This is a genomic window from Aliisedimentitalea scapharcae, from assembly GCF_045277565.1.
In the GTDB taxonomy this organism is placed as follows: domain Bacteria; phylum Pseudomonadota; class Alphaproteobacteria; order Rhodobacterales; family Rhodobacteraceae; genus Aliisedimentitalea; species Aliisedimentitalea scapharcae.
In genome coordinates, this window is sequence record NZ_CP123584.1 from 2,527,195 (window position 1) to 2,584,865 (window position 57,671).

Below are 57,671 nucleotides of genomic sequence, written 5' to 3' on the forward strand. Positions count from 1 at the left end.
CACCGACAACAGATGCAGCGCGGTGTGGATGCGCATATGGCCAAAGCGTGTTTCCCAGTCGAGTTCTTGGGTCACATGGGTTCCAACTGGAGGAAGGACATCTGACTGGTCAGGAACCAACACAATATCGGCCCCGTCGCCCTTGACCGTGGTGGCAACCTGCATTTCGCCACTGTCCCAACGCAAAATGCCCACATCCCCGGGCTGACCGCCGCCGGTCGCATAGAAAACCGTCTGATCCAGAACCACTCCGCCTTGGTCCGTGTGTGACGCGACCTGACCCATTGCCTTCCGGCAATATGCATCGTCGCGAAAGAGCAAGCTGGTCATGTATTCTCTCCACTGTCGGGATCTTGTTCCGCCACCGCGCCCAGATCGTCAGCATCCGGTTGCATCAGAGGCGATTGCGTGTCCACTTCAGACACCGAGGAGCCCCGCCCTCCCAGTGCTTCGGGATTGCGCAACCATACGTCACGCTGTGCAAATGGAATCTCGATCCCTTCGGCGGTGAACCTCTGGGAGATTTCATAGTTCATGTCCGAGCGCACCGACAAAACCCAGTTCACATCGCGCAAAATGGCGCGAATTTCGAAATCGAGACTGTCTGCGCCAAATCCCTGAAACACCACCGACGGGGCCGGATTGTTCAGCACCATCGGGTGCCCGGTCGCGATTTCCTGAAGGATCTTTTCCACTTTTCTGGGATCTGTTCCATAGGCCACACCGACCGGCACAATCACCCGCCCCACCGTGTTGCCACGGGTGTAATTGGTCACGGTCCCGGTGATCAGATCAGAATTGGGAACGATAATATCGGATCGGTCAAAGGTTTCGATCCGAGTCGAACGCACCGAGATATCGCGCACATACCCCATCAGCCCATTGACCTCGATCCAATCGCCTTTGGAAATCGGACGTTCGACCAAAAGGATGATCCCGGACACGAAATTCGAAACGATGGTCTGCAGGCCAAACCCGATACCGACTGACAGCGCACCGGCAACGATGGCAATCGAAGACAAATCAAACCCGGCCCAGGTAATGGCGATCAGAGAAGCCAGAAAGATCCCGATATATCCGACCCCGGCAACGATGGCGTTCTGGCCACCGGGATCAATCCGGGTTTTGGGTAACAGCGAATTTCTCAGGCTCGATTGGATCAGCCGCGTCAGCATATACCCGGCCGCAAAGATGACAGCGAACAGCATAAAGTTCGTCGGAGAGATCTGGACATCCCCAATGGTGAACCCATCCAGGAATTTCGACCAGATTTCGGTCAGGTCCGCAATCCGCGCGCCCCAGATCAACGCCAGGATCGGCAAGGCCACCGACGCCAGAACGAACCCGGCCAACACTGCCGTTAGGGATTCCCGTGCTGCAACGCCCTTGCCCGACAACCAGCCATAGAGATCCCCAAGGAACCGTTGGATGACCAGTAGACTAGCCATCAGGGCGAGCGTCAGAACAATCGGATAGATGATGGCCTCGGCCGCATTCATATACCCAAGCGCGCCCACCAAAGGCGCGAGATAAGCCAACAGATACGACGCGCCACGCAAGAAACGGATCAGACGGTTGGCATTGGCAACAATGGCTGTTGCTCCGTCATCCTGAGCGCGCTGGCGCAATCCATTGCGGTGCAGGCCCAACAGGATCAATGCCGAGAGAAGCACCAGAGGAAAGAACAGAACCGCCCGAGTGGCATCAGAGATATTCTGAAACTGCAACAACTGGCCCAAAGCGTCCTGAAGCACCAGGACAATGGCCAGGCTTTCGATCATCACCCGTGTGCGGGACCGCCGCCCCTCTTGGATCGGAATCAGGTCATTTTCCAACTGGTTGGTCAGCAAACGATCCGACAGCCAATGAAATCCCAAAAGGGTCAAGGCCCAGAACGGGACGGAGTCAAGGATCAGGGAGCCGCGCACGCTGAGCGCACCGGTCAACGATATCGCCTGCGTCAACAGGACCACCCCGACAAAAGGCAGCGCCATCTGCACCAGCGAAACGACAAAGCTCCAGACCCCTGTGCCGCTGCCGCCGTATCCACGCAGATAATCACCCAGCTTTTGCGCCCAAAGTTTGCTGCGAAAAATCAGCCAGAGGGACAACACCAGCAAACCCAAAATGGGCGGCAATCTATTCAGCACCCGTTCACGGGTTGTGTGTGTAGACGCCTGAAGCGTCAATTCGTTCCACAGGCCGCTTGTTGCCTCTTTCAGATCCTTCAGCGCTTGAGGCCAATGTTCCGGGTTCAACGGCGACGGACCCCGTTGTAACAGCTTGGCCTCGCGTCTGGCGCGGATGATTTTGTCGATTTCCGAGATCAGCCCGTTGGCGTGGTTATACGCTTCTTCGGAGATGATCTGAGGCACCTCGAGGTCCAGCAGTTTTTGCTTGAGACTGGCACGCAGCGTTGCAATATCTGCTGAGTCATCGCCAGTTTCGGGCTCTGGCCCCAAAGCGGCCAATTGGGCCTTGAGCGTGACAATCCGGTCATTGTTGCGGGTTCTGGCCTCGTGAAAATCCTGTCGAAATTCGACCAGATCCCGGCGCAAGACTTCAAAGGCAGATTCCGAGGCCCGCCCGGCGTCAATAACATCCTCGGCCCGATCAGAGGTTTTCAGCCACTCCTGATAATAACTCCGGCTCTCTTGGGAAATCTCGGCAAACCCAACGCTGGTGGTGAAAACCACCAGGGCCATCACCGCAGCACAGAACCTCAAAAGAGTGACCACGACTGTCATATGTCCTCGAACACCCCTGGGATGCTGGCCGGCGTGTGTGCCATCCAGTCAGGAACCGGCAGGTCCTTTTCGCGCAGGAATTCCGGGTTGAACAGCTTGGACTGATAGCGGGTGCCATAGTCGCACAACACCGTCACAATGGTATGACCCGGCCCCATTTCGCGCGCCATGCGGACCGCCCCAGCGATATTGATCGCGGACGAGCCGCCGAGAACAAGGCCTTCGTCGTGAAGCAAATCAAAAACGAATGGCAGGGCCTCGGCATCGGGCACCTGATACGACATATCCGGTGTGAACCCTTCCAGGTTCTTGGTGATCCGCACCTGGCCAATGCCTTCTGCGATCGAGCCGCCCTCCATGGCGATTTCGCCTGTGGTGTAATAGCTGTACAAACCTGCGCCCATCGGGTCCGCCAGACCGATCTTGACTCCCTTGGGTTGCAGGGCATCGGCCACTCCGGCCAATGTCCCCCCCGAACCGACCGCACAGATGAACCCATCTACCTTACCATCGGTCTGTTCCCAGATTTCGGGCCCAGTGGTTTCCACATGGGCCTGACGGTTGGCGGTATTGTCGAACTGGTTGGCCCAGATGGCTCCATTGGGTTCGGTTTTGGACAGCTGTTCGGCCAGCCGGCGCGAATAATGCACAAAGTTGTTGGGATTGCGATACGGGGCTGCGGGCACCTGGACCAATTGCGCCCCGGCCAGACGCAACATGTCCTTTTTCTCTTCGGACTGGGTTTCGGGAATGACGATCACGGTCTTGAACCCCATGGACGCCCCAACCAATGCCAGGCCGATGCCGGTGTTGCCGGCCGTGCCTTCGACAATGGTGCCGCCAGGCTTTAGATCACCCCGCGCAATCGCATCGCGAATGATGTACAACGCAGCGCGATCCTTGACCGATTGGCCCGGGTTCATGAATTCTGCCTTGCCCAGGATCTCGCACCCGGTGTCTTCACTGACACGGCGCAGCCGGATCAACGGGGTTTTACCAACGGCGTCAGCCAGATCGCGTGCAATGCGCATGTCGTTCCCTTTCACGTATTCTGTTCAGATGTACCCAAGCGTCGATCCGATCTCAAGCGATCAGTCTGAAACTCCTGCCGTTTGGCGCAGACGGTCGCGATGACGTGCCAACCAAAGCGACGCGGTGATCAGGGGAAGGATGCGAAATTCCTGAGTGTCGACGGCGTGCATCAGTTGGTCAAAAGACAGGATCTTGCTGCGGATATCTTCGCCTTCAGCCGCAACTCCATTGGCACTTCGGACATTGGAAAGATCAGTTACTCCAATGAAAGTATGTAGAAATTCACCAGATGATCCGGTGCTGGAATACGCGCGTGACACAGGTTCAAGCGCATTCAGCGTCACGCCCGCCTCTTCCATCGCCTCACGATGTGCTGTGGTTTCAGGGGTTTCACCTGGTTCCACCAGACCGGCCACCGGTTCCCAGATCCACGGGTTTTGGTCACCGGCAATAAACGTCGAGGCCCGGAATTGTTCGACCAACAGCACCTGATCGCGAACCGGGTCATACGGAAGAACCGCCGCCGCGTGCCCGACAAGGATGGCGGCCCTGTTGATGACCGGGCTCAGATCGCCATCATGGCGGCGATACTGAAGGTCCATCTCTTCCATGGCAAAAAAGTTGAGATAAGGTCGGGTGTGGCGATGAACGACCACATCCCGGCTCAAGTCCCGTTCGCCCGCATCGGACCCGGCCTGCGTGGCAAGCCATGCAGCCGCCCGGATGCGGATTGCATGTATCCGTTGGGCTATGTCTTCGGCGGTCATTCGGCCCTGATAGCTCATCACTTCTTCGGCGGCGCGCATGGACAAGGCACCCCAATTCCGCACCCATTTCTCCAGATCCCAACCTTCACCCGCCTCCCACAGGCCCGGCTGTGGGAAATATACCTGGGCTGGGGCGACTTCTCCGCTAACAAGTTCGATCTCTACCGGTTTGAGATCATAGGAAAATCCACCTTCGTAAAAATTCAGCGCGGCCAGATCCACATCACTCAGCCCGCGGGCCAACAGACCCACGGCGGCTTCTCCGGCGCGGGCTTCAATGGTGGGAAAGACCTGATCCACAACCGCATAGGCACCATGCCCGTGCAATCGACCAGACTGTAAATCCAGCGCATCTGCGGGACGACCCAGAACCAGTTCAAGCAACGGAATATGGCGCAGCGTGCCAAAGAAGAATAGATCAGCCAACGGAAAATCCTTTGAAAGAATATATCAGCGCCAGCGATGCCACGCGCTTTCGGTTGCCAGACCTGCGAGCACACCACCAACCAGTACCGTTGCAATAATATTGGGCACCAGGATCATCAATCCGTATTCGGCGCCAATCTCGAAAATTGCCAGCACGGATTCAAAAGGACCGTCATATCGGTTGCGCATGGCCAACCGGACCATTTCGTACCCACCCTGCACGAACAATCCCCAGAACACCAACGCCGCAACGCCGGTCAACCCGTTGTTGATCGCAGGCACGGTGCCACGCCCGGCCCGTTTGCCCATGACAATCCAGCCGCACAACACCCCCAACGCGATATTCACATATGTGAAATAACCAAAATCCGTTCCTTCGGGCATCAACGGGACCACCATGCCCGAAACCAAAAATGCGATCAGCGCCAGGCTAAGGGCGGCGATTAGTCGGGCGGCGTCGGGCATATGTGGGTCCTGTCAACGATGAGCGATGGTGATCTGCGTTACGTCACAGGTTCCGGTTTTGAAGGCGGCGGCGCAAGAGGTAAGATAGAAATTCCACATGCGCCGAAACCGATCATCAAACCCCATGGCGCTGACGTCGTCCCAACGGTCGTTGAACGTGTCGTACCAGCGCCGCAGGGTTTGATCATAGCTGGATCCGAATTCCACCGACCCGCAGACGCGCATCCCGGATTTGTTCACCTGTTGTTTCAAAACAGTTGGCGAGGGCAACATACCACCCGGGAAAATGTATTTTTGTATGAAATCCACGCCCTTGCGATAAATTTCCCAGCGATAGTCAGCGACTGTGATGATTTGCAGTGTCGCCTTGCCATTGTCGGACAGGCGATCACGAACGGTATCAAAATAAGCAGGCCAGTATTTCTGCCCCACGGCTTCGAACATTTCGATACTGGCCACACCGTCAAAGGTGCCCCGGCAATCCCGGTAATCCTGCATCCGCAATTCAACCAAGTCAGAAAGCCCAGCTTTTGCAATACGTTCCTTGGCAAAGTTGAACTGTTCCTGGCTGATAGTCAAACCAGTGACCCGCAGCCCGCGTTCCTTGGCTGCATATTCGGCAAATCCGCCCCAACCACAACCGATCTCCAGCACATGATCGCCGGGTTTTACCCCCATCTGGTCAACCATGGACTTATATTTGGCGGTCTGGGCGTTTTCCAGGCTTTCCTGTCCGGTTTCAAAAATGGCACTGGAATAGGTCATCGTGTCGTCCAGCCACAATTTGTAGAACTCATTTCCCAGATCATAGTGATACGAGATGTTCTTTTTCGCCTGTTCGCGATGGTTTCTGTGCAACCAGAACCGCATCCGTTCATAGGCCCGGATCAGTCCCTGACCGGGAAATCCGTCATACACGGTTTGTGATCCCATATGGATCAGATCCATGAACGCCTGAAGGTCCGGTGTGGTCCACCATCCATCCAGATAGGCATCCGAAAACCCCAGATCCCCTTCGCGGATCAGACGCGCAAAACAATCCGGGTTTTGCACTTCTATTGCCGCCACCGGACCGGGATGCGTCCCCGTAGATCGAAAGATCCGCCCGTCAGGCAGTTTGATGTCCAGAACGCCCGTATCCAGTCCCGTCTGTACCTTTTCGAATACTCTGGCGAAATAGCGCGGCAGTTCCAATTGACCTTTGGTAGACGTCAAAAGCATTGTCTCCTCCCCTCAGCAATGCTGTAGCAAAGGCTAGGACGGATGTGACAATGTGGCAAGAAAACTGTTTGTGCACCCTATTTTGACAGTGATTTATAGGCATCCAGCGCCCGCGCCCGCCCCTGGGCCAAACTGATAACCGGATCCGGGCGCAGATCCGCGGGCGTCATCCGCCACTGGTACGGGATCGCGTCAAAAAAGTCGGTCGCTGTCTGGGGCGGATGTGTTTGACCTTCGGCAATCCAACGTTGCAGGTAGGTTTGCTTTGGGTCGAACCGATCCCTTTGACGTTCAGGATTGAAAACCCGAAAGAACGGGGCCGCATCGGGACCGGACCCTGCCACCCATTGCCATCCCATCGCATTGCACGCCGGGTCCCAATCCACCAGGCAATCCTCGAACCACTTCATCCCTATTTTCCAATGTACCATCAGATGCTTGCACAGATAACTTGCAGTGATCATCCGCAGCCGATTGTGCATATAACCGGTCGTGTACAATTCGCGCATGGCCGCATCGACAAAATCCACACCGGTCTGTCCCCGTTGCCAAATCCGCGCGCTCTCTGCCTCTTCCCCCAGCCAGGGAAACCGCTCCCAACCAGCGCGCCAGTTTTCCGTCAGAATGTGGGGGGTATGAACCATCAGGTGATAGGCAAATTCACGCCAGACCAGCTGTTTCAAAAACGTTTCGGCCCCCGGGCGACCCTGTGCCATGGCGACCTGCCCGCTGTGCCACATCTGACGTGGCGAAATTTCGCCCCAGGTCAGGTTCTGAGACAGGCGTGACGTTGCGTCCTGACCCGGCAGATCACGATCATTCCCATAGGATGCGATCTGTTCGTCCGTGAACTGATGCAACCGATCCAACGCCGCCGCCTCGCCAACCTGGCAGTATCGCAGCACGACCTGGGCCCCGCGGTTCATGGAGCTGGCCAAATTCCAATCTTCGAGCCTGCCTGAGATCGGCCAGTGCCGAGGGGCCGGAATGCGGCTGGGATCAGACAGGCAGGCCGCGATGCCCAGCGGACGAACGGCCTTCCAGAACGGGGTGAAAACCTTGAAGAACCCACCTGCCGCCGTCTTGACTGTATAGGGGTCAAACAACAACCGCCCGGCGTGCCATCGTGGTGCAACGCCGATGTGGTCCAAAGCGTCCTGAACCTGCAGGTCACGGGCGATCTCGTCCGGATGATAGGCACGGGCGGCAAAGACTTCTTTAGCACCCGTTTCCTGGGCCAGCTGAGACACAACAGTATGCGCATCACCACGCCGAAGCACCAGATCGCTGCCACGGTTTTGCAAAGCCCGTGACAACGCTTCCATCCCAAGCCCCAATCGAAATTTTGGTGCCGCGCCCATCTGTTCGTCCAAAGGATCAAGCACATAGACAGGGATAACCGGGCGCCCCGTCGCACAAGCGGCATGCAGCGCCGGGTTGTCGGTCAGACGCAGATCACGCCTGACCCACCAGATGACCGGGGTCGGTTCATCCATGCGAGCAAATCACTGGACCAAAGACCGTCACAATACCTTCTCCAGGGCGTCCATCAACTGCGCCATTTCCTGTTCCGATGTGTAGTGGGTAAAGCTAAGCCGGAGCACACCATCTTCGGGATCGATCCCCTGTGCTTGCAGCGCACGCACCGCATAAAAGTCACCGCCGCCGGCCATGATACCATATTCGGCCAGCTGCGCGGCCACAGGTTCCGCGGGGCGGTTCAGATGCACAGCCACGGTTGGTGCCCGATTTTCGGCCTCGTCAGGACCCAGCAGACGCACATCGTTGCGCGCCTTTAGCATGTCCAGCAATGGCTGCAGCAACTTGACTTCATGCGCCCGCATCAAATCATGGACAAAGGCCGCCCGTTCCGCTGCTCCTTGGGTCGGGCCGCCGTGGTGATCACACAGGATATCCACATAATCCGCCATGCCGGCGCTCGCGGCCACCTGGGCGTGGTCCGGCCCCGCCGGCGTGAATCGTTTGTACAGGGTGTCCGCGTTGAAGAAATGGGCCTGATTGGGCAACAGATCGCCCAGAGACCGCCGGATCACCATCACCCCCTGATGCGGGCCATAAGTTTTGTAGGATGAAAACAAATAGATGTCCGGACCCAGCTCTGCAACGTTGGGCAGCCCATGTGGTGCATAGGACACGCCGTCCACACAGACAAACGCGCCGATGGCATGGGCCATTGCGCTCACTTCAGCAACTGGATTGATCTCGCCGACAACATTTGAGCAATGCGGAAAACACACCAGCCGAACCTTGTCGTCCAACAGCTTTTCCAGATCGCCCGGGTCCAGATGCCCGGTTTGCGGATCCAGCTGCCATTCGCGAACTTCGATCCCGGCATCGGCCAGACGCCGCCAGGGGCCGGTATTGGCCTCGTGGTCCTGGTTGGTAACAATGATCGCATCACCCGGTGACAAAAACTGTCGAAACGCCTGCGCCAGAACATAGGTGTTCTGAGTGGTTGACGGCCCAAAGCTCAACTCGTCCGTTTCAACGCCCATCATCGCAGCCAACCGCGCGCGGGCTTCGTCCATTTCGGCCCCACCCAGGGTCGACGCCTCGTATGGGGCATAGGGTTGGACCTTGCGTTGAGTATAAAACCGCATCAACCGGTCCAAAACCGGCTTGCAGGTATAGGATCCTCCCGCATTCTCAAAAAACGCCTGCCCTTTTAGGCTCGGCTCGGCAAAGGCCGGAAACTGCGATCGGACGAATTCAATATCCAAGGTGGTCATGTCTGTCTTTTCCTCAAGTTCGAGTCCACTTCCCGGCAAACACCCCACGTTCAAGGCGATCCCGGAACATGGCAGGTCTTCCAGCCGAGCCGTGGCCCCGTCATGGATCGAGGCAAACAGGCAGCCCCGCGCTGATTCTCAGACGTCAGGACAAGGCAAATAAAACCCGCCGATGCGTCAGGGTCAAATGCCGAATTTCAGATCGCACCGTCACAGACCACGATGCGAAACAGGCCGCACGCGTGATCGCACGGCCTGTCCTTTCCACCAGACGTCGCGAGATCAGGCGTTGACGTCCACAACAACCCGCCCCTTGACCTGACCGTTCAGGATATCAGAGCCCAGTTTTGGCAGGTCCGACAAGGTTGCCGGGTGAACCATGGCTTCCAGCTTGTCCATCGGCAGATCTTTGGCAATGCGCTGCCAGGCCCGAACACGGTTGGCATAGGGCTGCATCACGGAATCGATGCCCAACAGGTTCACCCCGCGCAGTAGGAACGGAATCACCGTTGCAGGCAGCCCCGCACCGCCTGCCAAACCAACCGACGCCACCGAGGCCCCGTATTTCATCTGCCCCAGAACCCGCGCCAGCATCGGACCGCCCACGGCATCAATACAACCAACCCAGTTTTCGCTTTCCAGCGGGCGCTTCACGGTCTCGTTGATCTCTTCGCGGGCCACGATCTGGGTTGCACCCAATGATTTCAGATACTCCGCAGTTTCAGGACGTCCTGTAACCCCGGCCACTTCGTAGCCCAGATTGGCCAGAATGGCGGTCGCCACGGACCCGACGCCGCCGGCAGCCCCTGTAACCAGAACCGGTCCATGCCCAGGCTCCATCCCATGATCCTCTAGCGCCATAACGGCCAGCATCGCGGTAAACCCGGCTGTGCCGACCGCCATCGCCTGGCGGGTGGTCAACCCTTCGGGCAGTGGCACCAGCCAATCGGCCTTGACCCGCGCCTTTTGCGAATACCCACCCCAATGGGCCTCTCCCACGCGCCAGCCGGTCAGAACAACCTTGTCCCCCGGTGCGTATCTGTCATCCGAACTGTCTTCGACGGTTCCAGCCAAATCAATGCCCGGAACATGGGGGTATTTTCGAACCAACCCGCCACCGGGACCGATGCACAGGCCGTCCTTGTAATTCACTGTCGAGTAATCAACAGACACTGTGATTTCGGCCTCGGGCAGTTGGTCCAGGTTCATCTGTTCGACTGCGGCGCTGGTTTTGCCGCTGTCTTCGTCCTTGTTCACAACAAGTGCATTGAACATTGTCTTTGTCCTTTCCTTTGTGACCCCGATCGGGGTCCTTTCTGTCCATGGTCCATGGTCCATGGTCCATGGTCCACACAGTGCGTTTCTCTTGTTAAGAGACCACCCAGTGCGTCCAATGTGGATCCATTTAACGCCAGAACGATTTCTGCACCGTGGCGCGGCGCATTCCGTTGCTGGTTTCAACTTCGGTCACAGTTCCCGCATCCCAATGCGTGCGATCAACCATGCCAATTGCGACCGTGGTCTGAAACTCTGGCGACCAGATCGCCGAGGCCACCTGCCCGACCTGTTTGCCATCGGCAAACATTGGCCAGACATCGCTGCACATGCCGGTTTCGCCTTCGATCGCGACGGCGCGGATCATCCGGTCCGGCCCATCGCGCAATTGCGCCTCCAGCGCGGATTTGCCGATGTAGTTCTCGGGCGAATTGCAGAATTTGCCCAACCCGCATTCGATGGGCGTGTTTTCGCGGCGCATGTCCGACCCATAACTCAGCAGACCGCTTTCCACGCGTTCGACCTGATTGGGGCAGCCAGCGCGCACATTCAGATCCTGTCCCGCATCAAATAGAGCATCCCACAGCGGCATTCCGTTTTCCGTGCCTTCGACGTAGATTTCAAAACCGCCCTGCTTGGACCAGCCCGACCGCGCGACCACAAATTCCTGCCCCTGAAAGGCCAGCCGTTTATAGCGGAAAAACCGGATATCGCGCACGGCATCACCGAACACCCGCGCCATCAGATCATCAGCCTTGGGGCCTTGGACGCCCAAAGGTGAAACATCGGGTTCGACAATGTCCACGTCAAACCCCTTAGAAATCGCGATCCCCAACGCGAATTGCAGCAGGTCACCATCAGCCAAGGACAGCCAATAGTGATCTGTCGCCAGCTTGATCGACACGGGGTCATTCAACATGCCGCCGTTTTGATCCACCGCAGGCACATAGTAACATTGATCGTCCGCCATCCGGTCCATGTCACGTGGGCTGATCAGCTTCATCAGCCGCAACGCATCCGGTCCCTTGATGCTGACCTGTCGTTCACAGGACACATCCCAAACCTGCACATGCTGCTTCAAATGCGCAGCGTCGAATTCAACAGATTCGAAAACCGTCGGCAGCAACATATGGTTGTAGACCGTGTAACCTTTGACTCCGGCCGCTTCTACGCCCGCAGAAAACGGTGTTTTGCGCACCCGGCGCGATGGAAAGATTTCTGCCATGTCAGTTTCTCCCAAAGGACATGTTCGCGGTGCCAGTCTGAAGGGGCCAGACCGACCAATCCTGACCTGGTCGGATTGAATAACGCGGCGCAATGATGGTGTTCACGACACACTCCGGGTAAACAAAACGGCGACTCAGGTAATGTTTTAAATGTCAGACTTTTAAATGTCAGACAAATGAAAATTGCACAACCTTATATACTCGGCGTAGGTTCGACGGTTCACAGGACAGAGAAAACGCATGAAGATTGATCCAAACAGCACGGCAGATCTGTCGGTGCAGATCGCCCAGGCCATCAAATCCGCGATCATCGATGGTGAATTGATCGTTGATGAACGTCTCCCGTCCGAGGCAGAGTTGGTTGATCATTTCCAGGTGTCCCGCCCCACCGTCCGCGAGGCGTTGAAGCGGTTGGCTGCGCAATCGCTGATCCGCACGCAACGCGGCGCGTCAGGTGGTGCCTTTGTCAACCGGCTAAGCTTTGAGGATGCCTATCCTCAGCAGATTACCACCTCGACCCTGTTGCTGTCGATGAACGAAGTCAGCTTTGACACCGCCTGCGAGGCCAGGTTTGCATTGGAGCGCGCCTGTGCGCCACTGTCGTCGCGACGCCGCACACCGGATCACCTGGCGACCATGCGGGCCGAAATCATGCGCCAAAGCCAACCCGGGCTGACGGATGTGGCCTTTTGCGCCTCAGACGTCGCCTTTCACCGAGCGCTGGTGGACGGGGCCGGCAACCCGGTGCTGTCCTATCAATTGGCCGGTGCCGTCGAAGCGATGCAGCCGTTGATGAACATGATCACCTTTACCGCACGGGACCGCGAGCAAATCGTGGCTTTGCACACCCAGATTGCCGATGCGATGACGGATCAGAATGGCGATCTGGTCGATCAGTGCCTCGAAGAGCTGGCCCATTATACCACGCAACTGGCCCATGACCTGATGGCAGCGCGTGATGCGGCCCGACTGACGACAGAACAGAAAGACCCTGCATGATCATTCGCACATTGGAAGCCGTCGAAAAAACCGACCGTTTCGTTGATTGGGGCAATGGCACCAGCCATCGGTTTCTAGTCTGCGAAGACGGTATGGGATTTACCATGTGCCACACCATCGTAAGGGCCGGAACAACCACGCGGTTGAAATACGAAAACCATCTGGAGGCCTGTTATTGCATCGCAGGATCCGGCACCGTGACCGGCGCAGACGGGCAGGATCATGTCATCAAGCCCGGTACAATGTATGCGTTGGATCAACATGATGATCACACTCTAACTGCATATTCTAAAACAGATTTAGTTCTGGTGAGCGTGTTCAATCCGCCACTGAGCGGACAGGAAACACATGACCCAACGGGCGCTGGGCCATCCGGTTACTAGCCGTCCAAATTCCCCCAGATTCCCGCGTAGCCCAGGCCAAACCATCTTGCAAACCGGTCCAGCGAAGCCTATGTATAACCTGTTCCCTCGGGGACTATGGACATAAATGCGCTCGTAATAAACGGATCGGACCCGGGGGCGGTACCCGGCGACTCCACCAAACATGCTTCATTTGGGCATCATGGGGTCGAAATAGGATCGACGGACGTCTAAAGGGGTTAGCTTTGTCTCGGCTGTCTGCCACCGTTATCGGCGAAAACTGTACAATTGCAAATGACAATCGTGCTCCGGCAATGGCAGTAGCAGCGTAAGCTGTTAATGTCGCCGAAACTTAACTCCTTGGGTTTAGCGACCTAAGGCGGGGTTCGCAGGTACCTGGCAACAGAAACCTGCACTAATCCCCTGCCTTGATTGCATTTCTGTGAAGATTACGAGATGCCTGTGTGTCCGGGCTCCGGTTGACTTGACCCATCCTGCTGCTTCGCGCTAACACTTGGGACATGGGGTCAGCGTCCACCCCGTGAGGCTCAGGCCCAAGGTCGCATCCACTGTAAACCTGTCAGAACCGATGCCAGGAAAGGATGCACCATGCCCGGCTTTACCGAAATTTCCCCCAACAACCTTATGCGATTGATTGGCGGCCCGACCGCGCCGTTGATTGTGGACGTCTCGATTGACGATGATTTTGACGCAGACCCGCATCTGGTTCCAACGGCCTTTCGTCATCCGCACACCGACCTGGACAGATTGACCACCTTGGCACAGAACCGATCCGTGGTCGTCATTTGTCAAAAGGGATTGAAACTGTCCCATGGTGTGGCTGCCACCCTGCGGGCCCGCGGCATTGCTGCACAGATATTGGAAGGCGGGAATTATGGCTGGCGCGATGCCGGGCTGCCGCGCGTGCCGGCCCAGGCCATGCCCGACCTGGCACAGGGGAACACCCGATGGGTCACCCGTCACCGCCCCAAGATCGACCGCATCGCCTGTCCCTGGCTGATCCGCCGTTTTGTCGATCCACAGGCAGAATTCCTGTTTGTCCCCCCCTCGGCAGTGGAAGCTGTGGCCGAACGGTTCAACGCTACACCATTTGACATCGAAGGCGGAGAGTGGAGCCACAACGGTCCTCTGTGCACCTTTGACACCATGATCGACCGGTTCGGGTTGGCGCATGAGCCGTTGAACCGGGTGGCAGTGGTTGTGCGCGCCGCCGATACGGACACGCCCGATCTGTCTCCACAGGCCGCTGGGTTGTTGGCCATATCTGTTGGATTGTCTCGTCTGCACAAGGATGACACAACACAGCTGAACGCAGGACTCGCGATCTATGACGCGCTCTATCGCTGGGCGCGGGATGGGTTTGACGAAGGACATGATTGGCCCGCAAAAAAATGACTTCCCCTACTGATCTGACGTTTCGCGAATTGTTTCGCGTTTTTTGGCGCATTGGCATCCTGTCCTTTGGAGGGCCGGCCGCACAAATTGCCGTTATGCACAAAGAACTGGTCGATGACCGCCCCTGGCTGAGCGAAGAGGCATTTTTGCGGGCCCTATCGTTCTGTATGTTGCTGCCCGGCCCCGAAGCCATGCAATTGGCCACCTATGCGGGGTGGCGGCTCAAGGGCGTCCCTGGCGGTTTGCTGGCCGGAGCGCTGTTCGTGCTGCCCGGTGCCTGTGTCATTGCGGCGCTGGTTGCGGTCTATGCCCAGTTCGGAGAAGTTCCGGGCGTTCAGGCCGCATTTCTTGGGGTCAAGGCCACTGTGATTGCCATCGTGATCCAGGCCCTGACCCGTTTGGCCAAGAAGACCCTGCATGGGTGGCAGGGGATCCTGTTGGCAGGGCTGGCCTTTGTCGGGATTTACGCGCTCAAGCTGCCCTTCCCGATGTTGATTCTTCTTGCGGGCCTGTGGGGCGCTTTCAGCGTCAGGCCTGCGGATCATATACGGATCGAAACAGACACGCGCGCCTCTGCGAGCCTGCGCCAAAGCTTACGCACCCTGTCGCTCTGGGTTCCCTTGTGGTTGGCCCCCCTGTTTGCACTGAGCGCTATGGGGGCAACATTTCTGGCCGATCTCGGGTGGTTTTTTGCAAAACTGGCGGTGGTCACCTTTGGCGGTGCCTATGCGGTTCTGGCCTATATGAGCCAGACAGTGGTCGCGCATCACGGCTGGATATCAACAGGACAGATGATCGACGCGCTGGGCCTGGCCGAAACCACGCCGGGCCCGCTGATTCTGGTCACGCAATTTGTGGCCATGTTGGCCGGGCAACTGGCCGCGGGTCCGGGTCTGGCCATAGCCGCAGGTTTGATTGCGCTTTGGGCAACCTTTGTGCCGTGTTTTCTGTGGATATTCCTGGCGGCGCCCTATCTCGAATCTCTGACCAACCATCCCCGTATCGGTGCCGCGCTCAAGTCGATCACCGCGGCGGTTACCGGCGTGATTCTGAACCTGTCGCTGTGGTTTTCGATCAATGTACTGTTTGACCAGACGGTATTGTGGCAGACAGGTCCGCTGGCACTGGAGTTGCCCGTTTTGGCCTCGGCCAATCCGTCAGCCATCATTATGGCTGCTTTTGCGGTGCCGATTGTCCTGTCAGGTCGGGTGCGGCTGGAACTGGTCCTGATTGCCATGGCTCTGGCCGGTTTGACGCTTCACATTCTGTGACCGTCACACGCCGGAGAATTTAGCATTGCTCGCCCTTTCGTTTTGCTTCAAATCACTTATGCTAACCCTGCAATCTGTATCAGGATCAACGGATGACCCGCACAATAGACTATGGAAATCTCATGCATTCGGCCATGCGTGGCCTGATCAAGACTGTTCTGCAGGATGTGTCAGAGCATGGGCTCCCGGGAAACCACCATTTCTTTATAACGTTTGACACCGGACACCCCGACGCCAAGCTGGCGGATTGGTTGATCGATCGCTATCCCGGTGAAATGACCGTGGTCATGCAGCATTGGTTCGACAATCTGGAGATCGGTGACGAAGGGTTCGGGGTTACTCTGAACTTTGGCGATGCGCCAGAGACCCTTTATATTCCCTATGATGCGATCAAGACCTTTGTTGACCCATCCGTCGAATTCGGGTTGCGGTTCGAAACGGCCGAAGAGGACGATGAAGACCTGGAACCGCTGGAGATTGTAAGGGATGACGACTCTGAGGAACCCCACGCCGACGCCGATGTGGTGTCCTTGGACAGTTTCCGCAAGTAACCTTTTGACATCACGGGTCCCGGGCAGGCGTTGGGATGATTCCAGAGTTTGACGCTCTGGCAACAAAATGCTCTGTTTCCTGATGCAGTCCTGGACCAAGGTCAAAGAACCACGCCCGGGGCGCCCCCGGTTGGTGCTGTTCTAGTTGCGCTTTAAAAAGGCCGAGACAGTTCGCTGTGGCTCTCCATTGCGAACACTCTGAAATTCCAGCTGCAACCCACCGTCGTTCAGAGTCCGGTCAAATTGCTGCAATTCATAATCCCCGTTCTGGTCCACAAACAGCGAGAACACCGTCAGCGTGTCGCCAACGATTCGTCCCCAAACAAACGGCTCACCCTTCATAGGATCCAGCGGTACCGCATGACCAAAGACGTTGCGCTGCATCGCCGCCGAATAGATCCCGTCACGGTCTGACGGTTGGAAGTCCACAGAATACGCCTTGGTTTTCTTTCGACCATCAGATTTGTGAGTGACCGATTCCCACTGCACCTGAAACCCCTTTTTGTACTCAGAAATTGTCACGCTCAAATCGCGGGTTTCTTCGTGTCCAGAAGCATCCTGCATCTGGGCCTGGCCCGAATACTCCCCAACAAACCGTTCGACATCCGCCTGTGCGGCCGATACCGCCAAAAGAAACAAAATGCCTGCTGAAAAGACCAAGTTCAGGGCGGATATGCGAAATGACTGAAAAAACACCAGTGTCACGGCTCCTGTTGTGATGTGAAACTCTCTGGTCAATTTAGTCTTCCGGGCGACAACAGCAATGAGTTTGATCACAGATGAACAAAAAACTGCGCCAAATGGCGCGGTGTCTGACCTCTATACCTCGGCCTCGGATCGTCTATGCTGCGCGCAACTGGCCAATTGCGTCATTCCGGCACTTTGGCTAAACGGCATACAATTGCATACTTGATGGAGATGACGGATGTCCGCTACCCGTACAGAAACCGACAGCTTTGGTCCTCTTGAGGTTCCGGCAGACAAATACTGGGGTGCCCAGACCCAGCGATCAATTATGAACTTTCCCATTGGTTGGGAAAAACAGCCGGTCGCCATCGTGCGCGCGCTGGGCGTGATTAAACAGGCCTGTGCCATGGCCAACAAGGCCAGCGGCAAAATGGACGCAAACATTGCAGATGCGGTCATTCAGGCGGCCAGCGAAGTCGTTGCCGGCAAGTTTGACGACAATTTCCCATTGGTGGTGTGGCAAACCGGATCCGGCACACAGTCGAACATGAATTCAAACGAGGTGATCGCCAACCGCGCCATCGAAATTCTGGGCGGCGTGATCGGAACCAAAGATCCGGTGCACCCCAATGACCATTGCAATATGGGGCAATCCTCGAACGACACCTTTCCCACGGCCATGCACATCGGAACTGCGATGTCCGTCCGCGATGTTTTGTTGCCGGGGCTGAATAAACTGGCCGCCGGACTGGAACAGAAGTCCGAAGAGTTCAAGGACATCATCAAAATCGGCCGCACCCACACCCAGGACGCAACGCCGCTGACCCTGGGTCAGGAATTCGGAGGCTACGCGCATCAGATCCGGATGGGCATTTCCCGCGTCGAAGCCGCCCTGCCCGGCATCTATCAATTGGCTCAGGGCGGCACCGCCGTTGGCACGGGCCTGAACACCGCGCCCGGATGGGCCGAAACCGTGGCCGCCAACATGGCCGAAATCACCAACCTGCCCTTTGTCACCGCGCCGAATAAATTCGAAGCGCTGGCAGCGCATGATGCAATGGTCTTTATGTCCGGCGCTTTGGCCACAGTGGCCGGAGCAATGTACAAGATCGCCAACGACATCCGGTTTCTCGGCTCTGGTCCGCGGTCCGGTCTGGGTGAACTGATCCTGCCCGAAAACGAACCCGGGTCGTCGATCATGCCAGGCAAAGTCAACCCAACCCAAGCCGAAGCGATGACACAGGTTGCCGCCCATGTCATGGGCAACGACGCTGCGATAAAATTCGCAGGCTCGCAGGGGCATTTTGAACTGAACGTCTACAACCCGATGATGTCCTATAATCTGTTGCAATCCATCCAATTGCTGGGCGATGTCGCAGACAGCTTTACCGAACGGATGCTTCTGGGCATTCAGGCGAACGAACCACGCATCGAAAAGCTGATGAAGGAAAGCCTGATGCTTGTCACGGCTTTGGCTCCGACCATTGGCTATGACAATGCCACCAAAGTCGCCAAAACCGCGCATAAGAACGGCACCACGCTGAAGGAAGAAGCCATCGCGTTGGGTTTTGTGGATGAAGCCACCTTTGACGCTGTGGTTCGTCCCGAACAGATGATCGGCCCCAAGGCCTGATATCTCCTGGGTCGCGCTTCAATTTCAGCGCGGCCCACTCCCCCCGAAAAGACCCTGTGGAAACGTCCCCCATGTTGTAGAGTGACCTGCATCCTGCGTCCTCTTGGGCAGGTCTGAATGGGGATGCGGCCTGTTCCGCACCACATTCCAGCCCCGCCTTTCCACCAACCCTGGTTCTTCCCGATTGTCTTCTTTCGATTGATCCCGGACCCGCATCCCCTATTGTCGACATGAGCCCGAGCGAAATTGGCCGATCCGGCCTATTACGCATCCGCTGTGTATTTCGCTTGACCGTTTTGGAGGGAGCCGACATGACAGGAAACGTGATCAACCTGAACAAACGGCGCAAGCTGAAACGGCGGGCAGATAAAAAATCTTTGGCCAAGGAAAATACCGTCAGGTTTGGACAAAGCAAAGCTGAAAGAGACCTGGAGCAGGCACGCGCAGACAGGGACAGTCGGAATTTGGACGGACATAAAACCGAATGAGCGCCCGCCCGCAAAAGCGATCTCTGACGTTGCGAGGGCATCGCACGTCAGTGTCTCTCGAGGACGAATTCTGGGAGGTGTTCCGCGAAATCGCTGCAGCTCAGGGACGCCCAATCAACGAACTGGCCGCCCAGATCGACGCAGATCGCGGAGCTGATCTGGGGTTGGCTTCGGCGATCAGATTGTTTGTCCTGCGTCAATTAAGAGAACGTTAACCCTATTTGTTCGACACTCGGAGCATGGCCCAGCCTCCGTCTTATCCAGTTCCTGCCGATCAATGGCTGCAACAGATCTTTGATGCCAAATCCGCCCGCCGGGGCAGTGTCGTGCGGCGCAAAATCCGTGACATCGAGATGAATGTAGGCCTGGGACGATTCAGATCGGAATTGAAACGGCGTGGATACCATGCAGTCGAGAACGGTGATCAGGTTGTCATTTTCTGCAATAACCAACCAATCCACCTGATTTGTTGAGTGGTCCGTTTCCATAGGCAAAAGTTTTAGAAAAACTTTTACCAAGACTTTTCAGGAAAAGTCTTGGTCACCGGTGGCTCAGTTTCAACCAGATCCCATCGCGCGAGCGCACGGTCAAATGCGCAACGGGGACCGGATCACGACCGGAAACTGTTTCAATTCGAAAGTGGCGTAGGATCATCGACAGGATCAGAGGTCCTTCGACCATGGCAAACCCTGCGCCGGTACAGACTCGCGAACCGGTCGAAAACGGAATAAAAGCCGCCCGCTGGCAGATCTTGCCATTTTCAGTTCCCCACCGGTCCGGATCAAACCCATCTGGATTGTCCCACAACCGTTCGTGACGGTGCAGGTGCCAGGGGCTGATGACCAACTGAGATCCAATTGGGACATTGCGATTGCGGAATCGTTCCGGGCAGGTTGATTGACGAACCATCATTGGCACGGGTGGATATAGCCTCAACGCCTCTCTAAAGACATCTCGGCTAAGGCGCAGTTTGGACATCACACCAAAGTCCCTCTGCTCCAGAACGGTTGCTTCCTGCGCCAATTTTTCCTGCCAATCCGGGTGGATGGCCAACAGATACAACGTCCAGGCCAGAGCTGATGCGCTGGTTTCATGACCTGCCAGAAAAAAGATGGCGACCTGATCAACCATTTCCTGTGCGTCGAATCTGTCTCCGGTAACAGGATCCTGTGTCGTCATGATCTTGGTCGCCAGGTCATCCGGGGCGCTGCCATCCTGGATTGCGCGCATCCGTTCATCGGTCAACTGCGCTATCAGATCACGGATCACCTTGGCATTCTCGCGTGTTCCTTTGCGAAAAAACCGCGGCATCCAGCGCGGCAAAGGGACAAAGGCGCCCAGATTCAGAATTGGTTGACTGCGTTGATAGTCCCGAAACCGGGCAAACACTTGGGTTGCGATCTCATGATCAATCGGTATGGAAAACAGGGTTCGAAAGATAACATCCGCCGCCGCATGGCTGGTCTCCTCTTCGATTTCAACGGGCTTGCCAACCTGCTCGTGCAACCTTGCCACCATGGCCTCGGACGCCTCCCACATGGCAGGAAACGTGTCCTTGAGCCGCCCGCCTTCGAATGCCGGGTCGATGATACGGCGTTGCCGCTTCCAGCTGTCGCCATTGGTCAAAAATACCGAATTGCCCAACAAAGGACGCAACCCCTCGGCGATCCGTCCCGATTTCGGAAAGTCATCGGGGCGATCCTTGAGTACCGTTTTGATCAGGTCCGGTTGATTGATCATGAAGGATCGAAAGAACGGCGTTTTGAACTCGGCCATCCACGCCCGGTACAGTCGGTCGGGTTGGGCCGACAGGATGTCCTTGCGAAACAATTTTGCGTATTGCAACAGAGATACCCGATCCGGGCGACCCTGCGGCTTTGGTGGGTTTGGCGGCTTGCGTGGGTCCGGCATCATCGCGGACCCATCGACGTATATTTCGACACTGGTTTGTCTATCCGCGAACTGGATGGCTGGCGATCCTGATATCGGGTGCCCAACGTCAAAGAACCTGCGGTGATTTGGAAATAATCATAGTCCCGTGGTTGGTCAAAGGCGCACAGATATTGAAAGTGCAGTCGAAAAAACCGCCAGCGCAGCTCTTGCCATCTTTCAGGGCTGAGCGTCTGGGTGAAAGCGGCAGAGAACACCAGAGGCCATCGCTTGTCAGGAGGTGCCACACCGCTGACCGACACCGGATCACACAAGGCAAAGGCACAGCCATCACCCGGTGCCGAAACATCGACCCAGCTCAGCTCTTCCCGCGATGCGAGAAAGGCCAAATCGGCCCTCAGACGGTCTGCCCGCGGTAAAAAAGACACCATGGGCACAACCTGCCCCAAGGACAGAAACCCCAAGGTCGGACCGTTTTCAGGGAGACCTGATCGGATCAGGTCGGCCAGGACGGAAATGCCGACATGGGCACCCGACGAATGCCCAACCACCAGAACCTCGTCCACCCCCTCCTGTTCCAACGCGGCCCGGATCTGGGCCATAAAATCCGCCATCCGCGCTTCAAGCTCGGGTGGATTGGCACCGCGAGAGGCCGCGGAATAGGCGTAATCATGCATCAGGTAATAGGCGAAAAATTTTCCGTCCCGGGCCCGGAACCAACGCAGGACGGTCACACCACACAGGGCCCCGATTGCCCACCCGAACACTTGCAAGGCCCCAGCCCATACTCCCGTCAGCCCCAAAACTGACCGCAACAGCCCAACCCCATGGGCCACGCCCCACATCAACAAGAGTGCCAGAACCAATTGCAACACCAGCATGCCAACCGGATACAGCGCCGCAATGACCGGACCTTTGCGCAGACGCATCAGTCGCCGCAAGGCACCACTGGTGATATAGATCCACGCCGTGCGTACCAGTTGTACATAGGTTGCGGGAATAGAGTTGGACATGCTGTCACGCACGATGTCGGACCAGACCAACACTTCGATATCCGCCCGGGTTTGATGCCCCTGAATAACGCTGTCCACGTGCCAGCCATAGGGACCTTTGGTCTTTTTGGGTTTCAATCCGATCTCGTACCCGGAAACCTCGGCCTGAGCGGCGCTTTCCTTGCGGTAGAGTTCGCGATACCGACGGGGGTGAATGGGGTCATAGCCCGGAATATAAAACACGCGCCGGTAGCGCACCGGCGAATGATCTGCCCCGGGTATTGTGTGGTTGCTGGCCATACCTGCCCTCATGCTCTGAGGGACATTCTAACCCGCCAATCTGGCAAGAGTAAGACCCGTCAGAGACCGGACGTGTCCAAAGTTCAGGGCTATTAGCCCAAAGTCGCAAGCGCTGGGAAGGTTTCCAGAAGCCACCAGGAAAAGGTCGAAAACAGACCCGTCACCAGCATCACGCCAACAATGATCAGCAATCCACCCATGCATTTTTCGATCAGCCCCATATGGCGCTTCATCTTGTTCATCAATGTCATGGACCGGTTCAGGAACATGGCCGCCAACAGGAACGGCACGCCCAGACCAATGGCGTAGACACCCAGCAGAACAGTTCCACGGGCGACCGAGGCCTCGGAGGCCGCCAGCGACAAAATCGCGCCCAGCTGGGGACCGATACAGGGGGTCCAGCCAAAGGCAAAGGCCAACCCCAGAACATAGGCCCCCGCCGCCGATCCGCCCGATTGACCCGCATCCATGCGCGCTTCGCGGTCCAGCAACGGTATGCGAAACACCGACAGAAAGTGCAGACCGAACACAATCACCACAACCCCGGAAACCTGCGCAAACAATTCCTGATTTTGCAGTACAAAGGCACCAAACGCCGAAGCTGTGAACCCCAGCAAGAGGAACACGGTGCTCAACCCCATGACAAAGAACAGCGCAGCGATGATTGCCTTGCGTCGCGCGGCGGTGCTGCCTTGCATTTCACCAATTGTGACGCCGCTCATATAGGCCAGATAGGGCGGCACGATCGGCAGCACACAGGGTGACAAAAAGCTGATCAGCCCACCGATCAGGGCCACGAACATGGCGGGAAGCAATCCCGCATCGATGATCTCGATTCCAAACATGGTTCCCCCATATCCAACTCTGCGACCAAGGTCACGATGCCAAACGGTCACAACATTGTGGACACAGGCAATCAACCAAACTATCTGCTCGCCATGACCAAAATTTCCGAGACCATCGACGCCATCGGGCTGTTGTGCCCCCTGCCCGTTCTCAAGCTGCGCAAACGGCTCAAACCGTTGCCAGAAGGGGCTGTGGTGCAATTGCTTGCCGATGATCCGGCGGCAATTATCGATGTGCCGCACTTTTGTAACGAGGCAAACCACGCCTTTTTGGGACAATCAGATGGACACGGACATCACATCTATTTGATCCGCAAAGGCGGATGAAAAACCCGGATCCGGGATTCTTCATCCCCCAAGACACAAACAAAAACGGGCGACCCTGCTGGATCGCCCGTTTTTTGTTCTGCGCTCGTACGGCTTAGCTGCCCAGCGACCACCATCCGCGCCGCTTGGGCCGTGATGGGACCTCTGCCTCCGGGGCCGGTGCAGGTTCCGGATCCGGCTCTGCAGCAGTCTGTGACTCGGGCTGAGGCTCGACCGGGGTTTCGGCAACCACGATTTCGGTCTCGATCACCGGGTGTTCGACAGCCACAGGCGTTTCGGCCTGTGCCTCATCCACGGTATCGGAACCACCAGCCGTTTCGACTTCCACGACAGGGTCTTGTGGATCAGCCGTCGGTTGACTTTCGGCGACCTCAACAGGGTCATCAGCCTGCGCATCGGCACCGTTCACCACAACCGGCTGTGCAGTGTCTTGCACCAACCCTGTATCCTGTGCGGTCTCCTGCTCAGGTGCTGCACCCTCTGTTTCAGGTTCAACAGGCTCTGACTTGTTCGGCTCGATCGCGGTGTCCGAAGCGGCATCAACCACAGGGTCCTCGGCCACGGCCACAGGGGTCGCCTCCTCGGGTGCAGCAGTGGCACTTCCTTCAACGCTCTCGGGCTGTTCCTCATCCTTTACCACCTTGGCACGGGATTTGGTCGGCTTGCGGCGTGTCCGCGTCGACTTGGGTTTGGCCTCTGGCTCGTCCGCTCCGGCATCAGGCGCAACCGCTTCAACCGTCTCCGCGCCACTGGCTGCGGCTTCGGCTTCGGCTGCGGCGTCCATCTCGGCTTTCTTGGCCTTGCTGATACGCGGCTTGCGGGTACGCTTGGGCTTGACCGGCGCGTCTTCGGTTTTGACGTTTTCTGCGCTTGCCTCGGTCACAGGCGCATCATCGTTTTCCACCTTGGCGCCATCAGACGTGTCGCCCGGTGCCGTGGATGCATCATCCGACGCGGCCTCGGTTGTTTCTGACCCGTCTGTGGCATCAGTCGCGGTATCAGAGCCACTGCCAGATTTGGACCGACGACGCCGACGGCGCCGCTTGCGTTTGGGTTTGGTTTCATCCTCTCCCAAAGTTTCCACTGCGGGCGCTTCTGCCTCCGCTTCAACCTCCGGCTCGGCCGCTGCTTTCTCGTTTTCGGCAGCATCAATCTGCTCCATCAGCGAGGTGTCCACAGAGACAACAGGCGCTGTTACAACAGGAACCGTCCGGGTCGCGGTCTTGAATTTTTCAAGCGCAAAGTCCGGGCTCACCAGATGCGGGTCACCTTCGATCCGAACCGACAGACCATACCGGCCTTCGATCTGGGCGATATGTTCGCGCTTCTGGTTCATCAGGAAGTTGGCGATGTTCACCGGACAACGGACCAGAACCTCGCGCGAGCGACGGCGCACGCCTTCCTCTTCGATCTGGCGCAGGATCGACAATGCCATATTGTCATCCGACCGGATCAGACCGGTGCCATGACAGGCCGGGCACGGCTGAGTCGTGGCTTCGATCATGCCGGGACGCAGACGCTGACGGCTCATCTCCATCAGGCCAAAACCGCTGATCCGACCCACTTGGATGCGGGCACGGTCGGTCTTGAGCTTGTCTTTCATCCGTTTTTCGACGGCCGCGTTGTTCTTGCGTTCGTCCATGTCGATGAAATCAATGACGATCAGACCGGCAAGGTCACGCAGACGCAACTGGCGGGCCACCTCTTCGGCGGCCTCCAGGTTGGTCTTGAGCGCGGTTTCCTCGATCGACCCTTCCTTGGTCGCGCGCCCCGAGTTGACGTCAATCGCCACCAGGGCTTCGGTCACACCGATCACGATATAGCCGCCGGACCGCAACTGTACTGTCGGATTGAACATCCCGGCCAGATAGCTTTCCACCTGGAACCGCGCAAACAACGGCATCGGATCTTCGTATTTCTGCACGTTCTTGGCGTGGGACGGCATGATCATCTTCATGAAGTCCTTGGCGATGCGATACCCTGCTTCGCCTTCAACCAGAACTTCGTCGATGTCGCGATTATAGAGATCGCGGATCGACCGTTTGATCAGGTCGCCTTCTTCGTAGATCTTGGCTGGCGCGATGGATTTCAGCGTCAGCTCGCGGATCTGCTCCCACATGCGTTGCAGGTATTCATAGTCGCGTTTGATCTCGGATTTGGTGCGTTTGGCACCAGCGGTCCGAATGATCAGACCCGCGCCGGACGGCACGTCGATTTCGGCAGCGATGTCTTTCAGCTTCTTGCGATCGGTTACATTGGTGATCTTGCGCGAGATACCACCGCCACGGGCCGTGTTCGGCATCAGCACACAATACCGACCTGCCAGAGACAGATAGGTCGTCAGCGCAGCGCCCTTGTTGCCGCGCTCTTCCTTGACAACTTGAACCAACAGGACCTGACGGACCTTGATGACTTCTTGAATCTTGTAACGGCGTGGGCGCGGTTTGCGCGGGGGCCGAATGTCTTCGCTGTCGTCATCATCGGCTACGGATTCAATGCTCGAATCCTTGGATGTCGCATCAGAGCGTTTCTGAACAGGTTGGTCGTCATCCTGGTCATCTTCATCCGCAGGTTCCTGAATGTCGCCTTCAAAAGCGGTCTCGACAGCCGCCTGCGCGCCTTCTGGCGCGGTTTCGGCCACGGCAGCGTCTGCCTCAGCCGGCGTCTCAACCGCCTGTGCATCCGCAGCCTCGACCTCAGCATCTGCGGCATCCGGAGTTGACTCGGCAGCTGCGCCCTGGGGTTCCTCAACCGGCGTTTCCGAAACCCGCTCCATCGGAGACGACCCTTCGGTCACCTCTGTCGATGTTTCGGCATCGGTATCAGCGTCCTCGGTCAGGTCTATGGTTTCCATACCAGAAATCTGCGGTTCGACCTCTTTGGTCTCAACCGCATCGCCGGATTTCACCTTTTCCGCCTTGGTCCGGCTGCGCGAACGTGAGCGAGCCGGTTTCTTGTCTTCTTCGTCGTCACGAGCGCGCAGTGCCTCGGCATATGCGCGTTCTTCTTCCATCAACGCTTCTCGGTCAGCGACCGGGATCTGATAATAGTCAGGATGGATTTCGGAAAACGCCAAGAACCCGTGTCGGTTTCCGCCGTAATCCACAAATGCCGCCTGAAGCGACGGTTCAACCCGTGTTACTTTTGCAAGATAGATGTTGCCTGCAAGTTGACGTTTGTTTTCGGATTCAAAATCAAATTCCTCGACCTTGTTTCCGTCGACCACCACGACGCGGGTTTCTTCCGCGTGGGTGGCATCGATAAGCATTTTCTTTGCCATGTTTCCTTGGTGCACAACCGCAGCCGCGCCGATCCGACCTGTCCTGGTGGACAGTTCATTCTCGGTCGGACGCGAAGGGGGTGGTGTCTGGTCTGGGCGATATCGGACGGCGCGCGGCAGGGACCGGCCAATGGCCGCCCTGCCCGAATTCTCAATTCTGTCGCGCGCGTCATCGCGGTTCTTCTCCGACAGGCCGGGCTCGTCCCGTTGCCTGCCCATTTCAGTCCCTCTCCCGGAGATTTCTGCCCCGGGTCGGGGTGCTTAGCTGCCCCAAACGTAAGGGGCATAATCGGTCTGCTCTGGCCTTCTCGGATGGTGCCGGACAAAGACAGCAGAACAGCGAAACTCTACGCGGGATCATCGCATCACATTGCTGGTCCCGTTCTATCAACATAAGACCTGTGGATAGGTAAAGACAATGGGCTTCTTGCACGCCCTTGCGAAAACCTGTGCTCAGTATTGATTAAATTCAAACGGGTCAGGCGTCCAAAGCGTGTTCGATGGCCGTGCCGTGAACTTTCTCGCCCCCTTCGGCCAAGGTTGTTGCCGTCAACTGGCCAAGATCTGGCAGCGGCGTATTGGCCGCGCGCAGATCCGGCACCTGCACTGCAAAACACCCGGCCGCAACCGCCGAAGCGATCCCCCGATCGCTGTCCTCAAACGCGGCGCAGCGATGCGCAGGCAGGCCTAGACGCGCCGCCGCCTCGAGATAGGGCGCAGGATCAGGCTTGTTGGCGGAAACCTCATCCCCGCCAAGAACCGCCTCGAAATAATGGGCCAGCCTGGCCAGTTCCAGATGATGTCGGGCCCGCGCGCTGCGGGTCGAGGTGACAACCGCCATGCGCGCGCCCACATCAGTCAGAGCATCGAGGGTCGCACGGACAGTTGGCCGCAACGGTGCTTGGTCAGATATCCGCGCGTAAACGAGCGCGTCCCACTCTTTCAAGAACGCGCTGACCGAGAGATGCGCAGGCAAGAACTCTGACAGACAGGCATTGGCATGATGCGCGGAAGATCCAACCAAACCCACAAAGAACTGCTCGGACATCCGCTTTGGGACCCCATATCGCGTGGTCACTTCTACCCCGAGCCCAACATACAGGCGCTCTGTATCAAGAAGCAGCCCGTCCATGTCAAAAAGATACGCTTCCGGTTGCATCTGCCCACCCTCGCTGTTTGCGCAAACATTTGTCACGTAACGCTATCGCCTGCAAGCCAGGGTCAGGACCATGTTGCAAAGTGCAACAGAAGATGAAGGCGGGGCGTTTTCCGACACGGAAAACGGGCCGAAATCTATTAAAGATTTCGGGTCCCGAGCACAGATGTGGCGTGAAAAATCAGAGATAATCAGAACGTTGCAAGCCGTATTTGGCCATTTTCTCATTCAGCGTCCGCCGCGGCAGGCACAGTTCTTCCATAACCGATGCGATGGATCCCTTGTGGCGGCGCATGGTGTTGTCGATCAGCATCCGTTCAAAGGCTTCGACATATTCCTTGAGCGGTTTGCCTTCGGTGGTCATCACCGGTTGCATCTCTTCGTGGTCCGACATCAACAGCGACACGATGGTGCCCGACCCGCGCCGGGCCTGCAGCACAGCGCGCTCCACGATATTGATCAGCTGGCGCACGTTGCCCGGCCAGGGAGCCTGCAACAATTGTGCCGCCTCCTGAGCAGTTACCTGCGGCGCGTCACAGCCATATTCTTCGGCGAATTGTTCGGACAGCCGGGTAAACAGGGTCAGGATGTCTTCGCCGCGCTGGCGCAACGGCGGTACGGTGATGCGCAATGCGGCAAGACGATAGAACAGATCCGGGCGCAGCGCATCTTCGCAGGTCTTTCCGGCTTCCTGAAGGTTGGAAATCGCGATGATCCGGGTTTCGGCCGGGGTGCCCTGTTCGTTGATCACGCTCAACAACTTGGCTTGCAGACCTTCAGACAGCGCTTCGATGTCTTCCAGAACCAGTGTACCACCGCGCGCCTCTTCAACCGCAGGCAATTGCGAGTCTTCGGGCATCATCGGGCCAAACAGCCGTTTCGCCAAAGCGTCTTCTTCCAGCGCCGCGCAGGACACCAGAACAAACCGCTTGCCGGCACGGCTGCCCACCGCGTGCAACGCGTGGGCCACCAATGTCTTGCCGGTGCCGGTTTCCCCGTCGATCAGAACATGACCATCGGCCTGCCCCAGATCCAGGATGTCTTCCTTGAGCCGATTCATCACCGGGCTGGCCCCGATCAGCTTCTTCATCAGCTGTGATCCATCCGATAACTCACGGCGCAATGCGCGATTGTCCAGCACCAGACGACGCGCGTTGCTGGCCTTTTTGGCCAGTTCCGACATGCGATCGGGGTTAAAGGGTTTTTCCAGAAAATCGAACGCTCCGACCCGCATCGCCTCGACCGCCATGGGCACGTCACCATGTCCGGTGATCATGATCACCGGCAACGCGCTGTCCGATCCCATCAGCTTTTTCAGGAACTGCATCCCATCCATGCCCGGCATCTTGATATCGGAAATCACGATCCCGGGATAATCCGGTCCCAGAATCTTCAGCGCATCTTCGGCGCTGGCAAAGGTTTCCGTGTCATAGCCCGAAAGCGCCAGCCACTGGCTGATCGACTGACGCATGTCTTTTTCGTCGTCGACAATCGCGATTTTCATGGCTTGTGCCATCGTTCAATTCCTTTGTTCAATTGCGGCTTATTCAGCCGCTTCCATGCCGTCTTCAAGAATCGGCAATTGCATTTCAAAGACCGCCCCGCCCTTTTGTCCGTTGCGCGCGGTCAACCGTCCCCCTAGGTCGTTCACGATCCCGGATGAGATGGCAAGCCCCAACCCAACCCCGTCACCTGGTTCCTTGGTGGTGTAAAACGGCTCGAACAGCTCGTCAAAGTCGCGGATACCCTCGCCATTGTCACGAACGGTCAAGGTCGCGGTTTCCCCAGCAGCCAGGATGATTTCGACCTCGGGCGAGGTCACTGATTTGGTGGCGTCCAATGCGTTGCGCAACAGGTTCACCATGACCTGTTCGATCCGCATCCGATCGCCCATCACCAATACCGGATCTTCGGGCAGATACCGGGCAATCTGAACGTGGCGCTGACGCAGTTGGGGTTCCATCATCGACAGGGAGGAGGCCAGCGCATCGCCCATGTTTACAGGGGAAAACGCATCGCCTCCCTTGCGTGCATAGGATTTCAGCTGCCGGGTGATCGCCCCCATGCGTTCGATCAAATCGTCGATACGCCCAAAGGAGGCCAGCGCTTCATCAGGACGGTTGCGACCCAGCAACAGGCGGGCACCCGCCAGATAGGTTTTCATCGCCGCCAAAGGCTGGTTCAGCTCGTGACTGACCGCGGCCGACATCTCGCCCAAAGCCGCGAGTTTGGAACTCTGCGCCAGACTTTGTTCAGCCACGGCAAGGGTTTCCTGCATCCGTTCGCGTTCGGCAATTTCTCGCTGTAGCCGGGCATTCAATACGCGAAGCTCTGCCGACTCCCGCTGGAACAATGCCATGCGCAACGCGGTTTTCCGGCTGAGTGCATAAAAGGCAAAGGCCAGAAGGATGGCGAATCCCATGATCTCTAGCGCCAGAATCGCATTTACCCGCTCGCGGATTGACGCATGGGTGGTAAAGGATGTCATCCGCCACCCCCGAAATGGAATGCGCGTGTCCATCCGGATCACCGCCTCGCCCGCCAAATAGGCATCCGCCGGCAACGCCGTCCAATCCGACGTCACCCGGATTGCCCGCTGGATCGCCCCGATCGGGGTCTGTGCGTTCAGCGCGTCCTGTTCGGTCTTGCTGCGCCACCGCGGTTCGCTGGCCAGGATGATGGTGCCTTCGGTGTCGGTGACCATCACCGCGTCCGATATTCCGGCCCAGGCGCGTTCGAATTTCTGCAGATCCACCTCGACCACGATGACGCCCAACACTTCGGACGCAGCTTCGAGTCGACGGGAATAGGTAAAACGATAGCCGCCTGCGTCGCGTTTGATCACCGAAAACACAGTGGCATTGGCGCGAATTGAATCGACAAAATACCCCTCGCTTCGATGCCCTTCGCCCAGCCGGTTCCGGTCTGTGGCCGCGACGGTGCGACCATCCTGATCCAGCAACATCAAGGACGCCGCACCGATTTCATCGACAAAGGAAATCAGGCGCTGAGTCGAGAGGCTGAAGTCATGCGATTGCAGCGCTGCAATCAGCGCCGGGTCACGGGCCAGCAATTGCGGCACGATTGCATGGCGGCGCAATTCGCTGATCAGGTTTCCCGAATACAGCGTCAACCGCAGTTCGGCCCGATTGCGCGTGCTCTCGGTGAACCGGCTGGTCATCAACCGGTTTGTCACCCAGATGGTGGCTCCGGCTGTGATCATCAAAACCAGAATGGCCAAACGCACGCGCCAGCTGATCGTGCTGGAGCGCGTGTTCTTTTTGGAAGACTGGGCTGGCAGGCGTGGTGCGGGCATGTTTCTAAACTACGCCCGCTCTAGCGCCACGACAAGTCACGCAGGTGTGAGAACCCCGGCCAGTGCGCGGAACACTGCCGCCCCTTCGGAACTGCCGTGACCATCGTCAGCAGCCCTCTCTGGGTGGGGCATCATCCCCAGCACACGACGGTTTTCCGACAGGATCCCCGCAATGTCGGCAACAGATCCGTTCGGATTGTCGCAATAGGTGAACGCCACCCGATCCTGATCGTGCAACAGCGACACGGTATCCGCATCGGCAAAATAGTTGCCATCGTGATGCGCGATCGGAATGCCGATCACATCGCCCGCGTTGTACCCTTCGGTAAAGGCACTGTTCGAGGTCGCGACAGTCAGATCCACCGTGCGGCAGATGTATTTCAATCCCGCATTGCGCAACAGCGCACCCGGCAAAACACCGGTTTCGGTCAGAACCTGAAATCCGTTGCAGACACCGATGGCATAGCCACCACGGTTCGCATGTTCGACAACCGCCTGGCAGATCGGAGATTTCGCCGCAATGGCCCCACATCGCAGGTAATCACCATAGGAAAACCCGCCCGGTACGCCGACAATATCGACACCATCCGGCAAACCAGTTTCCTTGTGCCAAACCATTTGGACATCGAAACCCGCCTGTTCAAAAGCCACCGCCAGATCGCGGTCGCAGTTCGAACCCGGGAAGACAACAACCGCCGCTTTCATCACTGTAGCTCGATGCTGTAGGATTCGATGACGGTATTGGCCAGCAGCTTTTCACACATTTCGGTGACATCTGCTTCGGATGCGCCGTCAGCCAGTTCCAGGTCGATCACCTTGCCCTGGCGCACACCCTGCACCTTGTCAAAGCCCATGGCACCCAACGCGTGGCGAACCGCTTCGCCCTGCGGGTCCAGAACCCCGTTTTTCAGCATCACATGCACCCGTGCTTTCATTGCATCGTCCTTTAGGTTCAGGTTGGGCCGTCGACAGGCCCCTATTGCCAAAAATAATCCGGCATCCGATCCGGATGCCGGGACAGTCAGTTGATCAGAGTCGGTTTGGTCATCGGTGTGGCCGAATTCGGCATCACGCCCAGACGGCGTGCGACTTCGGAATAGGCATCGGTCAGGCTGCCCAGGTCGCGACGGAACACGTCCTTGTCCAGCTTCTGGCCGGTTTCCTTGTCCCACAACCGGCAGCTGTCGGGGCTGATTTCATCAGCAATCACCAGACGCTGGAAGTCGCCATCGTAGATCCGGCCAACTTCGATCTTGAAGTCGATCAGTTTGATACCCACGCCGAACATCACACCGGACATGAAATCGTTGACCCGCAATGCCAGGCTCAGGATATCGTCCATATCCTGTTGGCTGGCCCAGCCAAAGGCGGCGATATGTTCTTCGGAGACCAGCGGATCGCCCAGCGAGTCGTCCTTGTAGCAATATTCCACGATCGGGCGCGGCAATTGGGTGCCCTCATCAATTCCCAGGCGTTTGGACATGGATCCTGCGGCAAAGTTGCGCACGATTACTTCCAATGGAATGATCTCGCAGCTGCGCACCAACTGTTCGCGCATGTTCAGACGTTTCAGAAAATGGGTCGGCACCCCGATCTGGCCCAAACCGTTCATGAAATATTCAGACAGCAGGTTGTTCAGGACACCCTTGCCGTCAATCACATCTTTCTTTTCGGCGTTGAACGCGGTGGCATCGTCCTTGAAATACTGCACGATCGTGCCCGGTTCCGGACCTTCATACAGGATTTTGGCTTTGCCTTCGTAGATCTTATTGCGACGTGCCATGGGCAACCCTTCCAAAACCAGCCGGGCGATGAGTCCCCGGACTTTGCCGCCCTCATAGTGCAAGGGCCGCAGTGTCGCAAGCGTAGCACAGCCTCTTGCGGTTCGCGCTATCCGAAGGCATATCTGAATAAGAAGAACGACTTTGCCAAAGGGGCGCAACCCAATGACCACTTTTGACGACCGCGAATCCGCATTCGAAGCCAAATTTGCCCATGACGAAGAGATGCAGTTCAAGGCACAAGCCCGCTGCAACAAACTCCTCGGCCTGTGGGCCGCCGAATTGATGGGCAAATCCGGTGACGACGCAGAAGCCTATGCCAAGACCGTCGTGATTGCCGATTTCGAGGAAGCCGGCCATGAAGATGTCGTGCGCAAGATCACAGCAGATCTCGAAGGCAAGGTGACCTCGGATGAAATCCGCGCCAAACGGGCCGCGTTGCTGCCAACCGCCAAGGACCAGATCCTGACGGAAACGGATTGATCTTTTGTCGCCAGACAATTGAAAACATTGACACCTCGCGCATCTGCCGCGAGGTGTTTTTCTTTGCCGCCCCACCAGATGCGGCATCAATAGAGCGACCAGTGCGACGCGCTTGGACGCGCAGTCACGGCGGCACGGCCGACGGTTGTGTGCAGGGATTGTATTCAGCGCATTGAATGATCTGCTCGACGGGTTCAGTACCATGACGGCATCACCGCCGCCCCCATCGACGCCTGAAGACCGCAGGAGACCAGGTGCAAGGCAAACCGCTTGGACCGTGGACTGATCCAGTCATTTTGAATGTCCAGGCGCACACTCTGAAATCGCCGCGCCCCCAATGGATTCCCTGTTGTTTTCTGACCGAGGTCGGAAGCGGACCAACTGAATCACGCTCCATCGATGTCATTTCAAAATTCTGACCCGGTTTTTGGCCGCAATTCCGCGGCAAATGTGAAATGTGGGTCGCACCCTGCCCCATATACCCCCGGATGCCACAGGGAGTGATTCCCAACACCCTCTGCTATTTCCCGCGCATCTTTTGGCGGGGTCAGTGTTGCGCCATGTCACCGGACAAGCGCCAATCAGACCGGAGGCCAAGGCCCCGCCCCACCCCGATTCGCCTTTCCACGGGGTCACAGGGGGACGCTGATCTCATAATCATGATGAAAAAAATGAAATTGCACAGCTCACGCATCCGTGACAAATCGGGCCCGTAACCCATGGGTGACATGTGCCCAGATGCTGCAGGACGGATCGACAATGACCAATGCTTTCGCAGACCTACTGGCCAGCAAGGATGTTTTGCTGGCAGATGGTGCAACCGGCACCAATCTATTCAACATGGGCCTGCAATCTGGCGACGCCCCTGAATTGTGGAACGTCCAGGAGACTGCCAAAATCACCGCGCTGTATCAGGGGTCGGTTGACGCAGGAAGCGACCTGTTCCTGACCAACACCTTTGGCGGCACGGCTGCCCGCCTGAAATTGCATGACGCCGACAAACGCGTGCGCGAACTGAACAAGGCCGGTGCAGAATTGGGTCGGAATGTCGCTGATCGGGCGGAACGCAAGATCATCGTGGCTGGTTCTGTTGGACCGACCGGTGAAATCATGCTGCCTGTTGGCGAACTGTCGCACGAGCTGGCCGTTGAAATGTTCCACGAACAGGCCGATGGTCTCAAGGAAGGCGGCGTCGATGTGCTGTGGCTGGAGACGATTTCAGCCCCCGAAGAATATCGTGCAGCCGCCGAAGCGTTTGCGCTGGCGGATATGCCTTGGGTTGGCACCATGAGCTTTGACACAGCCGGGCGCACCATGATGGGGGTCACATCGGCTGACCTGGCGCAGCTGGTCGAGGATTTTTCCAACAAGCCGCTGGCTTTTGGTGCCAATTGCGGCACCGGCGCATCGGATATTCTGCGTACGGTTCTGGGGTTTGTGGCCCAAGGTACTGAACGCCCAATCATTTCCAAAGGAAACGCCGGTATCCCGAAATATGTGGATGGCCATATTCACTATGACGGCACCCCGGAATTGATGGGTGAATATGCGGTGATGGCCCGCGATTGCGGAGCCAAGATCATCGGGGGCTGCTGTGGCACCATGCCAGAACACCTGCGGTCCATGCGCGAAGCGTTGGATACACGGTCGCGCGGCGAGCGCCCCACTCTGGAACAGATCACTCAGGTTCTGGGCCCATTCACCTCGGCGTCGGACGGCACCGGCGAAGACGCCAAATCCGATGATGACAGCCGCCGTGGGCGTCGCGGACGCCGCCGCGCCTGATTGCGTCTCTGTCTGACCCCATTTCCCCCGGTCCAAACAACAGGTCGGGGGTTTTTCGTTTGCGGCCCCTGCCGTTAGAATAATGATAGCTGATCACCGGCCTGCAGAGGCCGTGCAAACAGATCACAGCGCAAATCAGGCACCTTGTGGTCCAACCCCAGCCGCCGCGCAGCTGCAACAAACCGTTGGGCTATCATTTCAGCATAATGCCCCTGACCGCGCATCCTGTGGCCCCAGCGGGGGTCATAATCCCTGCCCCCATGCATTTCGCGCAGCCGTGCCATGACCCGATCCGCGCGATCCGGCACATGTTCCGCCAGCCACTCCTGCCACAGCACCGACACTTCACGCGGCAGGCGCAGCATGATCCAGCTGGCCGCATCCGCGCCCGCAGCACTGCCCGCTGCCAACAAGGCCTCAAGCTCGTGATCTGTCAGCGCGGGTACCACCGGTGAGGCCATCAGGCGCACCGGGATCCCCGCGTCACTCAGGGCACGTATTGTCGCCAGCCTGCGCGTCGGGGTCGGTACACGGGGCTCCATCCGGCGGGACAGATCCGGATCCAGCGTGGTCACCGACACCCCCACCCGTACCAACCCACGCGCAGCCATTGGGGCCAATATGTCAATGTCACGTTCAATCAGCGCGCCCTTGGTCACAATCGCGACCGGATGATTGAAGTCTGACAACACATTGAGACACGCGCGCGTTATGGCCCGCTGCTTTTCAATCGGTTGATAGGGATCAGTGTTCGTCCCGATGGCCAACGCACGCACCTTGTATCCGACCCGTCCCAGTTCCTGGCGCAGCACTTGGGGCGCATTGGGGCGAGCGATCAGCCTGGTTTCAAAGTCCAATCCGGGTGACAATCCCAGATAAGCATGGGTCGGCCGGGCAAAACAATAGACACAGCCGTGTTCGCAGCCGCGATATGGGTTGATCGAACGGTCAAACGGCAGATCCGGCGATTTGTTATACGTGATCAGGCTCCGCGCGACCTCATCCTGAACCGACGTTTTGATCGGTGCGAGATCTTCGTCACGCTCCCAACCGTCATCTACGCCCAGCCGTTCCAGATCAAACCGACCCGACGCGTTTGTCACCGCGCCTCGGGCGCGGCGGCGTTCCTGCACTATATGAGAATCCATTTCCATGGCTCAAACTTACGACAACACCGGGAACAAATAAAGAACATCCGGCAAAATTCACCATGTCCTGCGAAATCAGAACACCAAAGTGTACATTTTTTAACAGCGAGGTCGGTAGCAGCTTCGGCTATGTCGCAAATATTGCAGTTCCCTCACGCGCTTCTGGCAAAAAGGTTCGAAATCAACAGACAACCCCCGGGGACGCCCCGCCCAGTCTTAGAGGAATTACGCCCATGTCGGAAGAAGAAGACATCATCCTGTCGGAACTGGACGACGAAGAACTTGTCCAACAGATGTTCGACGACCTGTATGACGGTCTCAAGGAAGAGATCGAAGAAGGCGTTAACATTCTGCTCGAACGCGGTTGGGAACCCTATGAAGTTCTGACCAAAGCGCTGGTTGGTGGCATGACCATCGTGGGTGCCGACTTCCGCGATGGCATTCTCTTCGTCCCTGAAGTTCTGCTGGCTGCAAACGCGATGAAGGGCGGCATGGCCATACTGAAGCCGCTGCTGGCCGCAACCGGTGCCCCGCGCGTCGGATCCATGGTGATCGGCACCGTCAAAGGCGACATCCACGACATCGGTAAAAACCTGGTGTCGATGATGATGGAAGGCGCAGGCTTTGAAGTGGTCGATCTGGGCATCAACAACCCGGTCGAAAACTACCTGGAAGCTCTGGAAGAGCACAAACCCGACATCCTGGGTATGTCCGCCCTGCTGACCACAACAATGCCCTACATGAAGGTCGTGATCGACACCATGATCGAACAGGGCAAGCGCGACGATTACATCGTTCTGGTCGGTGGTGCACCGCTGAACGAAGAATTCGGCAAAGCCATTGGCGCTGACGCCTATTGCCGCGACGCCGCTGTGGCCGTGGAAACCGCCAAAGAGCAGGTTGCACGTCTGCACAACCGCGCGAGCGCCTGATTTGGCACGAAAAGGAAGAGCAGCCCGCCTGGAAGGTCGGGCTGCCTTTCGCCCTCCCACCGGGCGAACACTCGAAGAAGAGTCGCTGACGGAACAGGGGCTTGCCGCTCCTGAACGTAAAACCGGACGTATCCTGTTGATCGCCTGCGGCGCGCTCGCCCGCGAGATCCTGGATATCAAACAGGCCAACCAGCTCGACCATATCGACCTGACATGCCTGCCCGCAAAATTGCACCTCTATCCCGAACAAATCACGCTCTCGGTCGAAGAGGCGGTTAAAAAACATGCCCGTGTCTATGATACGATCCACGTGGTCTATGCCGATTGTGGCACCGGCGGAGAGCTGGAACGCAAATGTGCCGAGCTGGGTGTCGAAATGATCCAGGGACCGCATTGCTATTCGTTTTTCGAAGGCAATGAGAAATTCGCCGAAATTTCTGACGGAGGCGAAATAACCGCATTCTATCTGACCGACTTTCTGGCCAAGCAATTCGATGCGTTTATCTGGAAACCCATGGGCCTGGACAAGAACCCGGAACTGCGGGACATGATTTTTGGAAATTACACCAAACTTGTCTATCAATCCCAGATCCGGGATCCGGCGTTGATAGACAAGGCGCGCGCCTGCGCCGAGCGAATGGGGCTCGACTTCGAACACCGCCACACCGGCTATGGGGATCTGGAACCGGCTCTGACGCGCTGGAACAGATTCGCGTCTTCATCTGGCTAAAAATATCCCGGGGGGAACACTGAAGCTTCAGCTTCAATGTGGGGGGCAGCGCCCCCCGATGCCGGCCCGAGTTCAGGCGTGTTCCGCAGCCACATCCCGGATGCGCTCGATCATGGAGCGGACCCCGTTCGATCGCTGCGCCGACAGATGTTCATTCAATCCCAACCGCCCCAGTTCGGCCCGCGCATCGACCTGTCCGATTTGGGCCACCGGCACCCCGTTGTACAGCGCCCGCAGAACCGAAATCAGTCCCCGCACAATCAGCGCATCGCTGTCGCCATCGAACCGAAACACCCCGCCTTCGACAATGGGGTGCAACCAGACCTGGCTGGCACATCCATGCACTTTGGTGGCAGGCACCTTCAATGCCTCATCCAACGGTGCCATTGCCTTGCCCTGGTCAATCACATGCCGATAGCGATCTTCCCAGTCTTCCAGAAACTCAAAGTCTTCAACGATCTCTTCAAAGGCTTGCGTCGCCATTTTCCGCCCTCTGGTTGGTCTCGCTCAGACCTAGGCCGGACACAGGTTCATTTCAACCGCTTTTCAACGCCGCCCGGATGCGGTAACCCAAAGCTTAGCAATTAAGAATGGCGGGCATGATGCGCATTTCTGTGACACTCCTTCTGATTTCAACTCTGGTCCTGTCCAGCTGTGGATCCTGGCAAACCTCGAACGCCAACCCGCGCAACTGGTTTGGACGATCAAATTCCATCCCCGCCGACACCGAGGTCGGAGGCGAACCGTTGCTATTGACGGAGACAAATCCGCTGTTGCCAGCCAATGGTGGCAAGGGACTGTTTTCCAGACCAGAACCAGAAGACGTGTCACAAAGCGTCGAGACCATCACCAGTCTCAAGATCGAACGCACCCCGACAGGGGCCATCATCTATGCTACGGCGTTGGCCAGCCGTCAGGGAGCCTTTGCAGCGGGTTTGCGGTTGCAGGAACCCGACGAGGACGCGCCTTCCGTTATGACCCTGTCCTTTCGGGTGAACTATCCGGCCAACCCCACCCCGGTCGGGTCTGACCGGACCCGTACCGTGCACGCGGCCTATAGCATCACGCATCAACAGCTGGCACAGATCCGCACGGTTCGGGTCGAAGGGGCCCAGAATGCACGGGAATCCCGGCGCCAGTAATCGCGGCACCGGTTGACGGGAACCACGAAATTGGGGCTGGGTCTTTGGTGTGACCGCTCTGCCCGCCCTGGTAGGCTGACATCATAGACCACGCTATGTCCGTTGGACGCCCCTCCCCTGTCCGCCCCGGCTTTCGCCAGACCTGATCCCCGGACTATGATGGGCTATGGTCCAAAATGTCGGCTGTCAGAGTTCTACGACCCGCACGGTTTGACCTTTGGCCGCCAGCGCAATCTCTCCATTGCACAGGCGCAGGGCCTCGTTGCCAAAAACTTCACGCCGCCATCCCGACAACGCCTGAACATCGCGCAATCCGGCGGCGATGGCGTCCAGATCCGCACTGTTGGCGATCAGCTTGGCCGCAACACCCGCATGTTCTGTCTTGGCCTTGAGCAGCACCCGCAAAAGATCGGCCAACGCCGGGTTCACCTGAAGCTTTTCCCGGGAGGTATCGGGTTTGGGCAAATTTTCGGGTGTACAATCCACACCACGTTTGACTGCCGCCAGAATGCCTTCGGCGATGATACCCTTGCGGGCTTCGCGAAGCAGCAGACGCGATCCACCGAGATCAGATTGCGTTGCAGGTTTGGTCGAGGCCAGTTCTACCAGCGCGTCATCCTTGAACACCCGGTTGCGCGGCACATTGTTGGTCTGGGCGTGTGCTTCGCGAAACGCCGCCAGTTCGCGCACCACTGCCAGGAACCGACCTGAATTGGTCCGAGTCTTGACCCGCCGCCAGGCTTCTTCGGGTTGAATGTCATAGGTGCCGGGATTGGTCAGAACCTTGAGTTCTTCGGCCACCCAGTGTGACCGCCCGCTTTTCTCCAGATCCGCAGCCAGAAATTCATAGATCCGGCGCAGATGGGTCACATCGGCCAGCGCATAGTTCTTTTGGGCGTCTGTCAGCGGTCGGCGCGACCAATCGGTAAATCGGGACGTCTTGTCCAGCGGCTGGCGGACAATCTTTTTGACCAGGGTTTCATAACCGACCTGTTCACCAAACCCACAGACCATTGCAGCGACTTGGGTATCAAACAACGGTGTCGGAAAGACACCGGCATCCACCCAGAAGATTTCCAGATCCTGACGCGCCGCATGAAAGACCTTGACCACGGATTCATTGCGGAACAGATCGTACATCGGTTCCAGCGACAGCCCGTCGGCCAGCGGGTCGATCAGCACCGCGTTTTCATTCCCCTCACCCGGATAGGCCATCTGGATCAGGCAGAGTTTCGAATAATAGGTCCGTTCGCGTAAAAACTCGGTATCCAATGTCACATAGGGGTGTTTGGCCGCCTCAAGGCAAAAGGCTTCCAGGTCTTGCGTCGTTGTCAGAGTTTTCATGCAAATTTTCTTTGTCTGCTTCAGGCTTGTTGTGAACCCTGCGGTATCAGCAGCGCCCGTTCCTTCCGTGATACGCAATCGCGGGAGCGTTTGCAAACCGGGTCCAGTGTCGCGCCCGTGACCAAGCGGTTCAGCCCAGAAGAACGGGCGTTTTATCGCCCATGGCAAACCGGCGCAACACGGCCGGATAAAGGCGATGTTCATAGCCCAGAACCCGGGCGGCCAGCGTATCAGGCGTGTCGTCTGCCAGAACCGGAATCCGCGCCTGACCCAGAATCGGGCCATCATCCAATGCCGGTGTTACCTCGTGCACGGTACAGCCATGTTCCGCGTCTCCGGCTTCGAGCGCACGGGCGTGGGTGTTCAGCCCCTTGTATTTGGGTAACAAAGACGGGTGGATGTTCAGCATCCGACCTTGGAACTGGGACACGAATCCCCCCGTCAACACCCGCATGAACCCGGCAAGACAGACGATGTCGGCCCCGGCATCCAGTATGGGTTTGACCAATTCGGCCTCAAACGCGGCGCGATCGCCTTTGAAAGGGCGATGATCGACAACGGCCGTCGGAACGCCGGCAGCAGCGGCCTTTTTCAGACCGCCTGCGTTGGCATCATTGGACAGCACCAGACAGGGACGCGCTGGGTGATCGCCAGTCATGCTTTCGACCAGCGACACCATGTTCGACCCGCCCCCTGAAATCAGGATCGCGACGCGTTTGGGGCTGTTCACAGCAGGGCACCCGAATATCGCATCCCCGCACCCGCGGTCACTGTACCGAGTCGCGACACGGTTTCACCTTCGGCTTGCAGCAGCTCGGTCACCGCATCTGCACGGTCTGCCGAGACCGACAGGATCATCCCAATGCCACAGTTAAAGGTCTTGAGCATCTCGGATTCGACAATCCCACCTGTGGCCGCCATCCATTCGAACACACCGGGCAATTCCCAGGCATTCAGGTCGATATCAGCACCCAGATCATCAGGCAGAACACGGGGCAGGTTTTCGGTCAGCCCGCCACCGGTAATGTGGGCCAGCGCATGCACGCCCCCTGCCCGCACAGCAGCCAGCGCCTGTTTCACATACAGCCGAGTCGGTGTCAGCAGCACCTCACCCATTTTACCTTCGGCAAAGGGACAGTCATCGTCCCAGCCCAACCCGGACACTTCGACCAGTTTACGCACCAGCGAATAGCCGTTGGAGTGCACACCATCCGAGGCCAACCCCAGAAGAACGTCGCCTTCGACCACGCCTTCAGGCAACGCGGTGCCGCGCTCCATCGCGCCAACCGAAAACCCGGCCAGATCAAAATCACCTTCGGGATACATACCCGGCATTTCCGCGGTCTCGCCGCCAATCAGCGCACAGCCAGAGCGCACACAGCCTTCGGCAATGCCTTCGATGATGCGGGCAGCGGTTTCTGTTTCCAGCTTGCCGGTGGCGAAATAGTCAAGAAAAAACAAGGGCTCGGCACCCTGGCACACCAGATCATTGACACACATGGCCACCAGGTCGATGCCGACGCCATCCACCACGCCGGTATCAATGGCAATGCGCAGCTTGGTGCCTACGCCGTCGGTGGCACCCACGAGAATCGGATCCTCGTATCCGGCCGCCTTGAGATCGAACAGCGCCCCAAATCCGCCCAGCCCGCTGGCCACGCCAGACCGATTTGTCCGCTTGGCGGCCGGCTTGATCCGATCCACCAACGCGTTGCCTGCATCAATGTCGACACCCGCTTCGGCATAGGTCATGCCGTTCTTTCCCGCAGTCATAGGCCCATCCTCATTTAAACCTTGCGCGGGGGTTATTCGATTGTGCGCTTTGATGCAACGGTCAGGCTTGACGCGGGCGACATTCATGGTACGCATAGCCCCAAGGTGGGCCTGTAGCTCAACGGTTAGAGCAGAGCGCTCATAACGCTTTGGTTGCGGGTTCAAATCCTGCCGGGCCTACCAATTCACCCATAAATTATACCATAAATCAGCCACTTAACGGTTGCTTTGGTGCGGTTTGTTCCGTGCCTGTCACCAAAAATCATCCGGGTCAGGTGGTCACGCACCCCCTCACATGTCAAAATTCCCCGGTACCATGCAGCGATCCCCATCGCCCGATTTGGTGCGATGCGGCCCGGCTTTCAGATCAGCTGGGTCGCGCTCAAAGGCAAAACCGTGACCCCGGCCCATAGCAGACATGACGGGTCTACATTTGGGTGGATTGCAAACCAGCGCCGTGTTTCGCGCCAAAATCTGCACAGCGCTTCTACCTCAACCTATCCCGAGCCGCCGAAGGTGTTTCTCCGGTCCAGCGCTTGTATGCGCGTGAAAAATTTGACGCGTGGGCAAAGCCGGTGGCAAGCGCGATCTCTGTAATGGATAGGTGGCCTTGGGACATTGCAGCGATCGCGTGTTTTCGCCGCTGTTCCTCTAAAATTGCCTTGAAGGAAGTTCCGTGCGAGGACAGCATCCTGCTTAGTGCCTTAGGGTGTACGTGACAGGCCCGAGCCGTTGCCGCCAGGTCCAAATTCGGGTCGCTCATGTGTTCTTCACAGAACTTTTGGACCGTTTTTGGCAAAGTATCATAATCTTCGTGAACCTGATCCTGCTCCCAGTCACTTGATCCCCCTGTATGGCTGAGCAACATCCATTGTGCTGGTATACGAAGTGTCATGCCCATTGCCGACCCTGTGATCAGGGACGACCGGGGCAGCAACCATTCTGGAACAACAGTTTCATCTGCGACCACAGCGAGTACATCGTTGGAGCTCCAAGCATTCCCAACACGTGGCCGAATTTGTTCAACAAGGAGAGCTAAAGAAAGGGCATCCTGCTAGGCTGGGTTGGCGTCAGGTCGGACCCTGCGAGTCATTTTTAAAGTTGCATTTTTCCCATCGTTTTCCAGCCGGTAGTGCGTGGAATTTCCATAAGATCTAACCGACACAAGGAAGCGGTCCAAAAAGCTACCAACCGCTTGCTCAGCGGTCAATTTTTCAGCCAAAGGCCCCATAGCAGTCATTGCCATGTCACGCCCAACTGCAGCGCCAGCGAAACGGTCACCAAGTCGGTCGGTTATCTCATCGATCACTTCATAGACTGCTTTTACAGGTATTTGCCTGTCAAAGTCTGTCTTGATGGCGCTCGAAATCTGCAAGTCTTCCAACAGAAGGTCCAAATCCCCTCCGTGCCGTGCAAAATAATGAAGAAATGGCATTAAAAGCGCGGCGCGGACCAGCAAGGGGGCAGTGTTAGGCATTCTTCCAAGGCAACCAATTGCAAAGGGATGCGCCATTCATTGTGGGACCGAATTGTGCTGTTTCTGTCCCCCAAAGATAGGACGCATCCGGCAATACTGGCTAATCTCTAATCCCAATGGGTCCAACTAAAAAACTGACCCGAATACCGGAAAGACTTTGTCTCGCCGGGATCCGCACTTCTTTGAAATACGATTTTATTGGCTTCAGTTGCTAATTGAAGCCGTTCTTCCAGGAGGACAAAATGCCAAAAACACACAAGTTATCGCGTCGGGAACTGCTGGCCATTGCCGCTCAATCTGCTGTTGGGGCATCTTTAATGGGATCAACTGCCTGGGCCCGCGAATTGGATGAATACGGTGGGTTCAGCGGCAACAAGAATTTCAAATATATCAGTGCTCCAGCCACGGTGTATGATTTTGGCCTGACGCCGGAACAAGAAGAGCACGCCAAGGAACTGCACGAGTCCCTGATCATCTTTGATGGCCTGTCGGAATGCACATTCTATCCCGAATTCATCACCAACATGAAACGCGGTGGCGGGACATCGGGCAATTTCTCCATTGGGATTTCGGACATGTTGCGCTGGACCCCGGACACCGTGTTCAAGCCACAGGAATGGTGGAGCTGGGAAGCGTTGAACCGGGATCTGGATGCGCTGTATCGCATGATGCACCTGTTTCGGGATGACGCGATGATGACGTTGACTCACGTGGATATTCTGGAGGCAAAAAAGACCGGCAAAGTCGGCTTTATGCCGGGCACGCAGAACACCAAATTTCTGGATGACGCCGTGAACCGCCTGGACGAGATGCATCGCAAAGGGCTGCGCATCATTCAGATCACCTATAACGCGACCAATGCCGTTGGCGCTGGTAGCGCCGAAGCACCGGAAAACCGGTTTGGTCTCAGTCGTTTGGGTCACATGGTGGTTGAACGGATGAACGAGGTCGGAATGCTGGTCGACACCGGCCACAGTTCGCCTGAAACTCAGATGCGTGCGGCAGAAGTTTCGACCAAGCCCATCGTGATTTCGCATGCGGGGATGTTGTCCAAGGTCAATCAGACACGGGCGACAACGGATGAAGCCATCAGGGCGGTTGCCGACAAAGGTGGCGTGATGGGGGTGATCAGTACGCCGACGGCCATTGCGGGGAGCGATAAATGCACCGTTGAAGACATGCTCGATAACGTTGATCACGCGGTGAACATTGCCGGCATCGACGGTGTCGGGTTTGGGTCTGATTTCATTATTCCCGCGACCTTCGAACAAATTCTGTCGGCCCCCGAATGGGACGAGGAAGTTGTGGCAAACATCGGTGAGTTCGAGGTCTGGCCCTGGTCCGACGGCCACGTCGGTTGGGAGAATAACTCGGCCTATCCGAACATGACGCGCGGCCTGATCAAGCGTGGATATTCGGATGAGGACATCGCCAAGATCATGGGGGGAAACTTCCTGCGGGTCATCAAAGACACCATCGGGTAACCCAACGGAAAAGGAGACCGGAGGTGCCCTGCCCCTCTGGTCAGCTCAACATCATGCGTTGGTTGATCCTGCTTATACTCTCAATCTTTGCCCTGCCGGAGACGGCAGGCGCGATAGATGCGATTGGCAAACTACGCCGAGAGCGCCCTGAGGTTCTGGACACCGCAACGACGGTGGCCACCCGATATGAAACGCTACAGGCGTCTTACGAGATCGATTTCCTGGACGTCCCGCTGAATGGCGTGCATTCGTGGCGATTGTCATTGCAGGACAAGCAGGGCCAGCCTGTCAGGGGCGCAGACATAGATCTGACAGCGGATATGCCCGAACATCTGCATGGCATGACCACCGTCCCTTTGGCTCAGGAGACCGATCCCCCAGGCGTGTATCTTGTGCGTGGAATGAATTTCCACATGCCAGGCTACTGGGAGGTCACTCTGGACATCACCGGAGCAGGCAGCCGCCATTTGTTGCGTTTCAACGTGATTGTGGGTGAAAACCAATGCGCGCCGGACAAGGACCGTGCGGATGAGAGCTGAACCTTCCGCATCGTCGAGAGCAATCTGGCTCTTGCTGGCAGCTTTCTACTTTTGCGTCGTTCTTTCGAACCGGAGCAACGCCGCAGAAACCGAATTCACGGATTGGACCCCACGGGAACTGGCCCTGATCCAATCCCTGTCCTTATCGCAACTGCGGCCTCCGCCACCTTCACCTTCCAACCGCTACGCCGACAATCCAAGCGCCGCGTCGCTGGGGCGTGCGATCTTCAACGACGCCCGGTTCAGCGCCAACGGCAAAGTCAGCTGTGCGACCTGCCACCGGCAGGACTATGGCTTTACCGATGATCTGCCCCGGGGTCTCGGGATTGGTGTTGCCAACCGTCGCACCATGCCGATTGTCGCAATGGCCTATCAGAAATGGTTCTTTTGGGATGGTCGCGCGGACTCTCTCTGGTCGCAGACACTTGGCCCGCTTGAAAACCCGGTGGAGCATGGAATTGACCGGCATCAGGTTCAACAGCTTGTCTCGCTGCACTACGCTGAACCCTATCGGCAGGTGTTTAAAGGCGACCCGACAAGTCAACCGGTCAACCAAGTCTTTGCAAACACCGGAAAGGCGCTGGCGGCACATGTTCGCACATTGATGCCACAAACAACCCGGTTTGATTATTATGCCGATACGTTGCCAGGCCAGACCAACGGAACCGACATCCTGACCAAGTCCGAAAAGCCTGGCCTACGGTTGTTTGTCGGCCAAGCCAAATGCGTCAATTGCCACAATGGCCCCATGCTTACGAACGGAGAGTTCCATCACTCAGGAACCCCCGCAAACGGAGAGCCGGATCCGGGACGGGGCGCGGCCTTTGACGCACTTGAAGCCACAGAGTTTTGGTTCTTCGGAAAATGGAGCGATGCAGACCCGGACGTGAACAGCGATCACATCCGTTTTTTGGACCGGGACACCCACAAATATGCGGGTACGTTCAAAACCCCTTCGTTACGTAGCGTGGCCGACCGCCCCCCTTACATGCACAACGGAACATTCACCTCGCTGGCACAGGTCCTGAACAACTACCGCACTGTGTCCGGATCGCCGCTCGCGGATGAGATTTTCCACGGGGGTCTGAGCGATCGGGATCTGATCGATCTGGAGGCGTTCCTGGGAACCTTGTCGTCAAACTCCAACCAAATTCACAACTAGCTTAGGAGAAATTCAATGAAAATGACGGCTCTGGTGACTGCGTTCTCACTCCTCGCGACCACGGCAAGTGCCGAAGGAACAACCCGGTATATGCTGGAAGGCATTGCCGAACCCGCCACCTGGGGCGCCATTATTGCAAACCCTCAGGACCGAGGCCCCAATGCCGCGACGCTCATGAACGCCGCTGGATGTGAGCTGATCGACTACTACTTTGGGATGTACAACTACAAAAGCTACGTCGTCATCCAGTGCCCCAAGTCAGTCGATATCAGCCCAATTCAAATGATTATGTTCGGCGCCGGAACCGTCGACACGGCAACAGCGACACCAATTGTGACCACCGCGGAAATGGTTGACGTAGCCAAGGCTGCACAAAATTTCTCAGGTTCCTATGGCGGGCCAAGTGAGTAACCAACGCACCCGGCAAACAATCGGTAAGACACTGAGCACGCCTTTCGCCCGAATATCATACGAAGAGAAAAACCATTTGAGTACAACATCCTGGAGAACTGATATGATGATGAAGGCACTAACGGTATCTGCGTTTTCCCTCGCCTCGACGGTTGCCTTGGCACAGGATGAGCCAGTGCAGACATTGTTTACGAACGTCAATGTGTTCGATGGCGTCAATGACGGGTTCCTCGAAAACGCAAACGTGTTGGTTGAGGGAAACCTGATCAAGACCGTCTCGACCGCTGCGATTAGCGCAGGCGGGGCGACTGTCATCAACGGCGACGGGCGCACATTGATGCCCGGCCTGATGGATATGCATACGCATTTGTCTATTGTGCGGGCATTATCAACGGCGCGTCACGAGCTGAGCCCTCTTGCGCATGGCGCAATTGCGATGAAGCGGGCTGAAGGCATGCTGATGAATGGGTTTACCACTGTCATGGACGTCGGTGGGCCGGCGATTTATCTAAAGGACCTGATCGACGGAGACGCTGGTTTTTTTGGGCCGCGCATCTATTCCGCCGAGGCCTTCATTACGCAAACTAATGGGCATGGGGATTTTTGCACGCGGATGGAATACAACCCCAACAATTCCGGAGGTATCAAAAGTTGGTATGAATACTACACGGCTTGCATTGCCGACGGCGTCACCGAAATCCGGCGCTGTGGCCGAGAGAATTTTCGCAAAGGTGCGACCCATTTGAAGATGATGGTCGGCGGTGGTGTTTCCAGCCGGTTTGATCCCTTGCACGGCTTGCAAGGCTCGCCAGAGGAAATTGCGGCAGCTGTGGAAGTAGCGCGGAACATGAAGACATTTGTCACGGTGCACGCATACACCGATGAATCTGTTCGAATGGCGGTTGAGGCCGGTGTTCCGCATATTCTTCACGCGCCACTGATTACCGAAGAGACTGCCAAGTTGATGGGAGAAAAAGGCGTCTACATGCAGCCCAATCTGGAAGCGGTTCTCGGGCTGTCAGAAGAGAATGCAGCAGCGTTTCTGTCACCGGCAAGCTTTGCGAAGTGGAAATCGATCTACGACGAATACCCAGTGGCCATGGAGGCAGCGATCAAGCATGGGGTGAAAATCGTATTTGGCACCGACCTTTTGGCTGAGTGGAATCAAACCCTTGGATTCGACAAGACAGCGGCCCTCGAATTGCTGCAACTGGAGAAATACCTTGGCGCGGCTGGTACGCTTCGGGCGGCAACCTCAACAGCAGCAGAGATCATTGACCTTATGGGACCAAATGATCCCTATCAGGAAGGTGCAAAAGGCGTCGTCGCCGAAGGTGCCTATGCTGATCTGCTTTTGGTCGACGGCAACGTTTTGGAAGACCTCGCGCTTTTGACTGACCCGGACAAGAACCTTGTCGTGATCATGAAAGACGGCATAATTTATAAGAACACCTTGAACTAAGGTGTCTCTGGCAGGCGGCGCGAACCGCCTGCTGGACTGGTTTTAAGCAAGGAAGGTCGTTCGATGACAGCACTTGATTACATTGCCATTGGCATGATCCTGTTCATGGTAGGTCTCGGGATTGGGGTTTTTTTGTTTCTGGGCGGGTGGCCTGGTCGGGTGGCGGCGCAGCGTCGGCATCCTTATCGGGCCGCTGTGTCCGTGGGGGGATGGGTCACTTTGATCGCGGGTGGTGTGTTGTTCCCTCTCGTATTGATCTGGGCCTATGCCGGATCCACAGATGCTGACGTTGCTGCGGCGAACACGGCAGCAGGAGGTGCAGCATGATCCTCTTACTTGTTGGAAGTTACGTTGGCCTCCTTTGGCTGCTGGTCAAAGTAGGTGTCCTGCCAAAGTGGTATGGCTGGATGAAGGTTTCGCCCGTGGTTGTCGGTGTTGTTGCCTTCATGGTCATCTTCCTGCCGCTCAACTGGAACGCGCCCATGGGCGGCACCATGGTTACCGTTGGCTCTGTCGGGATCAAACCCGCCGTTGCCGGGCCGGTGACCGAGGTTGTCGCCAAATCTCGCGTACCGATTGCCCAAGGTGACGTTCTGTTCGAGATTGACAAGACGCCTTACACCGCTTCCCTGCAGCAGGCTCAGGCTCAGCTGGCACTGGCTCAGGACCAACTGGCGCGAAAGGAGGAGCTGCTGTCGCGCAACGCGGTCGCCGAGGCCGAAGTCGAATCCCTGCGTGCCAATATGGCGGTGGCCAAAGCCGCCGTGACACTCGCCAAAGTGGATCTGGCAAACACAACCGTGCGCGCGCCCTTTGACGGCATGGTTCCCGCCATGACCCTGCTGCCCGGCAACCGGGTCGCCCCGAATGTTGCGGTTCTGGCATTCCTCGACATCAGCAACCCGGTCATAAACCTGGTCCTGAGCCAGAACCAGATCCGCAACGTCAAACCGGGCCAAAAGGCCGAAGCAGTGTTCAAGTCCTTTCCTGGGCAGACGTTTCAGGGCACCGTGTCGGGATTGTTCCTGTCCTCGCCAGACGCCGAGTATGATCTGGATGGCGCCACACCCGAAGTGCCGACAATAACCGATACGACCTATGTCGTGGTGCTGGATCTGGATACCCAGGGGCAGACCCTGCCGCCGGGGTCTTCGGGTCAGGGGCTGGTGCTGACCGATCAGGGCGCAAAGTTCCAGTTCATCAATCAGCTGACCCTGCGCATGACAACATGGATGAACTTCTTCTGATGTGGCGCCGGATTGCATCGACTGCCTTGGTGGCAAGTTTTGCTTCAACTTCGGTTGCTCAGGACTCGGGCGCGCGGGGTCGGCTTGAGGCCGCCGCGACAGCGTCGATTGGTGGCCCTGCGAGCGCCGAAGCACAGCAGGAACAGGACCGGCTGCGCAGGCAGCAAACCTCACGATGGCCCGGATTTGATCGCTCCATTGATCCCGCTGAATCCTGGAAAGAGCGACTTGGGAAGAACACTGGTCTTGCCCTGTCATTTGACTATCAGGCGCTTTACCAGAGCGCCAACAGCTCCGTGTCAGGTGTCGATGACGGCGCCGCCGGACAGGCCCGGATTCTGGGCACATGGACGTTGGCAGATCGAGGCGGCACCAACCCCGGCAGCTTCGTGTTCATTCTGGAAAACCGCCACAGGCTGGGTCTGGACCAGACACCCGCAGGTCTGGCCGGAGATATTGGCTATGTCGGGCTGACCGGGCTGACGTTCGGGGATACCGGCAACAGCCTGTCCGTTGCCTATTGGTCTCAGTCGATCATGGGCGGGCGCGGCGGCATCGTTGCGGGCCGGATTGATCCGGGCGACTACACCGACGTTCTCGGCTACGTGAACCCCCGCACCGGCTTTCAGAACTTTGCCATCAATTACAATCCCGTCCTGACAATCCCTGACCCCGGCTTTGGGATCGGGGGCGGCGTTTACCTGACGGACCAGATCTATGTGCTCGGGGTCGTCTCGGATGCAAATGGTTCCTTGACGGATGTTGACTGGTTCCCCGGCGGTGCCGAGTTCTACAAATACGCTCAGATCGGCTGGACCCCGGCCCGCAATCAACGCTACCTGACCAACGTTCACCTTGGGGCCTATCACATCGACGCCCGCGCGGACAAAGGCCTGCCGTCCAGTTCGGGTGTTGTCCTGTCCGGCAACTACACCTTTGAAAACGACCTGATGGTGTTTGGTCGACTGGGCTGGTCCGATGGCAACGACCCGATTGCCAAACGCGGCGCGTCCGGCGGGTTGATCTGGCGACCGGGGTTCTATGACGACCTGATTGGCATCGCGGCCACATGGGCGGAACCGGTGACGGCGGGGTTGGACAATCAAACCACGTTCGAAGCATTCTATCGGTTGGACATATCGGACAATCTGGCCCTGACGGCCGACGTGCAGTACATCAAAAATCCGGGACTGAATTCAGATGATCCGCTGGTGTTTGGTCTCAGGCTTCGCTTCAATCTTTAAAGCCGTTGCTGGGACTGCCTGTCGCGACCGGTGGCTGATTTACAGGAATTCGACACAAGCAAGGTTAAGTGAGCGTTCAAACAAATGTCGAGTTTAGGCTAGCAGCCGTGATGGGTCGCAAATTGGACCAAGGGCGGCTGTAGGCCGCATTGGTCGCGACAGATTGGCCAACCGAAAAAATTCTGCACGCTATCAACTTCTTTCCATAACCTCTTGAATATACTCGGAAAGAACCTGAATATGTGGCTCTAGAAACATGGATAGATGACCACCGGGCACGTCTATTACCTCATATCCGGCCGCCGCGACCGAGCTCCACCCAAGCCCTGTTGCCCGCGAAACCGGGGTATCAAGAAAATTGGTTTCGGAGCGGAAAATCGTAATCGGAACATTTAGCGGGCTTGGAACATAGGTCTTCACCGCAAGCTCATTGGACGCAATGAATTCGTGCACCGTCATGGGGCTGGTTCCCGCGTTCGTTTGGGCGGCGCGATGAATTCGTTTGGCGACAAAGAAATTGCGGATGTCGTAAATTCGGGCGCGCATGAACTGAGCGGGATAGCTGAACCCCACAGCTCTGACGCTTTTGAGATGGGCCAATTGCCGACGCCAGCCTGTCGCTTCGTCACGTCCATCCGGACCAGCTGCGTCAAAGAACATCAACCGGCGCACATCCCGACCGCTATCGACCAATTGCCGTGCCAGTTCGAACGCCATGTAACTGCCCAGCGAAACTGCCATCAGGTACAGAGGAACATCCGGCAAATGCCGATTGATGTCTTCGCAATACCGTCGGGCCGTAAATTCAATTCCTGTCGGCGTGTTTTCATCAAGCGAGCCAACAGACACACCCAGAACAGGTTGGTCAGAGCCAAGATATTTCGACATCGGTCGAAAGTAATCTTCCTTGCCACCCAGAATATGAATGGCCAAAGCTGGCGGACGACTGCCATTTGGCTGAATGGGAATGATGTGTTTTGACCCAAGGCTACCGGTTTTGAGGATTTTCACCAACTGTCGTGGAGTCGGGTTGTTCTGAAAATCGGTGATCGACAGGCGCCTACCCGCCAGTTTTTCCAACCGTCCAATCAATTCCACAGACAACAGCGAATGCCCACCCAGATCATAAAAGCTTTGATCCGGGCCTATGGTTTCGCGTCGCAGCACACGCGCCATCGCCTTGGCGATGTCAGCCTCCATTCCGATGGCAGGCGGACCGGATTCGACGTGTGTTTGGTCCGGCATGTTCGGTTGTGGCAAACTGGATCTGTCAATTTTCCCACCCGCAGTTCTGGCGAACTCGGGTACAAACACCAATTCAGGGCGCATGTGCATCGGCAGTCTCATGGCCAGTTCACGGTCAAGCGTGGAGCAATCCGGCGTTTCCCCGGGGTCGTCGGTCGTAAACCAGGCGACCAGCCGGGCAGATGGTGTGTTTTCGTTCAAAACGCCGACCAGCGCGCGATAGGACGGATCAATCGTTTCTATGACGCGTTCCACATGGGCGGGATCAATTCGAAAGCCCCGTACCTTCAGTTGGCGGTCCTGACGTCCAATGAACCTTAGATTTTCATCTGTGCGCCATTGGGCAAAATCGCCACTTCTGTAAATCCGCCCGTGGCCGGAAAAGGGGTCATCCAGAAACCCACGCGCATTTTCCTCTGGTCGCCCGATATAGCCAGTCGCAACTGCGTCCCCCCCAATCACCAATTCACCCACAGCGCCCATTGGTGCCAGACTGCCATCCGCAGCTACAATATAGGTGGTCGCATGTGCCGTGGGGCGTCCGATCGGAACTTCGCTAACCGATTGCGCCGACCCTGTGTCAGCCTCGTAGAGTGTGCAGGTAATTGTGGTTTCGGTCGGCCCATAGCCGTTCAACCAGCGCACGTCCGGCACCGCCTTCAGCCAGGCGGTCAGGCTTTGCGGTTTGACCTGTTCACCCCCGACGATCACAAGGCGCAAACTGTCAGGCATGGATTTGTCACCATCGCTCAGATACCCGGTCAAGACAGACCAGAACGCGGTGGGCAGATTCAGAACCGTCACCCTCAGAGTGTTACAGCAGTCGACAAAGACAGATGTCGATTGCGCCATTTCATCCGAGCGCAAGACCAGAGTCGCCCCCGACATCAAGGTTACAAACACCTCTTCGAGCGCGACATCAAACGACAGGCTGGCGAATTGGAGAACCCGATCGCTTTTGGTCATCATGAATTCGCGGCTCAACGCGTCGATATGCGACAACAGGTTGTGCCGGCTGACCTGAACACCCTTTGGGGTTCCGGTCGACCCGGATGTGTAGATCACATACGCACGGTCCGTCGGGTCACCCGATGGCAAGGGCAACGGCTCACCCGGCGCGGGTTGTGTCGGGGCAATCACCGGCAGAGACGTCTCCGACCCTTCGTTTGCAATAACTGCAACTGCGCCACTGTCCGACAGCATGAAAGACCGCGCGGCGGATGGATAAGACGGGTCAACTGGCAAAAAGGCAGCACCGGTTTTTAGAACCGCCAGCACCGCAGTAACAAAATCCGCAGACCGTTCCAGCTGGACCGCCACGACATTGCCCGTACCCACCCCTTTGCGCCGGAGCGCATGGGCCAGCGCGTCAGAGCGATGATCCAGTTCGCCATAAGAGACAACGTCGGTTTGATCCGCGGTTTCAATGGCAATGGCATCCGGGCAACCTGTGGCGACGGATTTAAACTGGCTAACCAGGCAGGTCTGTTGATCCGTAACGGAAATCTCCGGTCTGGCCAGCGCCATCAGAGACGTTAGTTCGTCTTGGGCCAACATTTTCAGCGCGCCGATGGGTGTTGTCGCCTGTGCGTTTGTCATCGCGTCCAACAGCCGTAAAAAGCTGTCGAACAAACGGCGCGCGACGCCATTTGGGATCACCGAGGGGTCGAATTCGAAAAGGAACCTCATCCGGGAGCCACCATAGGCCGCCAGGGTCACGGGCAACCCGCCTTCCTCGCGCAGGTCGATCCGCGGTGACGGGCTGAAATCTGTGTCGGCAACAACCATCTGTTCCAGGCTAGAGCGTTCGAACATGACCAGACTTTGGAACAAAGGCTGGCTCCCATGCAAGCCGCTCCATTTGCGCAACATATCCATCGGAGTTTGTTCGAAACGATGCAGGGCCAGCGTATCGCCGCGCAGTTTGGACACAACTTCGCCCAGCGTCACATCCCGCTCCATGCGCATGCGCAAAGGCAAGGAATTGATGAAACACCCGACCGTTTCTTGGATATGTGCAACGCTGTGACGTCCGGACCTGACCGTACCAAATGCAACTTCGTCCCGGCCCTGCCAGCGCGCCAAAACGATACCCCACGCCGCCTGCACAAGATTTGCAGAGGTTCCCCCCGTTTCGATGGCCAGCTCATTCAACCTGTTTGTGGTGATCTCGCTCATGGTCGCATCAAAATGCGTCTTGCGCTGTGAGGAGGCCGTTTCTTCCCCAAAATCAGGCAGTTCCAGAGTTCCAATCGTATCAAAGTCGCTCAGATATGTTCTGAAATAGTCTTCGGCCTCGCTGTGGAAGGGACTATCTGCCTCAAGCGCCTCACAGAACGAACGAAAACTCACCCGCGGAGCTGGTACATCCGCCAGAGACCCTTTTTTGAGATGCACCAGAAATTCCCGCGTAATCTGACCGAGACTGCGCCCGTCAACGATTGCGTGATGCACGGTCAGGATCATGACCGATCCGGCCTCGCCAAGCTGTACAAGGTGGACACGCCACGCCGGTTTCGTCCCGATATCGACACCTGCCGTGCGGTCGGCTCGGATAAACTGTTCCAATTTCTCCGGTTGGTCGGCTCTTGGGATGTCCTGCCAGAACAGGGATTCAAGGTTCACGGCAAATTCATCGACAACCCGTTGCCCGGGTGTTTCGCCCTGCCCCCAGTTAAAGACGAGACGCAAGGCGTCATGACGTTCAGCAATCTCCTGCCATGCGGTTCGCACAGCTTGTGGGCAAACTTCCTGATGGTCAAAATGCACAACCACCTGTTCGAGATTCAACCAGGGTTGGTCAGTATCTCTACTCTCGTAGAGCATACTCATTTGCATGGACGTGAGTGGAAACATAATGCGTCGCTGAACAAATTCCTTGGGTTCTATATCGACTAAGCCAATCCGTATCAAAAAACTACTGTGCCGACGCTCAATGTTCTGTGAAACCCGGCTTTTTGGCGTGAAAAACCGATTGTTGCAGGCCTAAAAACCTGCGGGCCCCGTAGCTCGACTTCCCCAACGTCAATAGAACCAGGTCACCCCTACGCCCAATGGGCCGGAACATCCCCCTTTGGAGGGCATGTCCAAGACGCAAAACAGGCGGCGCATATGGCACCGCCTGCATTCGTTGTGACAGACCCTGCCTGTCAGGCAGAGAAAGGGTTTGGTTCAATTTCCAGCGTCACCACAAGAGCACTCCGCCCCGCTGGTGGCATATTCAACCAATTCAATATCGCCTGGACGCCATGTCTGGTCGAACCAGGGCTCCAGCGGGCCATACAGGCGAAAGATCGTATTCCAGCCCTTGCCGGGCACGGTCTGGACCCAATTGCTCTCCTTGCCTTCAGGGGCCGTGGGAGCAAAATAGATATCATAGGATCCATCGTCGTTCTGGACGACACCGGTGTCATTGCTGCCAATCGCTGGGAATTGCGCATCTGTCTGCAACATGGACCGGGTCTGGTTGTCATACAGGGTAAATGACCAGAAATCCTTGGCCGGGACATTTGCAGGCACATTCACCTTGTACGTTCTCGATCCGTCCAGCGGGTTGCCATTTGAATCAAGATAGGTAAACGCATATTGCGACCCCTTTCCAACCTTCTTCAACGCCATCGCCGGTGTGATCCCGGTTGCGTAGAAATGGAAAGCCGCACGGATATCCTGAACGGTCACACCGTCCAATTCCCATGTGTAGGCACCACCCGGGAAGGCCGTCAGCCAATAGCTTTCGCCCGGATACCAATAGAACCGTTCGTCGCGTGGTTTTGAAATGATGGTCTTGACCGTGACAGACCCTGCGCTTGCCGCCGCTTTCAGGATGGCCTGCATCCGCTCATCGGGTTCAAACGGTTGCCCTTTGACAATCCCGATCGCCGCCAGATGGCCCAGCAATTCGGGGCTTTCCCCCATTAAGGGTTCCGCCTGAACAACGGCGTTGATCTCGTCATAGATATGAACATCCATCCGGTGGATGGTATTCAGGTTCTTTCCCGAGGCGTTCACAAAAGTCATCTCGGGCGGCGAGTCCTTTTGCGACAATGGGTAGATACGGAACTGTTCCCGGGTCTGGCTGATCGCCAGATCGGTGGTTCCATCCTTTTGATATCCCCGCCAGATCACCCAGTTCCCATAGGTATTGGTGCGGGCGACATGATAGCCTTCGGGCACGTCGCCGTCATAGCCGGGTGGCAAAACCAGAAACTTGCCGCCCTTGCCTTCGTCCGGCCCCAGATTGCCGAAATCAATCACATATTTGAACCAGTGGTCGTTGATGAACCCCAGCACATTGGGCGGTGTTTCGATGACCATCGGTTCATCGCCCATTTCCAGCCAGGAGAACATATAAACGCTCGTGGTATTGGCAGTCAGGAACAACGCCTTGGAATCCATCAACCCTTCGTACAAGACGGCTGTTGTATTGGCTGGACCAAACTCCAGGATCCCCTTGCGGATGGCATCCATCGACGCAATTTTTGTTCCGTCCAGAAAGGCCTGATAAGCATGGGTGAAATCCAGAAGATTGTATATCTTCTGCGCGGATTCGATGTCCGGCACCCCATCAAAGAAATTGAGGGCTCCCACTCTGGTCTGAATATTATCAGCCGTCGTGATGCCTTCGGGAATTTCTGTCGTCATTTTCATTTTCGGGATTTCTTGTGCCGAAGCGATCCCGGCACCAAAAGCAACCACCAAGGCAGCCGCTCTTCTGCATAATCTCCAATACATTCAATTTCCTCGCTGAATTGTCAGAACCCGTCTGTTTCGGTAAAACCGACCGAAAATCGTCATGGGAGAAAATTGCCCCCAAGGTACACATTCATATGAAACAATACTTGACGCAAAAAGTCGACTAAT

At 57.0% G+C, this 57,671-nt stretch carries 53 protein-coding genes, 1 tRNA gene and 1 other RNA gene (1 of these 55 running past the window's edge); 24 read left to right on the plus strand and 31 right to left on the minus strand.

Features of this window, described 5'->3' with window-relative positions:
• The 10 genes from QEZ52_RS11905 to QEZ52_RS11950 form a co-directional block, all read right to left on the minus strand.
• Positions 1 to 330, minus strand: partial view of an alanyl-tRNA editing protein gene (locus tag QEZ52_RS11905; protein WP_406644568.1) — the start only. It extends 390 nt beyond the left edge of the window; the window shows 330 of its 720 coding nt (coding positions 1-330); the start codon lies at positions 328 to 330; its stop codon lies off the left edge, out of view.
• Positions 327 to 2,747 (minus strand): DUF3772 domain-containing protein, encoded by a 2,421-nt coding sequence (locus QEZ52_RS11910; RefSeq protein WP_406644569.1) that lies wholly within the window; start codon positions 2,745 to 2,747, stop codon positions 327 to 329. Before QEZ52_RS11910 ends, QEZ52_RS11905 begins: the two co-directional genes overlap by 4 nt.
• Positions 2,744 to 3,778 carry a cysteine synthase A gene (locus QEZ52_RS11915; RefSeq protein WP_406644570.1) on the minus strand — a complete coding sequence of 345 codons (1,035 nt, stop codon included), beginning with the start codon at positions 3,776 to 3,778 and terminating at the stop codon, positions 2,744 to 2,746. Before QEZ52_RS11915 ends, QEZ52_RS11910 begins: the two co-directional genes overlap by 4 nt.
• A 60-nt stretch (positions 3,779 to 3,838) precedes the next feature.
• The gene (locus QEZ52_RS11920) at positions 3,839 to 4,972 is read right to left on the minus strand and encodes an NUDIX domain-containing protein (protein WP_406644572.1); all 1,134 of its coding nucleotides are present in this window, start codon (positions 4,970 to 4,972) and stop codon (positions 3,839 to 3,841) included.
• A 24-nt stretch (positions 4,973 to 4,996) separates the two neighbouring features.
• Positions 4,997 to 5,437: a TrgA family protein gene (locus QEZ52_RS11925; protein WP_406644573.1), complete on the minus strand. Its 441-nt coding sequence runs from the start codon at positions 5,435 to 5,437 to the stop codon at positions 4,997 to 4,999.
• 12 nt (positions 5,438 to 5,449) lie between these two features.
• Complete coding sequence (locus QEZ52_RS11930) at positions 5,450 to 6,658, minus strand: class I SAM-dependent methyltransferase (RefSeq protein WP_406644574.1); 1,209 nt, start codon at positions 6,656 to 6,658, stop codon at positions 5,450 to 5,452.
• Between the two features lie 77 nt (positions 6,659 to 6,735).
• Complete coding sequence (locus QEZ52_RS11935) at positions 6,736 to 8,154, minus strand: cryptochrome/photolyase family protein (protein WP_406644575.1); 1,419 nt, start codon at positions 8,152 to 8,154, stop codon at positions 6,736 to 6,738.
• A gap of 27 nt (positions 8,155 to 8,181) precedes the next feature.
• Positions 8,182 to 9,408 (minus strand): aminotransferase class V-fold PLP-dependent enzyme, encoded by a 1,227-nt coding sequence (locus tag QEZ52_RS11940; protein WP_406644576.1) that lies wholly within the window; start codon positions 9,406 to 9,408, stop codon positions 8,182 to 8,184.
• 282 nt (positions 9,409 to 9,690) lie between these two features.
• A complete protein-coding gene (acuI, locus tag QEZ52_RS11945; protein WP_406644577.1) occupies positions 9,691 to 10,683 on the minus strand; it encodes an acryloyl-CoA reductase in 993 nt (330 codons plus the stop codon).
• Between the two features lie 130 nt (positions 10,684 to 10,813).
• The gene (locus QEZ52_RS11950; protein WP_406644578.1) at positions 10,814 to 11,908 is read right to left on the minus strand and encodes a dimethylsulfoniopropionate demethylase; all 1,095 of its coding nucleotides are present in this window, start codon (positions 11,906 to 11,908) and stop codon (positions 10,814 to 10,816) included.
• 241 nt (positions 11,909 to 12,149) lie between these two features.
• Here QEZ52_RS11950 and QEZ52_RS11955 point away from each other — a divergent pair, with 241 nt between their 5' ends.
• The 6 genes from QEZ52_RS11955 to QEZ52_RS11980 all read left to right on the plus strand — a co-directional run bounded on the left by QEZ52_RS11955 (position 12,150) and on the right by QEZ52_RS11980 (position 16,508).
• Positions 12,150 to 12,908 carry a FadR/GntR family transcriptional regulator gene (locus tag QEZ52_RS11955; RefSeq protein ID WP_406644579.1) on the plus strand — a complete coding sequence of 253 codons (759 nt, stop codon included), beginning with the start codon at positions 12,150 to 12,152 and terminating at the stop codon, positions 12,906 to 12,908.
• The gene (locus QEZ52_RS11960) at positions 12,905 to 13,291 is read left to right on the plus strand and encodes an ectoine synthase (protein WP_406644580.1); all 387 of its coding nucleotides are present in this window, start codon (positions 12,905 to 12,907) and stop codon (positions 13,289 to 13,291) included. The genes QEZ52_RS11955 and QEZ52_RS11960 overlap by 4 nt, the downstream gene beginning before the upstream one ends.
• Positions 13,292 to 13,333: 42 nt before the next feature.
• Positions 13,334 to 13,687: a transfer-messenger RNA gene (gene ssrA / locus QEZ52_RS11965) on the plus strand.
• A gap of 192 nt (positions 13,688 to 13,879) precedes the next feature.
• Positions 13,880 to 14,686 (plus strand): chromate resistance protein ChrB domain-containing protein, encoded by an 807-nt coding sequence (locus tag QEZ52_RS11970; protein WP_406644581.1) that lies wholly within the window; start codon positions 13,880 to 13,882, stop codon positions 14,684 to 14,686.
• The gene (chrA, locus tag QEZ52_RS11975) at positions 14,683 to 15,957 is read left to right on the plus strand and encodes a chromate efflux transporter (RefSeq protein ID WP_406644582.1); all 1,275 of its coding nucleotides are present in this window, start codon (positions 14,683 to 14,685) and stop codon (positions 15,955 to 15,957) included. The genes QEZ52_RS11970 and chrA overlap by 4 nt, the downstream gene beginning before the upstream one ends.
• A 92-nt stretch (positions 15,958 to 16,049) precedes the next feature.
• Positions 16,050 to 16,508, plus strand: a complete 459-nt coding sequence (locus tag QEZ52_RS11980) for an SspB family protein (protein ID WP_406644583.1) — start codon at positions 16,050 to 16,052, stop codon at positions 16,506 to 16,508.
• Between the two features lie 141 nt (positions 16,509 to 16,649).
• Here the strand turns inward: QEZ52_RS11980 and QEZ52_RS11985 are convergent, their stop codons facing one another.
• Positions 16,650 to 17,213, minus strand: coding sequence for a hypothetical protein (locus tag QEZ52_RS11985; RefSeq protein WP_406644584.1), 564 nt, complete (start codon positions 17,211 to 17,213; stop codon positions 16,650 to 16,652).
• Positions 17,214 to 17,433: 220 nt separating this feature from the next.
• Between QEZ52_RS11985 and fumC the strand changes: the two genes are divergently transcribed.
• From fumC to QEZ52_RS12000, 3 genes are all read left to right on the plus strand, one after another.
• Positions 17,434 to 18,828 carry a class II fumarate hydratase gene (fumC, locus tag QEZ52_RS11990; RefSeq protein ID WP_406644585.1) on the plus strand — a complete coding sequence of 465 codons (1,395 nt, stop codon included), beginning with the start codon at positions 17,434 to 17,436 and terminating at the stop codon, positions 18,826 to 18,828.
• A gap of 323 nt (positions 18,829 to 19,151) precedes the next feature.
• Positions 19,152 to 19,316: a DUF4169 family protein gene (locus QEZ52_RS11995; RefSeq protein WP_406644586.1), complete on the plus strand. Its 165-nt coding sequence runs from the start codon at positions 19,152 to 19,154 to the stop codon at positions 19,314 to 19,316.
• Positions 19,313 to 19,531 carry a ribbon-helix-helix domain-containing protein gene (locus QEZ52_RS12000; protein WP_406644587.1) on the plus strand — a complete coding sequence of 73 codons (219 nt, stop codon included), beginning with the start codon at positions 19,313 to 19,315 and terminating at the stop codon, positions 19,529 to 19,531. Before QEZ52_RS11995 ends, QEZ52_RS12000 begins: the two co-directional genes overlap by 4 nt.
• Here QEZ52_RS12000 and QEZ52_RS12005 read toward each other — a convergent pair.
• The 4 genes from QEZ52_RS12005 to QEZ52_RS12020 form a co-directional block, all read right to left on the minus strand.
• Positions 19,517 to 19,804, minus strand: a complete 288-nt coding sequence (locus QEZ52_RS12005; protein ID WP_406644588.1) for a hypothetical protein — start codon at positions 19,802 to 19,804, stop codon at positions 19,517 to 19,519. The genes QEZ52_RS12000 and QEZ52_RS12005 overlap by 15 nt on opposite strands.
• A 52-nt stretch (positions 19,805 to 19,856) precedes the next feature.
• On the minus strand, positions 19,857 to 21,230 hold the full coding sequence (locus tag QEZ52_RS12010; protein ID WP_406644589.1) for a cytochrome P450: 1,374 nt from the start codon (positions 21,228 to 21,230) through the stop codon (positions 19,857 to 19,859).
• Positions 21,227 to 22,498, minus strand: a complete 1,272-nt coding sequence (locus QEZ52_RS12015; RefSeq protein ID WP_406644590.1) for a hypothetical protein — start codon at positions 22,496 to 22,498, stop codon at positions 21,227 to 21,229. Before QEZ52_RS12015 ends, QEZ52_RS12010 begins: the two co-directional genes overlap by 4 nt.
• A gap of 92 nt (positions 22,499 to 22,590) precedes the next feature.
• A complete protein-coding gene (locus QEZ52_RS12020) occupies positions 22,591 to 23,343 on the minus strand; it encodes a cytochrome c biogenesis CcdA family protein (RefSeq protein ID WP_406644591.1) in 753 nt (250 codons plus the stop codon).
• A 93-nt stretch (positions 23,344 to 23,436) separates the two neighbouring features.
• On the opposite strand from QEZ52_RS12020, the gene QEZ52_RS12025 reads away from it, so the two are divergent.
• Complete coding sequence (locus tag QEZ52_RS12025; RefSeq protein WP_406644592.1) at positions 23,437 to 23,670, plus strand: sulfurtransferase TusA family protein; 234 nt, start codon at positions 23,437 to 23,439, stop codon at positions 23,668 to 23,670.
• A 94-nt stretch (positions 23,671 to 23,764) separates the two neighbouring features.
• Here the strand turns inward: QEZ52_RS12025 and QEZ52_RS12030 are convergent, their stop codons facing one another.
• The 7 genes from QEZ52_RS12030 to purC form a co-directional block, all read right to left on the minus strand.
• On the minus strand, positions 23,765 to 26,950 hold the full coding sequence (locus tag QEZ52_RS12030; protein ID WP_406644593.1) for an Rne/Rng family ribonuclease: 3,186 nt from the start codon (positions 26,948 to 26,950) through the stop codon (positions 23,765 to 23,767).
• Positions 26,951 to 27,428: 478 nt separating this feature from the next.
• Positions 27,429 to 28,109, minus strand: a complete 681-nt coding sequence (locus QEZ52_RS12035) for an HAD family hydrolase (RefSeq protein ID WP_406644594.1) — start codon at positions 28,107 to 28,109, stop codon at positions 27,429 to 27,431.
• Positions 28,110 to 28,287: 178 nt separating this feature from the next.
• Entirely contained in the window at positions 28,288 to 29,622 is a 1,335-nt protein-coding gene (locus tag QEZ52_RS12040) for a sigma-54 dependent transcriptional regulator (protein WP_406644595.1), read from the minus strand.
• A gap of 27 nt (positions 29,623 to 29,649) precedes the next feature.
• Positions 29,650 to 31,422: an ATP-binding protein gene (locus tag QEZ52_RS12045; RefSeq protein WP_406644596.1), complete on the minus strand. Its 1,773-nt coding sequence runs from the start codon at positions 31,420 to 31,422 to the stop codon at positions 29,650 to 29,652.
• Positions 31,423 to 31,458: 36 nt separating this feature from the next.
• Positions 31,459 to 32,127 (minus strand): phosphoribosylformylglycinamidine synthase subunit PurQ, encoded by a 669-nt coding sequence (purQ, locus tag QEZ52_RS12050; protein ID WP_406644597.1) that lies wholly within the window; start codon positions 32,125 to 32,127, stop codon positions 31,459 to 31,461.
• A complete protein-coding gene (gene purS, locus QEZ52_RS12055; RefSeq protein ID WP_406644598.1) occupies positions 32,127 to 32,357 on the minus strand; it encodes a phosphoribosylformylglycinamidine synthase subunit PurS in 231 nt (76 codons plus the stop codon). The genes purQ and purS overlap by 1 nt, the downstream gene beginning before the upstream one ends.
• Before the next feature lie 86 nt (positions 32,358 to 32,443).
• A complete protein-coding gene (gene purC, locus QEZ52_RS12060) occupies positions 32,444 to 33,205 on the minus strand; it encodes a phosphoribosylaminoimidazolesuccinocarboxamide synthase (protein ID WP_406644599.1) in 762 nt (253 codons plus the stop codon).
• A 163-nt stretch (positions 33,206 to 33,368) separates the two neighbouring features.
• On the opposite strand from purC, the gene QEZ52_RS12065 reads away from it, so the two are divergent.
• Together QEZ52_RS12065 and bmt are read left to right on the plus strand one after the other, a co-directional pair.
• Positions 33,369 to 33,686 (plus strand): DUF1476 domain-containing protein, encoded by a 318-nt coding sequence (locus QEZ52_RS12065; protein ID WP_406644600.1) that lies wholly within the window; start codon positions 33,369 to 33,371, stop codon positions 33,684 to 33,686.
• 759 nt (positions 33,687 to 34,445) lie between these two features.
• Entirely contained in the window at positions 34,446 to 35,471 is a 1,026-nt protein-coding gene (gene bmt, locus QEZ52_RS12070) for a betaine--homocysteine S-methyltransferase (RefSeq protein WP_406644601.1), read from the plus strand.
• Positions 35,472 to 35,545: 74 nt separating this feature from the next.
• Here the strand turns inward: bmt and QEZ52_RS12075 are convergent, their stop codons facing one another.
• Positions 35,546 to 36,619 (minus strand): PA0069 family radical SAM protein, encoded by a 1,074-nt coding sequence (locus QEZ52_RS12075; RefSeq protein ID WP_406644602.1) that lies wholly within the window; start codon positions 36,617 to 36,619, stop codon positions 35,546 to 35,548.
• Between the two features lie 233 nt (positions 36,620 to 36,852).
• On the opposite strand from QEZ52_RS12075, the gene QEZ52_RS12080 reads away from it, so the two are divergent.
• Together QEZ52_RS12080 and QEZ52_RS12085 are read left to right on the plus strand one after the other, a co-directional pair.
• Entirely contained in the window at positions 36,853 to 37,551 is a 699-nt protein-coding gene (locus tag QEZ52_RS12080; RefSeq protein ID WP_406644603.1) for a B12-binding domain-containing protein, read from the plus strand.
• Between the two features lies 1 nt (position 37,552).
• Positions 37,553 to 38,281 (plus strand): DUF1638 domain-containing protein, encoded by a 729-nt coding sequence (locus QEZ52_RS12085; RefSeq protein WP_406644604.1) that lies wholly within the window; start codon positions 37,553 to 37,555, stop codon positions 38,279 to 38,281.
• Positions 38,282 to 38,353: 72 nt separating this feature from the next.
• Here QEZ52_RS12085 and QEZ52_RS12090 read toward each other — a convergent pair whose 3' ends face one another.
• Complete coding sequence (locus QEZ52_RS12090; protein ID WP_406644605.1) at positions 38,354 to 38,764, minus strand: SufE family protein; 411 nt, start codon at positions 38,762 to 38,764, stop codon at positions 38,354 to 38,356.
• Between the two features lie 116 nt (positions 38,765 to 38,880).
• Here QEZ52_RS12090 and QEZ52_RS12095 point away from each other — a divergent pair, with 116 nt between their 5' ends.
• Positions 38,881 to 39,423: a hypothetical protein gene (locus QEZ52_RS12095; protein WP_406644606.1), complete on the plus strand. Its 543-nt coding sequence runs from the start codon at positions 38,881 to 38,883 to the stop codon at positions 39,421 to 39,423.
• A 186-nt stretch (positions 39,424 to 39,609) separates the two neighbouring features.
• Here QEZ52_RS12095 and rnd read toward each other — a convergent pair whose 3' ends face one another.
• The 3 genes from rnd to purM form a co-directional block, all read right to left on the minus strand.
• On the minus strand, positions 39,610 to 40,767 hold the full coding sequence (gene rnd, locus QEZ52_RS12100; protein WP_406644607.1) for a ribonuclease D: 1,158 nt from the start codon (positions 40,765 to 40,767) through the stop codon (positions 39,610 to 39,612).
• 130 nt (positions 40,768 to 40,897) lie between these two features.
• Positions 40,898 to 41,497, minus strand: a complete 600-nt coding sequence (purN, locus tag QEZ52_RS12105) for a phosphoribosylglycinamide formyltransferase (protein ID WP_406644608.1) — start codon at positions 41,495 to 41,497, stop codon at positions 40,898 to 40,900.
• On the minus strand, positions 41,494 to 42,540 hold the full coding sequence (purM, locus tag QEZ52_RS12110; protein WP_406644609.1) for a phosphoribosylformylglycinamidine cyclo-ligase: 1,047 nt from the start codon (positions 42,538 to 42,540) through the stop codon (positions 41,494 to 41,496). The genes purN and purM overlap by 4 nt, the downstream gene beginning before the upstream one ends.
• A 107-nt stretch (positions 42,541 to 42,647) precedes the next feature.
• Here purM and QEZ52_RS12115 point away from each other — a divergent pair.
• A tRNA-Ile gene (locus QEZ52_RS12115) sits at positions 42,648 to 42,723 on the plus strand.
• 304 nt (positions 42,724 to 43,027) lie between these two features.
• On the opposite strand, the gene QEZ52_RS12120 is transcribed toward QEZ52_RS12115, so the two are convergent.
• Complete coding sequence (locus tag QEZ52_RS12120) at positions 43,028 to 43,441, minus strand: helix-turn-helix transcriptional regulator (protein ID WP_406644610.1); 414 nt, start codon at positions 43,439 to 43,441, stop codon at positions 43,028 to 43,030.
• A gap of 153 nt (positions 43,442 to 43,594) precedes the next feature.
• Positions 43,595 to 44,017, minus strand: a complete 423-nt coding sequence (locus QEZ52_RS12125) for an AraC family transcriptional regulator ligand-binding domain-containing protein (RefSeq protein ID WP_406644611.1) — start codon at positions 44,015 to 44,017, stop codon at positions 43,595 to 43,597.
• Positions 44,018 to 44,259: 242 nt separating this feature from the next.
• On the opposite strand from QEZ52_RS12125, the gene QEZ52_RS12130 reads away from it, so the two are divergent.
• From QEZ52_RS12130 to QEZ52_RS12165, 8 genes are all read left to right on the plus strand, one after another.
• Complete coding sequence (locus QEZ52_RS12130; protein WP_406644612.1) at positions 44,260 to 45,501, plus strand: dipeptidase; 1,242 nt, start codon at positions 44,260 to 44,262, stop codon at positions 45,499 to 45,501.
• A 23-nt stretch (positions 45,502 to 45,524) separates the two neighbouring features.
• Positions 45,525 to 46,040 (plus strand): FixH family protein, encoded by a 516-nt coding sequence (locus QEZ52_RS12135; protein ID WP_406644613.1) that lies wholly within the window; start codon positions 45,525 to 45,527, stop codon positions 46,038 to 46,040.
• Positions 46,030 to 47,202, plus strand: coding sequence for a cytochrome-c peroxidase (locus QEZ52_RS12140; RefSeq protein WP_406644614.1), 1,173 nt, complete (start codon positions 46,030 to 46,032; stop codon positions 47,200 to 47,202). The genes QEZ52_RS12135 and QEZ52_RS12140 overlap by 11 nt, the downstream gene beginning before the upstream one ends.
• Before the next feature lie 15 nt (positions 47,203 to 47,217).
• The gene (locus QEZ52_RS12145) at positions 47,218 to 47,613 is read left to right on the plus strand and encodes a hypothetical protein (RefSeq protein WP_406644615.1); all 396 of its coding nucleotides are present in this window, start codon (positions 47,218 to 47,220) and stop codon (positions 47,611 to 47,613) included.
• A gap of 103 nt (positions 47,614 to 47,716) precedes the next feature.
• The gene (locus tag QEZ52_RS12150; protein ID WP_406644616.1) at positions 47,717 to 49,075 is read left to right on the plus strand and encodes an amidohydrolase family protein; all 1,359 of its coding nucleotides are present in this window, start codon (positions 47,717 to 47,719) and stop codon (positions 49,073 to 49,075) included.
• A gap of 63 nt (positions 49,076 to 49,138) precedes the next feature.
• On the plus strand, positions 49,139 to 49,402 hold the full coding sequence (locus QEZ52_RS12155; RefSeq protein WP_406644617.1) for a DUF3302 domain-containing protein: 264 nt from the start codon (positions 49,139 to 49,141) through the stop codon (positions 49,400 to 49,402).
• Positions 49,399 to 50,322, plus strand: a complete 924-nt coding sequence (locus QEZ52_RS12160) for an efflux RND transporter periplasmic adaptor subunit (protein WP_406644618.1) — start codon at positions 49,399 to 49,401, stop codon at positions 50,320 to 50,322. The genes QEZ52_RS12155 and QEZ52_RS12160 overlap by 4 nt, the downstream gene beginning before the upstream one ends.
• A complete protein-coding gene (locus tag QEZ52_RS12165) occupies positions 50,304 to 51,566 on the plus strand; it encodes a carbohydrate porin (protein ID WP_406644620.1) in 1,263 nt (420 codons plus the stop codon). The genes QEZ52_RS12160 and QEZ52_RS12165 overlap by 19 nt, the downstream gene beginning before the upstream one ends.
• A gap of 192 nt (positions 51,567 to 51,758) precedes the next feature.
• On the opposite strand, the gene QEZ52_RS12170 is transcribed toward QEZ52_RS12165, so the two are convergent.
• Complete coding sequence (locus QEZ52_RS12170) at positions 51,759 to 55,667, minus strand: amino acid adenylation domain-containing protein (protein WP_406644621.1); 3,909 nt, start codon at positions 55,665 to 55,667, stop codon at positions 51,759 to 51,761.
• A 315-nt stretch (positions 55,668 to 55,982) separates the two neighbouring features.
• A complete protein-coding gene (locus tag QEZ52_RS12175; RefSeq protein WP_406644622.1) occupies positions 55,983 to 57,458 on the minus strand; it encodes a DUF1254 domain-containing protein in 1,476 nt (491 codons plus the stop codon).
• Positions 57,459 to 57,671: the final 213 nt, after the last annotated feature.

Bases quoted from the DNA above. Each gene is read 5' to 3' on its own strand.
- QEZ52_RS11940 (WP_406644576.1), bottom strand. From the start codon at position 9,408: ATGACCACCTTGGATATTGAATTCGTCCGATCGCAGTTTCCGGCCTTT.
- QEZ52_RS12035 (WP_406644594.1), bottom strand. From the start codon at position 28,109: ATGCAACCGGAAGCGTATCTTTTTGACATGGACGGGCTGCTTCTTGAT.
- QEZ52_RS12040 (WP_406644595.1), bottom strand. From the start codon at position 29,622: ATGGCACAAGCCATGAAAATCGCGATTGTCGACGACGAAAAAGACATG.
- QEZ52_RS12125 (WP_406644611.1), bottom strand. From the start codon at position 44,017: ATGCCTAACACTGCCCCCTTGCTGGTCCGCGCCGCGCTTTTAATGCCA.
- QEZ52_RS12140 (WP_406644614.1), top strand. From the start codon at position 46,030: ATGAGAGCTGAACCTTCCGCATCGTCGAGAGCAATCTGGCTCTTGCTG.
- QEZ52_RS12005 (WP_406644588.1), bottom strand. From the start codon at position 19,804: ATGGAAACGGACCACTCAACAAATCAGGTGGATTGGTTGGTTATTGCA.
- acuI (WP_406644577.1), bottom strand. From the start codon at position 10,683: ATGTTCAATGCACTTGTTGTGAACAAGGACGAAGACAGCGGCAAAACC.
- bmt (WP_406644601.1), top strand. From the start codon at position 34,446: ATGACCAATGCTTTCGCAGACCTACTGGCCAGCAAGGATGTTTTGCTG.
- rnd (WP_406644607.1), bottom strand. From the start codon at position 40,767: ATGAAAACTCTGACAACGACGCAAGACCTGGAAGCCTTTTGCCTTGAG.
- QEZ52_RS11910 (WP_406644569.1), bottom strand. From the start codon at position 2,747: ATGACAGTCGTGGTCACTCTTTTGAGGTTCTGTGCTGCGGTGATGGCC.
- QEZ52_RS11915 (WP_406644570.1), bottom strand. From the start codon at position 3,778: ATGCGCATTGCACGCGATCTGGCTGACGCCGTTGGTAAAACCCCGTTG.
- QEZ52_RS12025 (WP_406644592.1), top strand. From the start codon at position 23,437: ATGACCAAAATTTCCGAGACCATCGACGCCATCGGGCTGTTGTGCCCC.
- QEZ52_RS12095 (WP_406644606.1), top strand. From the start codon at position 38,881: ATGATGCGCATTTCTGTGACACTCCTTCTGATTTCAACTCTGGTCCTG.
- QEZ52_RS12120 (WP_406644610.1), bottom strand. From the start codon at position 43,441: ATGGGCATGACACTTCGTATACCAGCACAATGGATGTTGCTCAGCCAT.
- QEZ52_RS11930 (WP_406644574.1), bottom strand. From the start codon at position 6,658: ATGCTTTTGACGTCTACCAAAGGTCAATTGGAACTGCCGCGCTATTTC.
- QEZ52_RS11960 (WP_406644580.1), top strand. From the start codon at position 12,905: ATGATCATTCGCACATTGGAAGCCGTCGAAAAAACCGACCGTTTCGTT.
- QEZ52_RS12165 (WP_406644620.1), top strand. From the start codon at position 50,304: ATGGATGAACTTCTTCTGATGTGGCGCCGGATTGCATCGACTGCCTTG.
- chrA (WP_406644582.1), top strand. From the start codon at position 14,683: ATGACTTCCCCTACTGATCTGACGTTTCGCGAATTGTTTCGCGTTTTT.
- QEZ52_RS12160 (WP_406644618.1), top strand. From the start codon at position 49,399: ATGATCCTCTTACTTGTTGGAAGTTACGTTGGCCTCCTTTGGCTGCTG.
- purC (WP_406644599.1), bottom strand. From the start codon at position 33,205: ATGGCACGTCGCAATAAGATCTACGAAGGCAAAGCCAAAATCCTGTAT.
- QEZ52_RS12030 (WP_406644593.1), bottom strand. From the start codon at position 26,950: ATGGCAAAGAAAATGCTTATCGATGCCACCCACGCGGAAGAAACCCGC.
- purS (WP_406644598.1), bottom strand. From the start codon at position 32,357: ATGAAAGCACGGGTGCATGTGATGCTGAAAAACGGGGTTCTGGACCCG.
- QEZ52_RS11925 (WP_406644573.1), bottom strand. From the start codon at position 5,437: ATGCCCGACGCCGCCCGACTAATCGCCGCCCTTAGCCTGGCGCTGATC.
- QEZ52_RS12130 (WP_406644612.1), top strand. From the start codon at position 44,260: ATGCCAAAAACACACAAGTTATCGCGTCGGGAACTGCTGGCCATTGCC.
- QEZ52_RS12175 (WP_406644622.1), bottom strand. From the start codon at position 57,458: ATGAAAATGACGACAGAAATTCCCGAAGGCATCACGACGGCTGATAAT.
- QEZ52_RS11935 (WP_406644575.1), bottom strand. From the start codon at position 8,154: ATGGATGAACCGACCCCGGTCATCTGGTGGGTCAGGCGTGATCTGCGT.
- QEZ52_RS12000 (WP_406644587.1), top strand. From the start codon at position 19,313: ATGAGCGCCCGCCCGCAAAAGCGATCTCTGACGTTGCGAGGGCATCGC.
- QEZ52_RS12075 (WP_406644602.1), bottom strand. From the start codon at position 36,619: ATGGATTCTCATATAGTGCAGGAACGCCGCCGCGCCCGAGGCGCGGTG.
- QEZ52_RS12045 (WP_406644596.1), bottom strand. From the start codon at position 31,422: ATGCCCGCACCACGCCTGCCAGCCCAGTCTTCCAAAAAGAACACGCGC.
- QEZ52_RS12090 (WP_406644605.1), bottom strand. From the start codon at position 38,764: ATGGCGACGCAAGCCTTTGAAGAGATCGTTGAAGACTTTGAGTTTCTG.
- QEZ52_RS12015 (WP_406644590.1), bottom strand. From the start codon at position 22,498: ATGGCCAGCAACCACACAATACCCGGGGCAGATCATTCGCCGGTGCGC.
- QEZ52_RS12020 (WP_406644591.1), bottom strand. From the start codon at position 23,343: ATGTTTGGAATCGAGATCATCGATGCGGGATTGCTTCCCGCCATGTTC.
- QEZ52_RS12010 (WP_406644589.1), bottom strand. From the start codon at position 21,230: ATGATGCCGGACCCACGCAAGCCGCCAAACCCACCAAAGCCGCAGGGT.
- QEZ52_RS11950 (WP_406644578.1), bottom strand. From the start codon at position 11,908: ATGGCAGAAATCTTTCCATCGCGCCGGGTGCGCAAAACACCGTTTTCT.
- fumC (WP_406644585.1), top strand. From the start codon at position 17,434: ATGTCCGCTACCCGTACAGAAACCGACAGCTTTGGTCCTCTTGAGGTT.
- QEZ52_RS12145 (WP_406644615.1), top strand. From the start codon at position 47,218: ATGAAAATGACGGCTCTGGTGACTGCGTTCTCACTCCTCGCGACCACG.
- QEZ52_RS12080 (WP_406644603.1), top strand. From the start codon at position 36,853: ATGTCGGAAGAAGAAGACATCATCCTGTCGGAACTGGACGACGAAGAA.
- QEZ52_RS12170 (WP_406644621.1), bottom strand. From the start codon at position 55,667: ATGTTTCCACTCACGTCCATGCAAATGAGTATGCTCTACGAGAGTAGA.
- QEZ52_RS12065 (WP_406644600.1), top strand. From the start codon at position 33,369: ATGACCACTTTTGACGACCGCGAATCCGCATTCGAAGCCAAATTTGCC.
- purM (WP_406644609.1), bottom strand. From the start codon at position 42,540: ATGACTGCGGGAAAGAACGGCATGACCTATGCCGAAGCGGGTGTCGAC.
- QEZ52_RS12150 (WP_406644616.1), top strand. From the start codon at position 47,717: ATGATGATGAAGGCACTAACGGTATCTGCGTTTTCCCTCGCCTCGACG.
- purQ (WP_406644597.1), bottom strand. From the start codon at position 32,127: ATGAAAGCGGCGGTTGTTGTCTTCCCGGGTTCGAACTGCGACCGCGAT.
- QEZ52_RS11980 (WP_406644583.1), top strand. From the start codon at position 16,050: ATGACCCGCACAATAGACTATGGAAATCTCATGCATTCGGCCATGCGT.
- QEZ52_RS11955 (WP_406644579.1), top strand. From the start codon at position 12,150: ATGAAGATTGATCCAAACAGCACGGCAGATCTGTCGGTGCAGATCGCC.
- QEZ52_RS12155 (WP_406644617.1), top strand. From the start codon at position 49,139: ATGACAGCACTTGATTACATTGCCATTGGCATGATCCTGTTCATGGTA.
- QEZ52_RS11970 (WP_406644581.1), top strand. From the start codon at position 13,880: ATGCCCGGCTTTACCGAAATTTCCCCCAACAACCTTATGCGATTGATT.